General features: G+C 63.0%; 60 protein-coding genes, 1 tRNA gene and 1 pseudogene (1 of these 62 cut by a window edge). 5 read left to right on the top strand and 57 right to left on the bottom strand.

Annotated elements, in window-relative coordinates:
• The 3 genes from EOA49_RS33295 to EOA49_RS03420 all read right to left on the bottom strand — a co-directional run.
• Positions 1–637, bottom strand: partial view of a hypothetical protein gene (locus EOA49_RS33295; RefSeq protein WP_245460508.1) — the 5' portion only. 521 nt of this gene lie to the left of the window's left edge; the window shows 637 of its 1,158 coding nt (coding positions 1–637); it begins with the start codon at positions 635–637; the stop codon falls past the left edge of the window.
• Positions 638–685: 48 nt separating this feature from the next.
• A complete protein-coding gene (locus tag EOA49_RS33290) occupies positions 686–1,363 on the bottom strand; it encodes a hypothetical protein (RefSeq protein WP_245460506.1) in 678 nt (225 codons plus the stop codon).
• An 82-nt stretch (positions 1,364–1,445) separates the two neighbouring features.
• Positions 1,446–2,972, bottom strand: a complete 1,527-nt coding sequence (locus EOA49_RS03420) for an NAD(P)H-hydrate dehydratase (RefSeq protein WP_127239784.1) — start codon at positions 2,970–2,972, stop codon at positions 1,446–1,448.
• A 346-nt stretch (positions 2,973–3,318) separates the two neighbouring features.
• Between EOA49_RS03420 and EOA49_RS03415 the strand changes: the two genes are divergently transcribed.
• Both EOA49_RS03415 and glnA read left to right on the top strand, forming a co-directional pair.
• The gene (locus EOA49_RS03415) at positions 3,319–3,657 is read left to right on the top strand and encodes a P-II family nitrogen regulator (RefSeq protein WP_006205430.1); all 339 of its coding nucleotides are present in this window, start codon (positions 3,319–3,321) and stop codon (positions 3,655–3,657) included.
• 61 nt (positions 3,658–3,718) lie between these two features.
• Positions 3,719–5,128: a type I glutamate--ammonia ligase gene (gene glnA / locus EOA49_RS03410; RefSeq protein WP_127239783.1), complete on the top strand. Its 1,410-nt coding sequence runs from the start codon at positions 3,719–3,721 to the stop codon at positions 5,126–5,128.
• Between the two features lie 240 nt (positions 5,129–5,368).
• On the opposite strand, the gene EOA49_RS03405 is transcribed toward glnA, so the two are convergent.
• Positions 5,369–6,409, bottom strand: a complete 1,041-nt coding sequence (locus EOA49_RS03405; RefSeq protein WP_066989630.1) for a glutamine synthetase beta-grasp domain-containing protein — start codon at positions 6,407–6,409, stop codon at positions 5,369–5,371.
• Positions 6,410–6,717: 308 nt separating this feature from the next.
• On the opposite strand from EOA49_RS03405, the gene EOA49_RS03400 reads away from it, so the two are divergent.
• Positions 6,718–6,912 carry a DUF2735 domain-containing protein gene (locus EOA49_RS03400; RefSeq protein ID WP_067321438.1) on the top strand — a complete coding sequence of 65 codons (195 nt, stop codon included), beginning with the start codon at positions 6,718–6,720 and terminating at the stop codon, positions 6,910–6,912.
• Between the two features lie 77 nt (positions 6,913–6,989).
• Here EOA49_RS03400 and EOA49_RS03395 read toward each other — a convergent pair whose 3' ends face one another.
• The 38 genes from EOA49_RS03395 to rpsL form a co-directional block, all read right to left on the bottom strand.
• The gene (locus EOA49_RS03395; RefSeq protein ID WP_067321442.1) at positions 6,990–8,879 is read right to left on the bottom strand and encodes an MFS transporter; all 1,890 of its coding nucleotides are present in this window, start codon (positions 8,877–8,879) and stop codon (positions 6,990–6,992) included.
• A gap of 179 nt (positions 8,880–9,058) precedes the next feature.
• On the bottom strand, positions 9,059–9,850 hold the full coding sequence (locus tag EOA49_RS03390; protein ID WP_127216120.1) for an ATP12 family chaperone protein: 792 nt from the start codon (positions 9,848–9,850) through the stop codon (positions 9,059–9,061).
• A gap of 10 nt (positions 9,851–9,860) precedes the next feature.
• Entirely contained in the window at positions 9,861–10,736 is an 876-nt protein-coding gene (locus EOA49_RS03385; protein ID WP_067321630.1) for a DMT family transporter, read from the bottom strand.
• Positions 10,737–10,777: 41 nt separating this feature from the next.
• Positions 10,778–11,764 (bottom strand): RluA family pseudouridine synthase, encoded by a 987-nt coding sequence (locus EOA49_RS03380; RefSeq protein ID WP_127239782.1) that lies wholly within the window; start codon positions 11,762–11,764, stop codon positions 10,778–10,780.
• Between the two features lie 122 nt (positions 11,765–11,886).
• Positions 11,887–12,717 (bottom strand): aspartyl/asparaginyl beta-hydroxylase domain-containing protein, encoded by an 831-nt coding sequence (locus EOA49_RS03375; RefSeq protein ID WP_095780448.1) that lies wholly within the window; start codon positions 12,715–12,717, stop codon positions 11,887–11,889.
• A gap of 206 nt (positions 12,718–12,923) precedes the next feature.
• The gene (locus tag EOA49_RS03370) at positions 12,924–14,231 is read right to left on the bottom strand and encodes a replication-associated recombination protein A (protein WP_127243056.1); all 1,308 of its coding nucleotides are present in this window, start codon (positions 14,229–14,231) and stop codon (positions 12,924–12,926) included.
• Between the two features lie 44 nt (positions 14,232–14,275).
• Positions 14,276–15,769, bottom strand: coding sequence for a DegQ family serine endoprotease (locus tag EOA49_RS03365; protein ID WP_127239780.1), 1,494 nt, complete (start codon positions 15,767–15,769; stop codon positions 14,276–14,278).
• Between the two features lie 190 nt (positions 15,770–15,959).
• Positions 15,960–16,391 (bottom strand): 50S ribosomal protein L17, encoded by a 432-nt coding sequence (gene rplQ / locus EOA49_RS03360; RefSeq protein ID WP_127243055.1) that lies wholly within the window; start codon positions 16,389–16,391, stop codon positions 15,960–15,962.
• Positions 16,392–16,495: 104 nt separating this feature from the next.
• Positions 16,496–17,506 carry a DNA-directed RNA polymerase subunit alpha gene (locus EOA49_RS03355; protein WP_059188661.1) on the bottom strand — a complete coding sequence of 337 codons (1,011 nt, stop codon included), beginning with the start codon at positions 17,504–17,506 and terminating at the stop codon, positions 16,496–16,498.
• Between the two features lie 99 nt (positions 17,507–17,605).
• Positions 17,606–17,995 (bottom strand): 30S ribosomal protein S11, encoded by a 390-nt coding sequence (rpsK, locus tag EOA49_RS03350; protein ID WP_006205444.1) that lies wholly within the window; start codon positions 17,993–17,995, stop codon positions 17,606–17,608.
• 127 nt (positions 17,996–18,122) lie between these two features.
• The gene (rpsM, locus tag EOA49_RS03345) at positions 18,123–18,491 is read right to left on the bottom strand and encodes a 30S ribosomal protein S13 (protein ID WP_027170351.1); all 369 of its coding nucleotides are present in this window, start codon (positions 18,489–18,491) and stop codon (positions 18,123–18,125) included.
• Positions 18,492–18,713: 222 nt separating this feature from the next.
• Positions 18,714–19,304, bottom strand: a complete 591-nt coding sequence (locus EOA49_RS03340) for an adenylate kinase (protein WP_127242068.1) — start codon at positions 19,302–19,304, stop codon at positions 18,714–18,716.
• Complete coding sequence (gene secY, locus EOA49_RS03335; RefSeq protein WP_127243054.1) at positions 19,301–20,641, bottom strand: preprotein translocase subunit SecY; 1,341 nt, start codon at positions 20,639–20,641, stop codon at positions 19,301–19,303. Before secY ends, EOA49_RS03340 begins: the two co-directional genes overlap by 4 nt.
• A gap of 278 nt (positions 20,642–20,919) precedes the next feature.
• Positions 20,920–21,393 carry a 50S ribosomal protein L15 gene (rplO, locus tag EOA49_RS03330; RefSeq protein WP_066989606.1) on the bottom strand — a complete coding sequence of 158 codons (474 nt, stop codon included), beginning with the start codon at positions 21,391–21,393 and terminating at the stop codon, positions 20,920–20,922.
• A gap of 23 nt (positions 21,394–21,416) precedes the next feature.
• The gene (gene rpmD, locus EOA49_RS03325; protein ID WP_027170355.1) at positions 21,417–21,614 is read right to left on the bottom strand and encodes a 50S ribosomal protein L30; all 198 of its coding nucleotides are present in this window, start codon (positions 21,612–21,614) and stop codon (positions 21,417–21,419) included.
• A gap of 25 nt (positions 21,615–21,639) precedes the next feature.
• Complete coding sequence (gene rpsE, locus EOA49_RS03320; protein ID WP_027046810.1) at positions 21,640–22,209, bottom strand: 30S ribosomal protein S5; 570 nt, start codon at positions 22,207–22,209, stop codon at positions 21,640–21,642.
• A gap of 128 nt (positions 22,210–22,337) precedes the next feature.
• The gene (gene rplR, locus EOA49_RS03315) at positions 22,338–22,700 is read right to left on the bottom strand and encodes a 50S ribosomal protein L18 (protein ID WP_066989604.1); all 363 of its coding nucleotides are present in this window, start codon (positions 22,698–22,700) and stop codon (positions 22,338–22,340) included.
• A gap of 88 nt (positions 22,701–22,788) precedes the next feature.
• Positions 22,789–23,322 (bottom strand): 50S ribosomal protein L6, encoded by a 534-nt coding sequence (gene rplF, locus EOA49_RS03310; RefSeq protein ID WP_067321468.1) that lies wholly within the window; start codon positions 23,320–23,322, stop codon positions 22,789–22,791.
• A gap of 113 nt (positions 23,323–23,435) precedes the next feature.
• Positions 23,436–23,834, bottom strand: coding sequence for a 30S ribosomal protein S8 (gene rpsH / locus EOA49_RS03305; protein WP_066989600.1), 399 nt, complete (start codon positions 23,832–23,834; stop codon positions 23,436–23,438).
• Positions 23,835–23,846: 12 nt separating this feature from the next.
• Positions 23,847–24,152 carry a 30S ribosomal protein S14 gene (gene rpsN, locus EOA49_RS03300; protein WP_059188495.1) on the bottom strand — a complete coding sequence of 102 codons (306 nt, stop codon included), beginning with the start codon at positions 24,150–24,152 and terminating at the stop codon, positions 23,847–23,849.
• Positions 24,153–24,178: 26 nt separating this feature from the next.
• On the bottom strand, positions 24,179–24,757 hold the full coding sequence (gene rplE / locus EOA49_RS03295; protein ID WP_095777622.1) for a 50S ribosomal protein L5: 579 nt from the start codon (positions 24,755–24,757) through the stop codon (positions 24,179–24,181).
• Positions 24,750–25,064 (bottom strand): 50S ribosomal protein L24, encoded by a 315-nt coding sequence (gene rplX / locus EOA49_RS03290; RefSeq protein ID WP_059188493.1) that lies wholly within the window; start codon positions 25,062–25,064, stop codon positions 24,750–24,752. Before rplX ends, rplE begins: the two co-directional genes overlap by 8 nt.
• Positions 25,065–25,076: 12 nt before the next feature.
• Positions 25,077–25,445: a 50S ribosomal protein L14 gene (rplN, locus tag EOA49_RS03285; protein WP_006205457.1), complete on the bottom strand. Its 369-nt coding sequence runs from the start codon at positions 25,443–25,445 to the stop codon at positions 25,077–25,079.
• Positions 25,446–25,526: 81 nt separating this feature from the next.
• A complete protein-coding gene (rpsQ, locus tag EOA49_RS03280) occupies positions 25,527–25,766 on the bottom strand; it encodes a 30S ribosomal protein S17 (RefSeq protein WP_040970380.1) in 240 nt (79 codons plus the stop codon).
• An 11-nt stretch (positions 25,767–25,777) separates the two neighbouring features.
• Complete coding sequence (rpmC, locus tag EOA49_RS03275; protein WP_040970379.1) at positions 25,778–25,978, bottom strand: 50S ribosomal protein L29; 201 nt, start codon at positions 25,976–25,978, stop codon at positions 25,778–25,780.
• A gap of 12 nt (positions 25,979–25,990) precedes the next feature.
• Positions 25,991–26,404 (bottom strand): 50S ribosomal protein L16, encoded by a 414-nt coding sequence (gene rplP / locus EOA49_RS03270; RefSeq protein ID WP_027170364.1) that lies wholly within the window; start codon positions 26,402–26,404, stop codon positions 25,991–25,993.
• 27 nt (positions 26,405–26,431) lie between these two features.
• Positions 26,432–27,154 (bottom strand): 30S ribosomal protein S3, encoded by a 723-nt coding sequence (rpsC, locus tag EOA49_RS03265; protein ID WP_066989596.1) that lies wholly within the window; start codon positions 27,152–27,154, stop codon positions 26,432–26,434.
• Entirely contained in the window at positions 27,154–27,543 is a 390-nt protein-coding gene (gene rplV, locus EOA49_RS03260; RefSeq protein ID WP_006205462.1) for a 50S ribosomal protein L22, read from the bottom strand. The genes rpsC and rplV overlap by 1 nt, the downstream gene beginning before the upstream one ends.
• 2 nt (positions 27,544–27,545) lie before the next feature.
• Positions 27,546–27,824: a 30S ribosomal protein S19 gene (gene rpsS / locus EOA49_RS03255; RefSeq protein WP_006205463.1), complete on the bottom strand. Its 279-nt coding sequence runs from the start codon at positions 27,822–27,824 to the stop codon at positions 27,546–27,548.
• A gap of 16 nt (positions 27,825–27,840) precedes the next feature.
• Positions 27,841–28,674 (bottom strand): 50S ribosomal protein L2, encoded by an 834-nt coding sequence (rplB, locus tag EOA49_RS03250; protein WP_040970375.1) that lies wholly within the window; start codon positions 28,672–28,674, stop codon positions 27,841–27,843.
• A 22-nt stretch (positions 28,675–28,696) separates the two neighbouring features.
• Complete coding sequence (locus tag EOA49_RS03245; RefSeq protein WP_040983033.1) at positions 28,697–28,990, bottom strand: 50S ribosomal protein L23; 294 nt, start codon at positions 28,988–28,990, stop codon at positions 28,697–28,699.
• Entirely contained in the window at positions 28,987–29,607 is a 621-nt protein-coding gene (gene rplD / locus EOA49_RS03240; RefSeq protein ID WP_066989592.1) for a 50S ribosomal protein L4, read from the bottom strand. The genes EOA49_RS03245 and rplD overlap by 4 nt, the downstream gene beginning before the upstream one ends.
• Positions 29,607–30,323, bottom strand: a complete 717-nt coding sequence (gene rplC, locus EOA49_RS03235) for a 50S ribosomal protein L3 (protein WP_067321479.1) — start codon at positions 30,321–30,323, stop codon at positions 29,607–29,609. Before rplC ends, rplD begins: the two co-directional genes overlap by 1 nt.
• Positions 30,324–30,417: 94 nt before the next feature.
• The gene (gene rpsJ, locus EOA49_RS03230; protein ID WP_006205468.1) at positions 30,418–30,726 is read right to left on the bottom strand and encodes a 30S ribosomal protein S10; all 309 of its coding nucleotides are present in this window, start codon (positions 30,724–30,726) and stop codon (positions 30,418–30,420) included.
• 66 nt (positions 30,727–30,792) lie between these two features.
• Positions 30,793–31,968, bottom strand: a complete 1,176-nt coding sequence (gene tuf / locus EOA49_RS03225; protein WP_066989565.1) for an elongation factor Tu — start codon at positions 31,966–31,968, stop codon at positions 30,793–30,795.
• A gap of 100 nt (positions 31,969–32,068) precedes the next feature.
• Positions 32,069–34,159 carry an elongation factor G gene (gene fusA, locus EOA49_RS03220; protein WP_127240864.1) on the bottom strand — a complete coding sequence of 697 codons (2,091 nt, stop codon included), beginning with the start codon at positions 34,157–34,159 and terminating at the stop codon, positions 32,069–32,071.
• A 29-nt stretch (positions 34,160–34,188) separates the two neighbouring features.
• Positions 34,189–34,659, bottom strand: a complete 471-nt coding sequence (gene rpsG / locus EOA49_RS03215) for a 30S ribosomal protein S7 (RefSeq protein WP_041003106.1) — start codon at positions 34,657–34,659, stop codon at positions 34,189–34,191.
• Positions 34,660–34,721: 62 nt separating this feature from the next.
• Positions 34,722–35,093 carry a 30S ribosomal protein S12 gene (rpsL, locus tag EOA49_RS03210; RefSeq protein WP_006202128.1) on the bottom strand — a complete coding sequence of 124 codons (372 nt, stop codon included), beginning with the start codon at positions 35,091–35,093 and terminating at the stop codon, positions 34,722–34,724.
• 463 nt (positions 35,094–35,556) lie between these two features.
• Between rpsL and EOA49_RS03200 the strand changes: the two genes are divergently transcribed.
• Positions 35,557–35,838 carry a transcriptional regulator gene (locus tag EOA49_RS03200; protein WP_066989908.1) on the top strand — a complete coding sequence of 94 codons (282 nt, stop codon included), beginning with the start codon at positions 35,557–35,559 and terminating at the stop codon, positions 35,836–35,838.
• A 99-nt stretch (positions 35,839–35,937) separates the two neighbouring features.
• Positions 35,938–36,867, top strand: coding sequence for a Gfo/Idh/MocA family oxidoreductase (locus EOA49_RS03195; RefSeq protein WP_067321488.1), 930 nt, complete (start codon positions 35,938–35,940; stop codon positions 36,865–36,867).
• Positions 36,868–36,886: 19 nt separating this feature from the next.
• Here the strand turns inward: EOA49_RS03195 and EOA49_RS03190 are convergent, their stop codons facing one another.
• The 15 genes and pseudogenes from EOA49_RS03190 to tuf (EOA49_RS03120) all read right to left on the bottom strand — a co-directional run.
• Entirely contained in the window at positions 36,887–37,552 is a 666-nt protein-coding gene (locus tag EOA49_RS03190) for an O-methyltransferase (protein ID WP_127240866.1), read from the bottom strand.
• Positions 37,553–37,628: 76 nt separating this feature from the next.
• Positions 37,629–41,825 (bottom strand): DNA-directed RNA polymerase subunit beta', encoded by a 4,197-nt coding sequence (gene rpoC, locus EOA49_RS03185; RefSeq protein WP_066989905.1) that lies wholly within the window; start codon positions 41,823–41,825, stop codon positions 37,629–37,631.
• Between the two features lie 145 nt (positions 41,826–41,970).
• Positions 41,971–46,107 carry a DNA-directed RNA polymerase subunit beta gene (gene rpoB, locus EOA49_RS03180; RefSeq protein WP_127241411.1) on the bottom strand — a complete coding sequence of 1,379 codons (4,137 nt, stop codon included), beginning with the start codon at positions 46,105–46,107 and terminating at the stop codon, positions 41,971–41,973.
• 266 nt (positions 46,108–46,373) lie between these two features.
• The gene (rplL, locus tag EOA49_RS03175) at positions 46,374–46,754 is read right to left on the bottom strand and encodes a 50S ribosomal protein L7/L12 (RefSeq protein WP_066989581.1); all 381 of its coding nucleotides are present in this window, start codon (positions 46,752–46,754) and stop codon (positions 46,374–46,376) included.
• A gap of 54 nt (positions 46,755–46,808) precedes the next feature.
• Complete coding sequence (gene rplJ, locus EOA49_RS03170) at positions 46,809–47,327, bottom strand: 50S ribosomal protein L10 (protein WP_041003118.1); 519 nt, start codon at positions 47,325–47,327, stop codon at positions 46,809–46,811.
• Between the two features lie 419 nt (positions 47,328–47,746).
• Complete coding sequence (gene rplA / locus EOA49_RS03165) at positions 47,747–48,445, bottom strand: 50S ribosomal protein L1 (protein ID WP_066989577.1); 699 nt, start codon at positions 48,443–48,445, stop codon at positions 47,747–47,749.
• Positions 48,446–48,449: 4 nt separating this feature from the next.
• Positions 48,450–48,878 carry a 50S ribosomal protein L11 gene (gene rplK / locus EOA49_RS03160; protein ID WP_059189557.1) on the bottom strand — a complete coding sequence of 143 codons (429 nt, stop codon included), beginning with the start codon at positions 48,876–48,878 and terminating at the stop codon, positions 48,450–48,452.
• A gap of 160 nt (positions 48,879–49,038) precedes the next feature.
• Positions 49,039–49,563 (bottom strand): transcription termination/antitermination protein NusG, encoded by a 525-nt coding sequence (nusG, locus tag EOA49_RS03155; RefSeq protein ID WP_066989575.1) that lies wholly within the window; start codon positions 49,561–49,563, stop codon positions 49,039–49,041.
• A gap of 27 nt (positions 49,564–49,590) precedes the next feature.
• Positions 49,591–49,794 carry a preprotein translocase subunit SecE gene (secE, locus tag EOA49_RS03150; protein ID WP_066989573.1) on the bottom strand — a complete coding sequence of 68 codons (204 nt, stop codon included), beginning with the start codon at positions 49,792–49,794 and terminating at the stop codon, positions 49,591–49,593.
• A 359-nt stretch (positions 49,795–50,153) separates the two neighbouring features.
• A tRNA-Trp gene (locus tag EOA49_RS03145) sits at positions 50,154–50,229 on the bottom strand.
• 36 nt (positions 50,230–50,265) lie between these two features.
• Entirely contained in the window at positions 50,266–50,775 is a 510-nt protein-coding gene (locus tag EOA49_RS03140; protein ID WP_127243053.1) for a metal-dependent hydrolase, read from the bottom strand.
• A gap of 88 nt (positions 50,776–50,863) precedes the next feature.
• Positions 50,864–51,349 (bottom strand): group II truncated hemoglobin, encoded by a 486-nt coding sequence (locus EOA49_RS03135; protein ID WP_127243052.1) that lies wholly within the window; start codon positions 51,347–51,349, stop codon positions 50,864–50,866.
• 98 nt (positions 51,350–51,447) lie between these two features.
• Positions 51,448–52,992 carry a hypothetical protein gene (locus EOA49_RS03130; RefSeq protein WP_127240868.1) on the bottom strand — a complete coding sequence of 515 codons (1,545 nt, stop codon included), beginning with the start codon at positions 52,990–52,992 and terminating at the stop codon, positions 51,448–51,450.
• A 252-nt stretch (positions 52,993–53,244) separates the two neighbouring features.
• Positions 53,245–54,987: a hypothetical protein gene (locus EOA49_RS03125; RefSeq protein ID WP_245460504.1), complete on the bottom strand. Its 1,743-nt coding sequence runs from the start codon at positions 54,985–54,987 to the stop codon at positions 53,245–53,247.
• A 163-nt stretch (positions 54,988–55,150) separates the two neighbouring features.
• A pseudogene (tuf, locus tag EOA49_RS03120) lies at positions 55,151–55,279 on the bottom strand (elongation factor Tu); the annotation flags it as partial.

Genomic DNA, 55,279 nt, shown 5'->3' with positions numbered 1-55,279 from the left:
TCTCCTTCGGCAGCAGGCATTGCGCCAGTTTCGCCTTAACTCCCGTAGCGGTCGCGATCGGTGTGCAGACCGTGCCGGCTCCGCATTGCCAGCTGTTGCCGAAGCGGGCGGCGTCTTCCGGCACCAGGCACGGCATGGTGGGCTCGGCCGGCGTATAGGCGATCTCGCCGGTGTCTTTCCACGCGGCGGGTGGTGCGAAGGACAACGGGCGAAACCCGTTCGCTTCTCTGCCTTCCACAGTCTCCTGCAGCCACGCCTCGCGGCGCGGAATCTCGGCATGGAGATGCGGCGAGATGCCGACTTCGATGCGGTTGAGCGGCGAAGTCGCGCTATCGTCGAGGCCGATGAAATGGATTCCTGCGGTCGAGCCCGCCTGATGGCAGCCATGGCAGGCGCCGTTGTCGAGCCGCTCGATCAGGGCTTCAGCCGTGCGCGCCAATGTCAGTTTCGAATAGTCGACCCCGGCAAGCGCCTCCGGTTCGAACAGTGGCGTGAATGGATGATTGGCCTGCCTGGCACTACCGAAGGTCGACCAGGAGATGACCTTCTTCGCTAGGAATTCATCCGGGATTTCGTAAACGCCGAGATGGATTGCACCGGCATTGGCGCGGACATAGTCCGTAAGCCTCGCCTTCAACCGCGCGTCTTGCGCACGGCGGATGGTGTCCGGCGTATGTTCGAGCGGTTACTGGCTGATTGTGGTGCCGTCGATACCGAAGATGCGCATGAGATAGGCGGCCTGACCGCCAAATTCGGTCTCCTGGCCGGAAGGAAAGCGCACCACCTGAGCGTTGAGTTCGAGCTGCTTGAAGGAGAGGCTCGCTTTATCCAGCGGTCCCCCGGACAGCCACCCGGCATCCGCCGCTTCGTCGATCTGCGGCGTCCAGCGCCCGGCGACGCCGGTACAGCCGCCGTCGGCGTCGGGAGCTGCGCGGTAAACGGCATTGAAATTGAGCGGCAGCCTCGAGGCCAACATCTTGCCGTTCTTCCTGAAACTATAGGCAAGGCGGTAGATGAAGCGCACCTCGCCGCAGCTCGCTTCCCCACCGAGCTTTGCGAAGTCACGCCGGTCGAGCCGGTTGACGACGCCGACCAGCCGGAAACGCGCCGCGTCGGTCTTCAGCCAGCGCATGTCCATGATGCGGCCGACATTGCCGTCGGTCGCCTCATAGAGCGGCCGGCCGCCTGCTTTCATGTCGGCGCGCAGTGCTGCGACATCGGCCGCTACGGTTTCGACGATGGCGTGGTAGGCCGGCGCCGCGTCATAGAGCGTTTTCAGATCGTCCTTGCCGCTGATGCCAAAAATACCGGCGAATCCGAAGCCATCGGCGTCGAGCTTGGCGAGCACCTGCGGATCGTCCACGACCGTGACCGACCGGCAGCATCAGCCGCCCGCACGCCAAGAACAGCGATGGCAGCGACCGCGACAAGGATCGCCAGCCTCATCATCGGGCAGCCATCCCATTCTCGACCAACGCGTGCAGCACAGGCACCATGGCCAAAGGCAAATCCTCGGCGATCAGGCCGGGTCCGAACCGGCTGCCGGCTTCGGCGTGTATCCAGACAGCCGCGCAGGCCGCTTCGAACGCCGGCATGCCTTGTGCCAGGAGCCCGGCGATGATGCCCGCCAGCACGTCGCCCGAACCCGCGGTGGCAAGCCATGGCGCGCCATTGCCGTTGATCGCGGCGCGGCCGTCAGGTGCTGCGATCACCGTGTCGGCGCCTTTGTAGACGATGACGGCGTTGGCTCGCGCCGCCGCCGCGCGGGTCTTGCTGAGTTTGGAAAGAGCCTTGTCGCCCGCGACCTCGGGGAACAGCCTGCCGAACTCGCCTTCATGCGGCGTCATCACCAGCGCCGGGGCGCCGGACTTTCGGGCAGCCTGGAAAAGCGTCTCAGCCACGTCGCGAAACGAGGTGATGCCGTCGGCGTCGAGCACCAGCCCTTCAACGCCGGTCTCCTGCGCGTGCCCGGCGCCGAGCAGCGCCAGGACAAAATCGCGCGCCTTTTCGCCGACGCCAAACCCCGGGCCGAGCACAAAGGACGAGGGGCGGCTGTCGGCAAGGAACGCACCGAGATCGGCAACTGCGTCGACCTTGCGCAGCATGATCGATGTCAGATGAGCGGCATTGACCTGCATGGCGTTCGCCGGCGACAGCACCGTCACCGCCCCTGCCCCGCTTCTTGCGGCTGCGAGCGCCGACAGGCGCGCGGCACCGGTGGCCGCAGGACCGCCCGAAAAGACACTGACATGACCGCGCTTGTATTTGTGCGCATCGACGGCCGGAACCGGAAAGACAGGCAGCCAGGGCGCCGGCGCATTCTCGAAACTGCGCGGCGCGACTCGAGCGATGATGTCGTCACCGATGCCGATGTCGGCGAGCACGATCTCGCCACACATTTCCCGCCCCGGCAGCAGCAGATGCCCCGGCTTCTTCCGCGCGAACGTCACGGTAACCGCCGCCCGAAATGCGCTGCCGAGGATGGCGCCGCTTTCGCCGGAAACGCCCGAGGGCAGGTCCACGGCGACGACCGGCAAGCCGAGATCCGTAACGACCTGGACGGCCCGGCCGGCATCGCCCGACAGTGCCTTCGAGAGCCCCGCTCCGTACAGCGCGTCGACCACCAGCGATCCCGGTTCGGCCGCGAAGGCAGATAGCGGTCGTGGCTCCAACGGGCAATCGGCTGCAGCCAGCGCGGCATCGCTGCCCGCGCGCGGTTCGCCCGATCTCCACAACGCAACGTCGACACCGCTCTTCCGGAGCAGGCTCGCCACGACATAGCCGTCGCCGCCATTGTTGCCGGGTCCGCAAAGCACGTGCACCCATGCCGCCGCCGGATAGCGCGCCATGAGCACGGCCGCCACGGCCTCGCCGGCCCGGCGCATCAATCCGTAGCCGTCGAGCGGACCTTGTGCGATCGCCAGCCGGTCGGCTTCGGCCATTTCGGACGGGGAAAGAAGTTCATTGCGCATGGGATTGCCGATCTCCATCCGATCAAGCATTGTCCGATTTGCGGCTCGAAGCAATCAGCGGCGGGCGTATGCATCCCAGAGCGGTGGGCGCCCGGAGGGGAATCTGCCTGCAAATTGCGCTATCTGCTCAAGTTTTGCGCAGACGGATGGAGGAGCGATGTATAGGCTTTGGGCGTCGATGACGCATCCGATGCAGCGGATGACGCGGATTTGCATTCGGGTGCGGCAAGGCATGGAAATCGCCCGATACCGCCCTCAACCTCTGGTAATTGGCACGCTTCGTGCTTGATGAAGGCGCAAGCGGGGCGCGCAACCCGTCTCTTTGGCAGTGGAGGCCACTTTCTACATGAAAAAGATCGAAGCGATCATCAAGCCATTCAAGCTGGACGAAGTGAAGGAAGCGCTTCAGGAGGCCGGGCTGCAAGGCATCACCGTCACCGAGGCCAAGGGTTTCGGTCGGCAGAAGGGCCATACCGAGCTTTATCGGGGCGCCGAATATGTCGTCGACTTCCTGCCCAAGGTGAAGATCGAGGTCGTGCTCGGCGACGACGCCGTCGAAGGCGCCATCGAAGCCATACGCAAGGCGGCGCAGACCGGCCGCATCGGCGACGGCAAGATCTTCGTCTCCAACATCGAGGAAGTCGTTCGCATCCGCACCGGCGAGACCGGCATGGACGCGGTCTGACTCCACCCGTCTTCCTGAACCGTCATCATCAAAAAAACGTCAGCACACAGGGATACATGACATGACGACAGCCAAAGACATCATGAAGCAGATCAAGGACAACGATGTAAAATTCGTCGACCTGCGCTTCACCGATCCGAGGGGCAAGCTGCAGCATGTGACGATGGACGTCGTCGAGGTCGAGGAAGACATGTTCGCCGACGGCGTCATGTTCGACGGCTCCTCGATCGCGGGCTGGAAGGCGATCAACGAGTCCGACATGGTGCTGATGCCGGACACGGATACGGTCCACATGGATCCGTTCTTCGCCCAGTCGACCATGGTGATCCTGTGCGACATCCTCGATCCGATCTCGGGCGAGGCCTACAATCGCGACCCGCGCGGCACCGCCAAGAAAGCCGAAGCCTACATGAAGTCGGAAGGCATCGGCGACACCATCTATGTCGGCCCGGAAGCTGAGTTCTTCGTGTTCGATGACGTCAAGTACAAGGCCGATCCCTATAACACCGGGTTCCGCCTGGACTCGACCGAGCTGCCGTCCAACGACGACACCGACTATGAGACCGGCAATCTCGGCCATCGGCCGCGCATCAAGGGCGGCTACTTCCCTGTGCCGCCGATCGACTCCTGCCAGGACATGCGTTCCGAGATGCTGACAGTGCTCGCTGAAATGGGCGTGCGCGTCGAAAAGCATCACCACGAGGTCGCGGCCGCCCAGCACGAACTCGGCATCAAGTTCGACACGCTGGTGCACAACGCCGACAAGATGCTGATCTATAAGTATGTCGTGCACCAGGTCGCCAATGCCTATGGCAAGACGGCCACTTTCATGCCGAAGCCGGTGTTCGGCGACAACGGCTCGGGCATGCACGTGCACCAGTCGATCTGGAAGGGCGGCAAGCCGACCTTCGCCGGCAACGAATACGCCGGCTTGTCGGAAACCTGCCTCTTCTACATCGGCGGCATCATCAGGCACGCCAAGGCGATCAATGCCTTCACCAACCCGCTCACCAACTCCTATAAGCGTCTGGTGCCGGGTTACGAAGCGCCGGTGCTGCTCGCCTATTCGGCGCGCAACCGTTCGGCCTCCTGCCGCATTCCTTTCGGCTCCTCGCCGAAGTCGAAGCGCGTCGAGGTCCGCTTCCCCGATCCGGGCGCGAACCCCTATCTCGGCTTTGCCGCCATGCTGATGGCGGGTCTCGACGGCATCAAGAACAAGATTCATCCCGGACAGCCGATGGACAAGGATCTCTACGACCTGCCGCCGAAGGAATTGAAGAAGATCCCGACGGTCTGCGGCTCCCTGCGCGAAGCGTTGCAGAACCTCGACAAGGACCGCGGCTTCCTGAAGGCAGGCGGCGTGTTCGACGACGACCAGATCGACTCTTATATCGAGCTCAAGATGGCCGAGGTGATGCGCTTCGAAATGACCCCGCACCCGGTCGAGTACGACATGTACTATTCGGTGTAAGCGACTGCATTCCCGACAGAAAACAACCCCGGCGAAAGCCGGGGTTTTTTCGTGAACAGCTCGCCAGAGGGCGGAAAGGCCGCAGGACGGGCCTCGTCAGAACAGCAGGCCAGCACTGTCGCGAGAGCGCGGATCTCATCGCCGCCAAGCAAGCCAGGCCTAAAAAAAGCCCCGGCATTTTCGCCAGGGCTTTTTAATCTTCGATGGTCTGGCGGGAATGCCGCCGACGCATTTAAGGCATCACGCCGCAGCTGAGACCTTCGCGTCGGTCGCGACCTCCGAGATCGTCTTCAAGACCTGCGAGGCGATCTGGTAGGGGTCGCCCTGGGAGTTCGGGCGGCGATCTTCCAGATAGCCCTTGTAGTCGTTCTTGATGAAGGAGTGCGGCACGCGGATCGAGGCACCGCGGTCGGCAACGCCATAGGAGAACTTGTTCCAAGGCGCGGTCTCATGCTTGCCGGTCAGGCGCTTGTCGTTGTCCGGACCATAGACGGCGATGTGATCCATCAGGTTCTTTTCGAACTGGGCCATCAGCGCCTCGAAATAGGCCTTGCCGCCGACTTCGCGCATGTACTTGGTCGAGAAGTTGCAGTGCATGCCCGAGCCGTTCCAATCGGTATCGCCAAGCGGCTTGCAGTGGAACTCGATGTCGATGCCGTACTTTTCGGTAAGGCGCAGCAGCAGGTAGCGCGCCATCCAGATCTGGTCGGCGGCCTTCTTGGAGCCCTTGCCGAAGATCTGGAACTCCCACTGGCCCTTGGCCACTTCGGCGTTGATGCCTTCATGATTGATGCCGGCGGCGAGACAGAGGTCGAGATGCTCCTCGACGATCTGGCGCGCGACATCGCCGACATTCTTGTAGCCGACGCCGGTGTAATAAGGTCCCTGCGGCGCCGGATAGCCGCTCTCGGGGAAGCCGAGCGGGCGGCCATCCTTGTAGAAGAAATATTCCTGCTCAAAGCCGAACCAGGCGTCCTCGTCGTCCAGGATGGTCGCGCGGCTGTTCGAAGCATGCGGGGTGACGCCATCGGGCATCATGACTTCGCACATGACGAGAACGCCGTTGGTGCGCGCCGGATCCGGATAGAGCGCGACCGGCTTCAGCACGCAGTCGGAGCTGCGGCCTTCGGCCTGGTTCGTGGAAGAGCCGTCGAAGCCCCACAGTGGCAGCTGCTCGAGCGTCGGGAACTCGGCAAACTCCTTGATCTGGGTCTTGCCGCGCAGATTGGGGGTCGGGGTGTAGCCGTCGAGCCAAATATACTCGAGTTTGTATTTGGTCATTCCAGTGCCTCTCGTTGCTTGGACGCCGGGGCGGCATCAACGCATGGCCGGACCGAGCCGGCCTGCCGTGCGCTAAAATGCAATTCGTATGCCACTCTCCTCGTCCAGGGTGCGGCAAAATGGTCATCGCAAAGCGTTGATTTTGCTGAGCCTGCGCAGCAATGCGCGGCGATCGTTCAGGCGCGCTTTCTGCATAAATATTGTGCAGCGACTGATCTTTTTGTGGGCATATTGCCTAAATGAATCGCAGAACCTATCTTGGGAACAGATTTGAATCGACTTGCTCCTGAAGAGGTAGGAGGCCGCCAATGGATGTCACCACGTCCCGTCCTTCGGCAAAGATCCTGATGTTCCCGCTTGCAGGCCGGGCGTCTGCCTCAAATTTAGGCGCAAAGGCGAAATTCGCGGCAGAGCTTGCCTCGTTGCGCAATACGCACGCAGATTTCGACGGCTGGTACCATCAGGCGGCAATCGAGGAAGAACACAAGCAGCGCAAGAGCTGACCAATTCTTTCCAGCTCGAGACGAGAAAAAGCCCGGCGCGATCGCTCGCGCCGGGCTCTTCATTTGCCGAGGATCGGCTACTGCTTGGCGTCCAGATCGGTGCCAAGCGTATCCCTGACGAAGATCATGCCGATGATAAGCGACATCGCGGCGATCACCACCGGGTACCAGAGGCCGTAATAGATGTCGCCCTTGTAGGCGCTGAGTGCGAACACCGTTGCCGGCAGCAGGCCGCCGAACCAGCCATTGCCGATATGGTAAGGCAGCGACATGCCGGTATAGCGGATGCGGGTCGGGAACATCTCGACCAGGATTGCGGCGATCGGCCCGTAGACCATGGTCACGAACACGACCAGGATGAACAGGATGCCGATCGTCACCGGCCAATTCACCGCCTCCGGATCGGCGACCATGGCAAAGGCACCACCGCCCGGGATGTTGTAGACGGTGACCTCGGGGGCGCCGGCCGCTTCCTCCTTGGTCAGCAGCTTGTCGGCCACCGCCTTGTCGGTCGGAACGGTCGTTTTCTCGCCGCCGCGGATCGCCGCGGCATCGAGCTTCAGTTCCGGATTGGCTGCGACGAAGGCGTCGAGCTTCTGGTCCGGCACCTTGGCCGCGGCCCGCTTCAGCGGATAGCCGCCATCCTGCAGGGACATGTTGACGGCCTTTTGGAAGGCGGCCTCCTTGGCCTTGGCCTGATCGCCGGCGGCGACGGCGTCATAGGACTGCACCGTCTCGTTGCCGATCTTGACCGTGGCGGCCGTGCCGGGTGCCGCGGTCGAAACGACGTCGTAAGGCACCGAGTTCTTGGTCAGGAACGAGGTCGCGATATCGCAGGATGTCGTGAACTTCGCCGTGCCGACCGGATTGAACTGGAACCTGCAGTCGCCGGGTGCCGCGGTCACCGTCGCGCGCGTGTTCTGCTGTGCGGTGGCCAGCGCCGGATTGGCGGCCCAGGTCAGCGCCTTGAACAGCGGGAAGGTGCAGACGATTCCCAAAGCAAGGCCGGCCATGATGATCGGCTTGCGGCCGATCTTGTCGGACAGCCAGCCGAACACGACGAAGAAGATCGAGCCGACGGCAAGCGCGATCGCGATCATGACGTTGACCGACCACGCGTCGACCTTCAGCACGTTCTGCAGGAAGAACAGCGCGTAGAACTGGCCGTTGTACCAGATCACGGCCTGGCCTGCGGTGAGGCCGAGCAGCGCCAGAAGCGCGATCTTGGCATTCTTCCACTGGCCGAAGGCTTCTGACAGCGGCGCCTTGGAGCCCTTGCCCTCCTCCTTCATGCGCTGGAAGGTCGGCGACTCCGAAAGCGACAGCCGGATCCAGATCGAAATGGCAAGCAGCAGGAAGGAGACGATGAAGGGAATGCGCCAGCCCCAGGCAGCGTAGGTTTCCTTGCTGAGCGAACCCTGGACGATGAGGATGACGATCAGCGACAGGAATAGGCCGAGCGTTGCCGTCGTCTGGATCCAGGAGGTGTAGAAGCCGCGGCGATCGTCCGGCGCGTGCTCTGCGACATAGGTTGCGGCACCGCCATATTCGCCGCCAAGCGCCAGCCCCTGCAGCATGCGCAGCCCGATCAGTATCACCGGCGCCGCGATGCCCCAGCTGGCATAGCCGGGCAGCAGGCCGACCAGGAAGGTCGACAGGCCCATGATTGTCATGGTGACGAGGAAGGTGTATTTGCGGCCGACGAGGTCGCCGATGCGGCCGAACACAAGCGCGCCGAAGGGACGGACGAGGAAGCCGGCGGCGAAAGCTAGCAGCGCGAAGATGTTGCGCGTCGCCTCGGGGATGGTCGGGCTGAAGAAGGTCGCGCCGATGAAGGCGGCCAGCGAACCGTAAAGATAGAAATCGTACCATTCGAAAACGGTACCGAGCGAGGAGGCGAAGATGACCTTCTTTTCCTCCCGCGTCATGCCGCGGCTTTTTCCGCCGGCGGTCGATGCCATTGCCATTGATATATCCTCCCGTGGATCCCGTCTGTCCTCGATGGCTGCGCGCCACCGTCCGCAATTCCTCCGAACGCGGACTCAAAAACGCGGCCAACGAAGGAAAAAATGGCAGAAAGCGCCCCGGAAAGGCACCGCGACGATGGGATTATGACTTTGGTATTAGATGCAATGCGAAGCGGCGCTCAGGCTTTGAGCGCCTCAAGCAGGCTGACTGCCGCCATCATGTCGCGCTTGCGGGCGGAGCGGCGCGCGACGGCTTCGGCATCCTGGCCCCAGTGCTCGATCTGCCAGTCTTCGTCGACATGGCCGGCGGCCCAGGCCTCCTCGCCGTCGAGCTCGCCGAAGTCGACGGCAAGCGCCAGCAGCGCTGAGCCGGTCAGCGAGGTCATGACGTGGATCGCGGCCAGACGCAGCGGCTCGGCGCGCTGGGCAAGATAAGCGCCAAGGACGGCGATCGTCTCGCGCGGCTGCTCGACATGGATGACACCTTCGGCGAGGTTGAAGCGCACGCCGAGGTTGCTTCTTGCCCAATCGAGAACCGGATCCCAGAGCCTGTTCTGACGGTCTACCAGCCCCTGCGGGCCATCGGCTCGGTAGCAAAGCAGGTCCGACGAAGCGAAGCGCAGGACATCCTCCAGCACCGCTTGCGGGTCGCTGGCCACACCGTCGAGTGCCGTGTTGGCAAGGCGCATCACCGGCATGGTCACAGGGTCGATGATCTCGCGCTGGGCGGAAAATTCGTCAGCAACCAGCGTCGCGGCTCCTTCAGTCGGCAACACCAGCAGCGCCTTTCCCGGCGTGCGGACCGGCCTGCCGTCCAGATGGACGGCAAAACCACCTTCGACCGGCACTACCGAAACCGCCTTGTAGAAGCGCTTCGGCAGCGGCGTCTTCATCTGGATCTGGGCGCGGCGCACCGGATCGGGATCTGAAAGCTGCTTTCCCGCTTCGAGGTCGTTGAGGATGTCGCGCATCTCGAACTCCTTACGCTGGGACCTGCTTGCGCGACGGCCGATTGACGATGATCAGCCCGGCCGCGATCAGGCCCAGTGCCAGGAAGATCCTGATCGTCAGCGGCTCGCCCAAAAGCACGGCGCCGCACAGAACACCGAACACCGGCGACAGGAAGGCGAAGCTGGACAGGCCCGCCGCCGGATAGCGCGTGAGCAGCCAGAACCACAAAACATAGGTGAAAGCGACGATATAGAAAGACTGGAACATCAATGCCAGTGTCGGCAATGCAGCGATTTCGCGGATCGGCGGGCCGGCGAACGGCATCACAAGGGCACCGACGACGGCGGCGCCAGCGAGTTGATAGAGCAGAAGCTTCTCGGCGCTGGTCTCGACCAGCTTCGATCGCTTGATGACGATGCTGGTCAACGCCCACAGGATGCCCGAGCCAAGACTGAGCAGATCGCCCGTCAGCGTCGCGTCATTGCCGGCGAAGATGCCGTCTGAGAACACGGCCAGAAGCCCGCAGAAAGCAAGCACGAGGCCCCCAAGCTTGCGCGCGTTGATGCGCTCGCCGAGCAAAAAATGGCCGCCGATCAGGACCCAGAACGGCATGGTGTTGACCAACAGCGTGTTGCGAGCGACGGTCGTGTATTCCAGCCCGATATAGAGAAACAGGAACTCGACGCCGAAGAGCACGCCGACGACAATGCCGGCGCTGAGCGTCCCATCCGCTTCAAACAGCTTGATGCCGCGCAACCGGCACCAGCCGAGAACGCACAGCCCGCCGATGATCGAGCGCGCGATCGATACGAAGACCGGATCGTAGCCGGCATAGGAGACCTTGGCGGCGACGTAGTTCAGGCCCCAGGACAATGTCAGCCCGACCATCATGGCGGCCGCGGTCATGTCGACCGCGTCGCGTCGGCCGAATGTATCGGCAGCACCGCTCAATTGTCGTCCTCCGCGCTCTGCTCATCGAAGCCGAGCAAGTTCCAGCTTTGGCGCATATGCGGCGGCATCGGCGCGGTAACATCGATGACGCCCTGGTCTGGATGCGGGATAACGATGCGGCGCGCGTGAAGATGAAGGCGGTTCTGGATGCCGCCGGGAAACTCCCAATTGGTGTCGGCCTCGAAATATTTGGGATCGCCGATGATCGGGCAGCCGATATGGGCGGCATGGACGCGAAGCTGGTGGGTGCGGCCGGTATAAGGTTCCATTTCCAGCCAGGACAGCGACTGCGCCGCCTGCTCGACCACGCGGTAATAGGAAACGGCATGGTCGGCGCCCTTCTCGCCATGCTTGGCGATGCGCACGCGGTCGCCGTCCGGCGTCGCCTCCTTGACCAGCCAGGTCGAGATCTTGTCCTCGCGCTTCGGCGGCACGCCCTTGACCAAGGCCCAATAGGTTTTCTTCGTCTCGCGCGCCCGGAACGCTTCCGACAGCTTGATCGCGGCAAGGCGGGTGCGGGCAACGACCAGCACGCCGGAAGTGTCGCGGTCGAGGCGATGGACGAGGCGCGGCTTCTCGCCCTTCTGGTTGCGCCAGGCCTCGAGCATGTCGTCGACATTGCGCGTGACGCCGGAGCCGCCCTGCACGGCAAGCCCGGCAGGCTTGTTGAAGACGAAGACCTTCGGGTCCTCGTGCAGCAGCATCTTGGCCAGCACATCGGCATCGCCCTGGTTGCGGATCGAATGGCCAGTGAGCGCGGCGTCGCCCTTCTTGTCGACTTCGAGCGGCGGAATGCGCACGGTCTGCCCGGGCTCGACGCGCGTGTCGGCCTTGACGCGGCCGCCATCGACGCGGACCTGGCCCGAGCGCAAGAGCTTTTGCAGGTGACCGAAGCCGAGGCCCGGATAATGGACCTTGAACCAGCGGTCGAGCCGCATGCCCGCTTCGCCGGCCTCCACAGTGATTTGTTCGACACCTGCCATGGTTACGCTTTTCCGGTTGAAAGCGGCGCCATAGCACTAAGGCAAAGAGGTTGCGAGCCAAAGACCCAACAACGGACAAAGATCGCGCCAAAGAGCTTTGCGGAGCCGCAGGCGCGGACGCTTCAGTTTGCGGCGGCCTTCTTGGCCTTGGACGAGCCGATCATCTTCCAGTTCTTGTAGAACATGGAATTGATGCGCTCGACGCTGACCGAGACGATGGCGAGAAGGTTGGCGATCAGGCCGGGGAATGGCGATGGACGGATGATATCCATGAACACGCAGTAGCGGCGTCCGTCATATTCGTTCACCGAACGGTGCAGCAGCGTGTCGTCGAAAATGTAAAGCGGGTTGTCGTGCCAGTAGTTCCTGGCGCCGTTGCACTCGACGAAAATCTCAGCCTTGACCGGCAACAGGTTGTAGAGGATGCGCAGGCTGAGCCGCAGCGGCCCGAAATGCCAGGAAGTCGATTCCTTGCCTCTGAAGACTGAGACCGCGATGGTCTTGATGTATTTGAAGTCCTTGTTGAATTCCGCGACGTTGTCGATCTTGTGCTTGCCATACCACTGATAGACATACATGCCGCGCCGACCGGTGCCGAAATTGGCGTCGATATCGGCGATGATCTCGTCCTTGCGAGCCTTGAAGACGTCGAGAACCTCGTTGACCTCGCGCTGATAGTCTGCAGGGAACTGCTCCAGCTTCCATACGCCCGGGTTCCGATAGCAAAGCAGGTCGACCAAAAGGTTGAATGGCGACAGCAGCCAGGTGAAGATGCCGTTGCCCAGGAAATAGCCGCGGAACAACGACAGATCCTTGTTTGCATTGCGCATCACGTCGATCAGACCGCAGACGATCCAGATCGTGGTCAGGATCGGGATAAAATAAAAGCCAAGCGCGAGAAGCGGGACTGCGATAGCAGCCTGACGAAGAGTCTTACGGGTTTGCTTTGTCATAGTCTTTCGCTTGGGAGCGCGATCCTGTTCGCATGAGCCAAATCACGGCGACCCCCGCCAGCCGTGCGCCTTCATAGGATTTTTCATGACGCGGCACAATCTGGAACAGGTTTGCCCGCTCACGATCGCGCCAGCCTCTCGACTTTGCTGTCATGCCGACGAAGCTTCGCCGCGAAGCACCCGAGCTCGCCGAGCCGCGGAAGCGGCTATTCCCGCTCTTTGCGCAGCTTTGCCCAGTATTCCAACCGCTTCTTGACCTCGCGCTCGAAGCCGCGCTCGGGCGGATCGTAGAAAGTGCGGCGGCCCATCTTTTCCGGGAAATAGTCCTGGCCGGAAAAGGCATCCGGCTCGTCGTGGTCGTAGCGGTAGCCGGCGCCGTAATCCTCTTCCTTCATCAGCTTGGTCGGCGCGTTGAGGATGTGCTTGGGCGGCAGCAGCGAGCCGAATTCCTTGGCCGCTTGTGTCGCCGCCTTGAAGGCGGTGTAGACGGCATTCGACTTGGGCGCGGTGGCGAGATAGACGGTGGCCTCGGCGAAGGCGAGTTCGCCCTCGGGCGAGCCGAGATAATCGTAGGCGTCCTTTGCGGCATTGGCGACGACCAGGGCCTGCGGATCGGCAAGCCCGATATCTTCCACCGCCATGCGCACCAGCCGGCGGCCGAGATAGAGCGGATCCTCACCGGCATCGAACATGCGGGCGAGGTAATACAGCGCAGCGTCCGGATCCGAGCCGCGCACCGATTTATGCAGCGCCGAGATCAGGTTGTAATGGCCGTCCTGGCCCTTGTCGTAGATCGGCGCGCGACGCTGGATGACGCGCTGCAGGCCATCAGGCCCAAACACCTCGCCCGGCTTGGCGGCGCGCCAGACCTCCTCGGCGAGCGTCAGCGAGGCACGACCGTCGCCATCGCTCATGCGGATCAGCATGGCCCGCGCCTCGTCGTCGAGCGGCAGCGCCCTGCCCTCGGTCGCCTCGGCCCGCTCCAGCAGCTTGGCGATGCTCTCCTCGTCCAGCGAGCGGAAGACGAGCACCCGCGCGCGGGACAGAAGCGCCGCGTTCAGCTCGAAGGATGGGTTCTCCGTCGTGGCGCCGACCAGCACCACCGTGCCGTCTTCCATGACCGGCAAAAAACCATCCTGCTGGGCACGATTGAAGCGATGGATCTCGTCGACGAAGAGCAGCGTCTGGCGGCCATTGGTCCTGCGCAGTTTTGCTGCCTCGAACACTTTCTTCAGGTCGGCGACGCCGGAAAACACCGCCGATATCTGCTCGAAGGCGAGGTGGGTTTCGCCGGCGAGCAACCGCGCCACCGTCGTCTTGCCGGTGCCGGGCGGGCCCCAGAAAATCATCGAGCCGAGCGTGCCGGAATTGATCAGCCGCGTCAGCGCGCCATCCGGGCCGGTCAAGTGCTCCTGGCCAACGACCTCGCCAAGGGTCTTCGGGCGCAACCGGTCAGCCAGCGGGCGGCCGGGCGGCGCCTTCTCCGGTTCATCGACGCTGAACAGATCGGCCATGCACTTTTATTTGGTTGGAACGCGGCCCCTTTTCCAGAGCCTGCTCAGTAACGCAACACCTGGCGCAGTATCTGCCCACCGCGCTCGACGGTAAACCGCCACCACCGCGTGTCCTGCTGCGCAATCTGTGCCAGCGTCGCCGCCTTATCGATGCTCGTGCCGTTCACTTCGCGCACGATGTCGCCCGGTTGGAAGCCGAAATCGGCGGCCGGTGAATCGCGGTTGATGTCGACCACGGTGACCCCCTTCGTGTCGGTGCGCAGCCCGAGACGCTGGGCAAGGCGCGGCGAAAGCTCTGCCACCTTGGCGCCGGCGAAGGGGCTGCGGCCATGCAGCGTGACCTCGCTCGGCTTCGCGCCTTCGGGCGCGCGCTCCAGCGCAATCTCAAGCGTTGCCTGCTGGCCCTTGCTGAGCACGGCGAAGGTCGCCTTGGTGCCGATCGACAGCGTCGCCATGCGGTAATCCAGCGCCTCGATACTCTCGACCGGGGTGTTGTTGAGCGACAGCACGACGTCGCCGGGCTTGAGCCCCGCCTTGCCGGCCGGTCCGGCCCCATCGACCGACGAGACCAGCGCGCCGGTCGGCTTTTCCATGCCAAGCGATTCCGCGATCTGGGGTGTCACGGCTTCAAACTCGGCGCCGATATAGGGCCGCTCGAAGAAATCCAGGCCGGCTTTGGCGGCGTCGGCGAAAGCCCTGACCATGTTCGACGGAATGGCGAAACCGATACCGATCGAGCCGCCGCTGCGGCTATAGATAGCCGTGTTGATGCCGACCAGCTGGCCGCCCATGTTGATCAGCGCGCCGCCGGAATTGCCGGGATTGATGGCGGCATCGGTCTGGATGAAATAGCCGGAGTCGGAAACGCCGATATGGCTGCGGGCAAGCGCCGAAACGATCCCGCTGGTGGTCGTCTGGCCGACGCCGAAGGGATTGCCGATGGCGAGCACCAGGTCGCCGACCTCGAGCGCGTCGGAATCGCCGATGGCGATCACCGGGAACGGCTTGTCGGCGGAGATTTTGAGCACGGCAAGATCCAGTGTCTCGTCCTTCAGCATCACCTTGGATGTGAACTCGCGCCCGTCGGCCGTCGCGACCTTCACCTCGTCGGCATCCTTGATGACATGGTAGTTGGTGACGATCACGCCGCTCGGATCGACCAGCACGCCGGAACCGAGCGAAGACTGCGCGCGCGGCTGCGCGCGGCCGAAGAACTCCTCGAAGAAGGGATCGCCCTCGAATGGCGAGGTCACCTTTGCGGTCTGCGAGGCGTAGACGTTGACCACGGCCGGCGCCGTCTGCTTGACCAGCGGCGCAAACGAAAGCTGCACCTCCTCGCGGCCGAACGGCACGCGCTTGTCGGGCCCGGAAGTGGAGTTCTCGCCCTCGACGCCATGCAAGAGATCGGTCAGCACGTCGGAAAGGCCAGGGTCGGCCGGCTTGGCGGCATCTTCTGCGAATGCCTGTCTGACGCTAGGAGCCGCGGCGAAAGCGGCAAGCGTGCAAACCGCAATAAGAAACAGCCGTTTGAGGTGCATTCCGAATCCTCCAGATCAGGCGCCATTGTCCCGACGATTGTGCAGAATGAAAGGCTAATGCACGGAAATACGATGCTTGTCGCGCAAAAGCGTGAGAACGAGAACGAAAATCCGCTCGCCCTGCTCGCTGGCTTCAGAACGAAAAAGGGGCCCCGAAGGCCCCTTGAATTCATTCGCTGAAAACCTGGCCTTATGCGGCCGCGGCTTCCTCTTCGCCGCCTTCGGCCTCGAGACGCGCGCGGTCGGCGGCGCCCTTGGCCGAGGTGTCGCGGTCGACGAACTCGATGACCGCCATGGCGGCATTGTCGCCGTGGCGGAAGCCCGCCTTCATGATGCGCAGGTAGCCGCCGTTGCGGCTGGCGTAGCGCGGTGCGATGGTTTCGAACAGGCGCTTGACGACGCCTTCATTGCCGATCTGCGCGATCACCTGGCGGCGGGCGTGCAGGTCGCCGAGCTTGCCGAGCGTCACCAGCTTCTCGACGATCGGACGCAGGTCCTTCGCCTTCGGCAGGGTGGTGACGATCTGCTCGTGCTCGATCAGAGACACGGCGAGGTTGGCGAACATCGACTTGCGGTGGCTTACGCTGCGGGCGAAGCGACGGCCTTTGAAACCGTGGCGCATGGCTCTTTTCCTTCTTTAGTTGTTCAAGAGGCCACGGCCTCTGATGGTTTTCCGCATGACCGTCGGATCGAGCGGCTCGCGCCGCCGATCCTTGGAATTCATGCTCAATACTGATCCTCGTAACGCTTGGCGAGGTCTTCGATGTTTTCCGGCGGCCAGTCCGGCACTTCCATGCCGAGGTGCAGACCCATCGCCGCCAGCACTTCCTTGATCTCGTTCAGCGACTTGCGGCCGAAATTCGGAGTGCGCAGCATCTCGGCTTCGGTCTTCTGGATCAGGTCGCCGATATAGACGATGTTGTCGTTCTTCAGGCAGTTGGCCGAACGTACCGAAAGCTCGAGCTCGTCGACCTTCTTGAGCAGCGCCGGGTTGAAGGCGAGCTCGGTGACGGCCTCGGTGGCGACTTCCTTCTGCGGCTCGTCGAAGTTGACGAACAGGCTGAGCTGGTCCTGCAGGATGCGGGCCGCGAAAGCCACGGCGTCCTCGCCCGAGATCGAACCGTCGGTCTCGATGGTCATGGTCAGCTTGTCATAGTCGAGAACCTGACCCTCGCGGGTGTTCTCGACCTTGTAGGAGACCTTCTTGACCGGCGAGTAGAGGCTATCGACCGGGATCAAGCCGATCGGCGCGTCCTCGGCGCGGTTGCGCTCAGCCGGCACGTAGCCCTTGCCGGTGTCGACGGTGAATTCCATGCGGATCTCCGCGCCCTCGTCCAGCGTGCAGATCACGTGGTCGGGGTTGAGGATCTCGACGTCGCCGACGGTCTGGATGTCACCGGCAAGCACGGCGCCCGGGCCCTGCTTGCGCACGACCATGCGCTTGGGACCATCGCCTTCCATGCGGATGGCGATTTCCTTGATGTTGAGCACGATGTCGGTCACGTCCTCGCGCACGCCGGCGATGGACGAGAACTCATGCAGCACGCCGTCGATCTGCACGGCGGTGACGGCCGCACCGCGCAGCGAAGACAGAAGCACGCGCCGCAGCGCGTTGCCGAGCGTGAGGCCGAAGCCACGCTCGAGCGGCTCGGCCACAAGCGTGGTCAGCGTCTTCTTCTTCGACGAGAACTCGATCTTGTTCGGCTTGATCAGTTCCTGCCAGTTTTTCTGGATCATGGTGTCTTCCTTCCTTTGACCCGCCACCATCCAATCGTGGCGGGCAGCCTGGAATTGCCGCGGAGGAGCGCCTTGGCGCTCACGCGGCGTTCAAAAATATTAGACGCGGCGCTTCTTGCGCGGACGGCAGCCATTGTGCGGGATCGGCGTCACATCGCGAATCGAGGTGATGGTGAAGCCGGCCGCCTGAAGGGCGCGCAGCGCCGATTCACGGCCGGAGCCGGGTCCGCAGACCTCGACCTCGAGCATGCGCATGCCGTGTTCCTGGGCCTTCTTGGCGACGTCCTCGGCGGCCATCTGGGCGGCGAACGGGGTCGACTTGCGCGAACCCTTGAAGCCCTGGGCGCCGGCGGACGACCAGGCGATCGAATTGCCCTGCGCGTCGGTGATGGTGATCATCGTGTTGTTGAAGGTCGAATTGACGTGGGCAACGCCCGACGAGATGTTCTTGCGTTCGCGACGGCGAACACGAGCGGCTTCCTTGGCCATGGTAGTCCTTTCAGTTGATCTCTACACCGCCGTAACGCCAGCGGCTCCACCTTTGCAGTGAATGGTGAATAGTGAAATGGTGAATGGTCAAAGCGCCATTCACCATTCACCACCAACCATTCACCAATTACTTCTTCTTGCCGGCGATCGCCTTGGCCGGGCCCTTGCGGGTGCGCGCATTGGTATGCGTGCGCTGGCCGCGGACCGGCAGCGAGCGGCGGTGACGCAGGCCGCGGTAGCAGCCGAGATCCATCAGCCGCTTGATGTTCATCGAGACCTCGCGGCGCAGGTCGCCTTCGACCTGGTAGTCGCGGTCGATCGTCTCGCGGATCTGCAGCACTTCCGCGTCGGTCAGCTGGTTGACGCGGCGGTCCGCTGGGATGCCGACCTTGTCGACGATCTCCTGGGCAAACTTCTTGCCGATGCCGTGAATGTACTGAAGCGCAATGACGACGCGCTTGTTGGTCGGAATGTTGACGCCGGCTATACGAGCCATGTTCTTTCATCTCCATTTGGGCCGGCCACCTTCAAAAAGGCAGGCCCGGCGCTATCTAAGTTGCCCCGCGTCCGGTGGAGGCCGGCCCTTGCGGGAGTTTCCTGGTTCAAAACAGATGCCCTGCCCTTGCGGGCAAGCAAAGTCCATGCCTGATAGGAAGACGGGCCGCCATACCCCAATGGCTTCTTCCAGTCAAGCGCAATCTTTGCTTGTCGGAGCGGCCTAGCTCACCGCCGCCGTGAGCACCTTCTCGATCTCCGCGGTCACCGCGTCGATGCTGGCCATGCCGTCAACGCTCTTCAGCCTGCCTTTGGCATAGTAGTAGCCGGTCAGCGGCGCCGTCTTCTTGTAATATTCTCGCAGGCGCTCCTCGAACACCGCCGGGTTGTCGTCCTTGCGCACCGGCTGGCCGGCCGCCTTGGCATCCTCGGCCCGCTTGACGATGCGCCCGACCAGCGCCTTGTCGTCGACGACGAGCTCGATGACGCTGTCGAGCGCGATGTTGCGCTCGGCGAGCATGGCTTCGACGGCATCGGCCTGCACCAGCGTGCGCGGATAACCGTCGAGGATGAAGCCCCTGGCGCAGTCGGGCTGGTCGATCCGCTCGGCAACGATCGCATTGACGATCGCGTCCGATACCAGCTCGCCGGCATCCATAACCGCCTTGGCCCGCTTGCCGACTTCGGTTCCGGTCTGGACGGCGGCACGCAGCATGTCTCCCGTCGAAAGCTGGGGTATGCCGTGTTTTTCTACCAGTCTCTGTGCTTGCGTCCCCTTGCCCGCTCCTGGCGGCCCAAGCAATATCAGCCTCATCTGCTCCTCTTACCCCCGCGCAACTTCGACTTCTTGATCAGGCCCTCATACTGGTGCGCGATCAGGTGACCCTGAATCTGCGCCACCGTGTCGAGCGTGACACTGACCACGATCAGAAGCGATGTGCCACCGAGATAGAAAGGTACGCCAGTCGCTGAAATCAGGAACTCAGGCAGCAGACACACCAGCACCAGGTAGATGGCGCCGATGACGGTGATCCGCGTCAGAACATAGTCGATATATTCGGCGGTGCGCTCGCCCGGACGATAGCCCGGGATGAAGCCGGAATGCTTCTTGAGCTGGTCGGCCGTGTCCTTCGGGTTGAAGACGATCGCCGTGTAGAAGAAGGCGAAGAAAATGATCATCGCCGCATAGAACGCCATATAGAGCGGCTGGCCGTGGCCCAGCGCCGCCAGGACCGTGCTCGCCCAGGCAGGCAGGTTGGTGGTCTGCGAGAAGCCGGCAACCGTTGCCGGGAGAAGCAGCAGCGAGGAGGCGAAGATCGGCGGGATGACGCCCGAGGGGTTGAGGTTCAGCGGCAAAAGCGAGGTGTCGCCTTGGAACATGCGGTTGCCGACCTGCCGCTTCGGATACTGGATGAGCAGGCGGCGCTGGGCGCGCTCGAAGAAGACGATGACGCCGATGACGACGACGGCGAGCACGATGATCGCGAGAATCAGGCTCGTGGACAGCGCACCGGTGCGGCCGAGTTCCAGCGTGCCTGAAATGGCGTGCGGCAGACCGGCGACGATGCCCGAGAAGATGATCAGCGAAATGCCGTTGCCGATGCCGCGCGCGGTGATCTGCTCGCCGAGCCACATCAGGAACATGGTCCCGCCGACAAGCGTGACGACGGTCGAGATGCGGAAGAACATGCCGGGATCGGTGACGATACCGTTGCCGCCCTCCAGCCCGACCGAAATGCCGTAGGCCTGCACCACGGCCAGCAGCACGGTGCCGTAGCGCGTGTACTGGTTGATGATCTTGCGGCCCTGCTCGCCTTCCTTCTTCAGCGCTTCCAGCGACGGGATGACCGAGGTCATCAGCTGCATGATGATGGAAGCGGAGATGTAGGGCATGATGCCGAGCGCGAAGATCGCCATGCGCTGCACGGCGCCGCCCGCAAACATGTTGAACATGCCGAGCACGCCCTTGCTCTGCGAGGAGAAGGCCTGCGCGAAAGCGTCGGGATTGATGCCGGGAAGCGGGATGTAGGTGCCGAGGCGGTAGACGAGCAGCGCGCCGACGGTGAACCAGATGCGCTTCTTCAGATCCTCGGCCTTGGCGAAGGCCGCAAAATTCAGATTGGAGGCTAGTTGTTCAGCAGCCGAAGCCATGCCTGATTTTCTCCGCTAGAGCATGATGCCGAAAAGTGTGAAGCGGTTTTCGGAAGACATCATGCTCTACTTCATTGATTATGCTCTACTTCATTGATTTCTATGTCGCGCTCGATGCCCGCAGCTCAGGCGGCGCGTGTCACCGAAGCTCACGAGATAAGCTCCGGACCGTCAACATGCAAGCGGCCGCGTTGACGCGGCCGCCTAATTGATCAGATCAAAGCGCGGACGGGCGGCAAAAATGAAACCATACCCGCCGGCCGCGCTTCAAATCGCCGTTACTCGGCGGCGGCCGCTTCCGGCAGCTTCACCGAACCGCCGGCCTTCTCGATCTTCTCGATCGCAGCTTTGGAGGCGCCGGCGACGTCGAAGCTGAGCTTGGCCTTGAGCTCGCCGTCGGAGAGCACGCGCACGCCGTCCTTGGCGCGGCGGATGACGCCGGCAGCGATCAGGGTCTCAGCCGTCACGGTCTCCTTCGCGTCGAGCTTCTTGGCATCGACGGCAGCCTGGATGCGAGCAAGCGACACGACGGTGAAGCTCTTGGCGAACAGGTTGTTGAAGCCGCGCTTCGGAAGGCGCCGGTAAAGCGGCATCTGGCCGCCCTCGAAGCCGTTGATGGCAACGCCCGAGCGTGCCTTCTGGCCCTTGACGCCGCGACCGGCGGTCTTGCCAGAGCCGGAGCCGATGCCGCGACCGAGGCGCTTCCTGGAGTGCGTGGCGCCGTCCTTGTCACGCAGATCGTTGAGTTTCATGTTTCTGTCTCCTGCGCTTCCGTTCAGGCCTCGTCCACAACGCGGACGAGGTGCTGGACGGCGGCGATCATGCCGCGCACCGAAGGGGTGTCTTCCAGCGTACGCCGCTTGTGCATCTTGTTGAGGCCGAGGCCGACCAGCGTCGCGCGCTGCTCCTTCGGCCGGCGGATCGGCGAACCGATCTGCTCGACGGTGATGGTCTTGGTAGCTTTCTTGGCCATGGTCGAAATCCCTGGTCAGCGTCGACTATTCTTCGGCCGCGACGGCGGTGCCGCGGCGGGCCTGAAGGGTCGAGTACTTGATGCCGCGCGCAGCGGCCACATCCTTCGGATGCATCTGGCTCTTCAGCGCGTCGAAGGTGGCGCGAACCATGTTGTAGGGGTTCGACGAACCCATCGACTTGGCGACCACGTCGTGCATGCCGAGCGTCTCGAAGACGGCGCGCATCGGGCCGCCCGCGATGATGCCGGTACCCTGCTTGGCGGCGCGCAGCAGAACGCGTCCGGCGCCCCAGCGGCCCTCGACGTCGTGATGCAGCGTGCGGCCCGAACGCAGCGGCACGAAGATCATGTCGCGCTTGGCCGATTCGGTCGCCTTGCGGATCGCCTCCGGCACTTCGCGCGCCTTGCCGTGGCCGAAGCCGACGCGGCCCTTCTGGTCGCCGACGACGACAAGTGCGGCAAAGCCGAAGCGACGGCCGCCCTTCACCACCTTGGCGACGCGGTTGATGTGGACAAGCTTGTCCACCATGCCGTCGTCCCGCTCTTCGCGTTCACGCTCGCGGCCGCGGCCGCCTTCCCTACGTTCCTGTGCCATATCCTAGTCCTTGTTCTTTTCCGGAAGCACGGGTTGCTGTTTGCCGGCGCCTCTAGCGACCCACCGGCGGTGAATTTCTCCTTTGCATGATCCTGTCCGAAAAGTCTGCAACTTTTCGGGATCATGCATTAGAAGCTCAGACCGCCTTCGCGGGCAGCCTCGGCCAGCGCCTTGACGCGGCCGTGATAGATGTACGGGCCACGATCGAAGACGACTTCCTTGACGCCGGCCTTCGACGCGCGCTCGGCGATCAGCTTGCCGACCGCGGCAGCAGCGGCGCTGTCGGCGCCGGTCTTGAGCGAGCCCTTCAGCTCCTTCTCCAGGGTCGAGGCGGCGGCCAGCGTGTGGCCCTTGGCGTCGTCGATGACCTGGACGTAGATGTGCTTCGAGGTGCGATGCACCGAAAGCCGCGGCCGCTCGCCGGCGACCTTCTTGAGCTGGCGGCGCACGCGCTGCGCGCGGCGCTGGGTGGTTTCTTTGGGGCTAGCCATGATTCTGTTCCTTGCCTTCAGAAAACGGGGGCAACCGTGTGCGGTAGGCCAAGCCTCCCGCGGTCGCGCCCCGCGGCGATCAAAAGTCTTACTTCTTCTTGCCTTCCTTGCGGACAATCCGCTCGTCGGCATAGCGCACGCCCTTGCCCTTGTAGGGTTCGGGACCGCGATACTCGCGGATCTCGGCCGCGACCTGGCCGACCTGCTGCTTGTCGATGCCGGAGACCGTGATTTCGGTCGGCTTCGGCACGGAGATCGTGATGCCCTGCGGCGTCTCATAGACCACGTCGTGGCTGAAGCCGAGCGCCAGCTGCAGGTTCTTGCCCTGCATGGCGGCGCGATAGCCGACGCCGGTGATCTCGAGCTTCTTCTCGAAGCCGTCCTTGACGCCCTGCAGGATGTTGACGATCTGCGTGCGCGACATGCCCCACTTGGCGCGGGCGGTCTTGGTCTGGTCGCGCGGCTCGACCGAAATCTCGGCGCCTTCCATCTTGACCAGCACTTCGTCGTTGACCACGAACTTCAGCTCGCCCTTGGGGCCCTTCGCCGTCACGGTCTGGCCGTTGACGGTCGCGGAGACGCCCTGCGGCAGCGAAACGGGTTTCTTTCCGATACGAGACATTGTTGTCTCCTCTTTCCTTTACTGCTGTGAATGGTGAATGGTGGAATGGCGAACGGCGCGGTCAAAGTCCCGTGCAGCCTCACCATTCACTATTCACCATTGACCATTCACCCTTAGAAAATCTGACAGAGGATCTCGCCGCCGACATTCTGCTCGCGCGCTTCGTGATCGGCCATGACGCCCTTCGGCGTCGAAAGGATGGCGATGCCGAGGCCGTTGGCGACATGCGGGATCGACTTGGCCGAGACATAGACCCGGCGGCCGGGCTTCGAGACGCGCTCGATTTCGCGCACGACCGGAGCGCCGTCGAAATACTTCAGCTCGATCTCGATTTCCGACTTGCCGTTCTCGAAGTCAGTCTGGCTGTAGTCGCGAATATAGCCTTCCGACTTCAGCACTTCGAGGACGCGGGCGCGCAGACGCGAGGCCGGGGTCGAGACGCTCGACTTCTTGCGGCCATAGGCGTTGCGGATGCGGGTCAGCATATCGCCGAGAGGATCGCTCAATGACATCTCAGTGTCTCCTTACCAGCTCGACTTGACCAGGCCCGGGATCTGGCCGTTGTTGCCCAGATCGCGAAGCGCGATACGCGAAAGCTTGAGCTTGCGATAGTAGGCGCGCGGACGCCCCGTCACTTCGCAGCGGTTGCGGATGCGGATCTTGGCCGAGTTGCGCGGCAGCGCCGAAAGCTTCAACTGGGCGCGGAAACGCTCTTCCATCGGCTTGGACTGGTCCATGACGATGTCCTTGAGCGCCTTGCGCTTGGCGGCGTACTGACCGGCAAGCTTGCGGCGCCGGTTGTTCTTCTCGACTGAGCTGGTCTTTGCCATTTCAGATTTTTCCTTTTTCGCTGCCGTTACTGGCGGAAGGGGAAGTTGAAGGCCTTGAGCAGCGCTCTGGCCTCGTCATCCGTCTTCGCCGTCGTACAAACGATGACGTCCATGCCCCAGACCTGATCAACCTTGTCGTAGTTGATCTCCGGGAACACGATGTGCTCCTTGATGCCCATGGCGTAGTTGCCACGGCCGTCAAAGCTCTTCGGGTTCAGTCCGCGGAAGTCGCGAACGCGCGGCAGCGCGATGTTCACGAGGCGGTCGAGGAACTCGTACATGCGTTCCTTGCGCAGCGTGACCTTGGCGCCGATCGGCATGTTCTCGCGCACCTTGAAGCCCGCGATCGAGTTGCGGGCGCGGGTGACGACAGCCTTCTGGCCGGCGATCAGCGCGAGGTCCTCGGCCGCGACCGAGGGCTTCTTGGAATCGCCGGTCGCTTCGCCGACACCCATGTTCAGCACGATCTTGTCGATGCGCGGAACCTGCATCTCGTTGTCGTAGCCGAACTGCTCCTGCAGCGCCTTGCGGATGGTCTCCTGATAGACCTTCTTGAGGCGCGGCTCGTTCTTGGCAGCTGCCTGCTTGGTTTCAGCCTTAGCCATTGATGACTTCTCCCGAACGCTTGGCGACGCGCACCTTCTTGCCGTCCTTCTGGATGGCGAAGCCGACGCGGGTCGGCTTGCCGTCCTTGGGGTCGGCCAGCGCGATGTTCGACAGGTGGATCGGCGCTTCCTTGGTGATGATCCCGCCCTCTTGGGACTGGGTCTGCTTCTGGTGACGGCGAATGAGGTTCACGCCGCGGACCAGCGCGGTGTCTTCCTTCGGCTGCACCGACAGGACTTCGCCCGAACGGCCCTTGTCCTTGCCGGCAAGCACGACGACCTTGTCGCCTTTTCTGATCTTTTGCATGGGTCCGGCTCCTTACAGCACTTCAGGCGCGAGCGAGATGATCTTCATGTGGTTCTTGGCGCGAAGCTCGCGCGGAACCGGCCCGAAGATACGTGTGCCGATCGGCTCTTTCTTGTTGTCGACGAGAACGGCCGCGTTCTTGTCGAAACGGATCACGCTGCCGTCCGGACGGCGGATGTCCTTGGCCGTGCGAACCACGACCGCCTTCATCACATCGCCCTTCTTAACGCGGCCGCGCGGGATGGCTTCCTTGATCGACACCACGATGATGTCGCCGACGGAGGCATACTTCCGCTTCGAACCGCCCAGCACCTTGATGCACATGACACGACGGGCGCCGGAATTGTCCGCGACGTCGAGGTTTGTTTGCATCTGAATCATGACTGGCCGCCTTCTTCTTTTCTAACGGGACGGGCTTTCACCCCTCCCCGGTCTGTCCAAAATTCGTTTCGTTCGCCCGGATCAAGCCTGATCCGCGGTGATGACGACCCAGCGCTTGTCCTTGGAGATCGGCTTCGATTCCTGGATGAACACCTGGTCGCCGACCTTGTGGGCGTTGTTCTCGTCATGCGCCTTGTACTTCTTGGTCAGGCGCACGGTCTTCTTCATCACGGGATGCGTGAAGCGCCGCTCGACCTTGACGACGACCGTCTTCTCGTTCTTGTCGCTGACCACGGTGCCCTGCAGGATGCGCTTTGGCATGGTTCTCGTCCTTAAGCCTTCTTGGCCGCGGCTTTTTCCGCGGCGATGGTCTTGATGCGCGCGATGTCCCTGCGGACCTGCTTCACGCGTGCGGTCTTCTCGAGCTGGCCGGTGGCCTTCTGGAAGCGCAGATTGAACTGCTCCTTCTTGAGGGCGGCCAGGTCGTCGGCCAGCTGATCCTGGGTCTTGGTCCGGATATCTTCGGCTTTCATGATCGCCTGTCCTTATTCTGCGATGCGCTGCACGAAGCGCGTCTTGACCGAGAGCTTGGCGGCGCCGAGACGCAGCGCCTCACGCGCGGTTTCTTCGCTGACGCCGTCGATCTCGAACATGATGCGGCCAGGCTTGACGCGTGCCGCCCAGTAGTCGACGGCGCCCTTGCCCTTACCCATGCGCACTTCGGTCGGCTTCGAGGTGACCGGCAGATCCGGGAACACCCGGATCCAGACGCGGCCGGCGCGCTTCATCTCGCGGGTGATCGCGCGGCGGGCCGCCTCGATCTCGCGCGCGGTGACGCGGTTCGGCTCAAGCGCCTTCAGCCCGAAACCGCCGAAATCCAGATTGGTGCCGCCCTTGGCGGTACCGTGGATACGGCCCTTGAACTGCTTGCGGAACTTTGTGCGCTTTGGCTGCAGCATCGTTCTAACTCCAAATTCTCAAATTTCTCAGGCGTTCTCGCGACGGCGACCGCGCTCGCGCTCGCCGGTCTGACCGCCGTGATCGCCTTCCGTGGCGCGACGCTCCGACGCCATCGGGTCGTGCTCGAGGATCTCGCCCTTGAACACCCACACCTTGACGCCGCAGATGCCATACGCCGTGTTCGCCTCGGCCGTGCCGTAGTCGACATCGGCGCGCAGCGTATGCAGCGGCACGCGGCCTTCGCGGTACCACTCCATGCGCGCGATTTCGGCGCCGCCGAGACGGCCGGAGCAGTTGATGCGGATGCCTTCGGCACCAAGACGCATGGCCGACTGAACGGCGCGCTTCATGGCGCGACGGAACGCGATGCGGCGCTCGAGCTGCTGGGCGATCGACTGGGCGATCAGCGTGGCGTCGATTTCCGGCTTGCGCACTTCAACGATGTTGAGGTGCGTCTCGGACTTCGTCATCTCCATCAGCTTCCTGCGGAGCTTCTCGATGTCGGCGCCCTTCTTGCCGATGATCAGGCCCGGACGCGCGGCATGGATGGTGACGCGGCACTTCTTGTGCGGACGCTCGATCACGACCTTGGAGATCGCGGCCTGCTTGAGTTCCTTCTCAAGATACTTACGGATCTTGATGTCTTCATGCAGCAGCTGACCGTATTCGCCGGTGTTCGCGAACCAGCGCGAATCCCAGGTGCGGTTGATGCCGAGACGCAGCCCGATCGGATTGACTTTCTGGCCCATTATGCGGCCTCCCCTTTTTCCTCGACTTCACGAACGACGATCGTGAGGTGCGAGAACGGCTTTTCGATACGGCTGGCGCGACCACGGCCACGCGCGTGGAAACGCTTCATGACGATCGACTTGCCGACATAGGCTTCCGCTACGATCAGTGCGTCGACATCGAGGTCGTGGTTGTTTTCCGCGTTGGCGATCGCCGACTCCAGGGTCTTCTTGACCGTGCCGGAAATCCGCTTGGCCGAGAATTCGAGGTCGGAAAGCGCTGTCGCGACCTTCTTGCCGCGGATCAGCGCGGCAACCAGGTTCAGCTTCTGCGGGCTGATACGGATGGTGCGCAGAACGGCGCGCGCCTCGTTGTCAGCAAGCCTGCGCGGAGCTTTGGCCTTGCCCATGATTATTTCCTCTTCGCCTTCTTATCCGCGCCATGACCGTAGTAGGTCCGGGTCGGAGCGAATTCACCGAACTTGTGGCCGACCATGTCCTCGTTCACGGAGACGGGAACGTGCTTCTGGCCGTTGTAGACACCGAAGGTGAAGCCGACGAACTGCGGCAGGATGGTGGAGCGACGGCTCCACATCTTGATCACCTCATTGCGACCGCCTTCACGAACCTTGTCCACCTTCTTGAGAAGGTAGCCGTCGATGAAGGGGCCTTTCCAAATCGAACGAGTCACTTGGCGTTACCTCTTCTTAGCTCTTGCGCTGATGGCGCGAGCGCACGATGAACTTGTCGGTCGCCTTGTTGGACCGCGTCTTCTTGCCCTTGGTCGGCTTGCCCCAGGGCGAAACCGGGTGACGGCCACCCGAGGTGCGGCCTTCGCCACCACCGTGCGGATGATCGACCGGGTTCATGGCCACGCCGCGATTGTGCGGGCGCTTGCCACGCCACACCGTGCGGCCGGCCTTGCCGTCGTTGATGTTGCCGTGATCGGGGTTCGACACGGCGCCGACGGTGGCCATGCACGAGCCGTGCACGACGCGCTGCTCGCCCGAGTTGAGGCGCAGGATCGCCATGCCCTGGTCGCGGCCGACGAGCTGGGCGTAGCCGCCGGCCGAACGGGCGACCTGGCCGCCCTTGCCCGGCTTCAGCTCAATATTGTGGACGATCGTGCCGACCGGCATCGAGGCCAGCGGCATCGCGTTGCCCGGCTTCACGTCGACCGCTTCGCCGGCCACGATCTTGTCGCCGGCAGCCAGACGCTGCGGCGCCAGGATGTAGGACAGCTCGCCGTCGTCATACTTGATCAGCGCGATGAAGGCGGTGCGGTTCGGATCGTATTCGATGCGCTCGACCGTGCCGACGACGTCGTACTTCTTACGCTTGAAGTCGATGATGCGGTACGAACGCTTGTGACCGCCGCCGATGAAGCGGGCCGTGATGCGGCCGTAATTATTGCGGCCGCCCGACTTGGTCAGGCCTTCGGTCAGGCCCTTGACGGGCTTGCCCTTGTAGAGGCCCGAGCGGTCGACGATGACCAGCTGACGGGTGCTCGGCGTTACCGGGTTGAATTTCTTGAGTGCCATTGTCCTGTCCTCGCGGCCTTGCTCAGAGACCCGTCGCGACGTCGATCGACTGGCCGTCGGCCAGCGTCACAACCGCCTTCTTGACGTCGCCCTGGCGGCCAACCGTGCCGCGGAAGCGCTTGATCTTGCCCTTGCGGACGAGCGTGTTCACGGCCGTAACCTTGACGCCGAAGAGAGCTTCCACGGCAGCCTTGATTTCCGGCTTCGACGCCTTCTTGGCGACATTGAAGACGACCTGGTTCTGCTCGGAAGCCATGGTCGACTTTTCGGTGATCGCCGGCGAGACGATCACGTCGTAGTGACGGAGGTCGGTCATTTGAAGCGCTCCTCGAGAGCCTCGACGGCGGCCTTCGAAAGGACCAGCGTGCCGCGGCGCAGAATGTCGTAGACGTTGATGCCCTGGATCGGCAGCACGTCGATGTTGGGAATGTTGGTCGCCGCCAGCTTGAAGTTCTGGTCAAGCTCGGCGCCGCCGATCACCAGGGCGTTGGTGAGCCCGAGCGTCTCGAGGCTCGCAACCAGCGCCTTGGTCTTGGCTTCGGCGAGCTTCAGCTCGTCGACGATGATCAGCGAAGCGCTCTTGGCCTTGGCCGAGAGAGCGTGCTTCAAGCCCAGAGCGCGCACCTTCTTCGGCAGCTCGTGCTCGTGGCTGCGCACGACCGGGCCGTGCGCCTTGCCACCGCCGCGGAACTGCGGAGCGCGAGCCGAATGGTGACGGGCGCGGCCCGTACCCTTCTGCTTGTACATCTTGGCGCCGGTGCGCGCGATCTCGGCGCGGCCCTTGGCCTTGTGCGTGCCCTGCTGCTTCTTGGCCAGCTGCCAGCGCACGACGCGCTGCAGGATGTCCTCACGCGGGTCAAGGCCGAAGATCTCCTCGGAGAGCTTTACCTTGCCAGCGTCCTTGCCGCCGAGGGTTGTGATCTTGAGGTCCATTATTCCGCTCCCTCATTGGCCGGGGCATCGTTCTTGGCCGCAGCGGCACGGATCGCGGCTGGCTTCGGCGCGTTGGCCGGCAGCGCAACCTTGGCCGCGTCACGGACCAGGATCCAGGCGCCCTTCACCCCCGGGACGGCGCCGCGGATCAGGATCAGGCCGCGGTCGGCATCGGTCGAGACGACCTCGACATTCTGGGTGGTGACGCGAACGTCGCCCATGTGGCCGGCCATCTTCTTGCCCTTGAACACCTTGCCGGGGTCCTGGCGCTGTCCGGTCGAGCCGTGCGTGCGGTGCGAGACCGAGTTACCGTGCGTGGCACGGCCGCCACCCATGTTGTGCCGCTTGATCACGCCCTGAAAACCCTTGCCGGTCGAGGTGCCCGTCACGTCGACCTTCTGGCCGGCGACGAAGTGCTCGACGGTGAGCTCGGCGCCGACGTCGATCATGTTGTCGGCGGAGACGCGGAACTCGGCGAGCTTCGCCTTTGGCTCGACGGAGGCGGCAGCGAAATGGCCGCGCATCGCCTTCGACGTGTTCTTCACCTTGGCAAGGCCAACGCCGAGCTGGACGGCGGTGTAGCCGTTCTTCTCCTGCGTGCGCTGCGCCACGACCTGGCAGTTCTCCATCTGGAGAACGGTGACGGGAACGTGTTCCCCGGCATCGTTATAGATGCGGGTCATTCCCACCTTCTTTGCAATCACACCTGAACGCATCGGTTCAATTCCTTTAGAGTTCCCTGTCGGGGCTGACGCCCCTCCACGCCTCTTGCTTCCTTCAGAGTTCCGGGTCGCCCCGCCCTCTTGTTTCTTAGAGCTTGATCTCGACGTCGACACCGGCGGCCAGATCGAGCTTCATCAGAGCATCCACCGTCTGCGGGGTCGGATCGACGATGTCGAGCAGCCGCTTGTGGGTGCGCATCTCGAACTGCTCGCGGCTCTTCTTGTCGACGTGAGGCGACCGGTTGACCGTGAACTTTTCGATCCGCGTCGGCAGCGGAATGGGGCCGCGGACGTTGGCGCCGGTGCGCTTGGCGGTCGACACGATTTCGCGCGTCGAGGCGTCGAGCACCCGGTGGTCAAACGCCTTAAGGCGGATGCGGATATTCTGTCCGTTCATGCGTCAATTCCTTGTTCTGGCGCGGCGCGGGCAGCCCCGCGCCCGCGACAGATCCGTTTCGTCCAATTATTCTTTGATGGTGACGACGATGCCGGCACCGACGGTGCGGCCGCCTTCACGGATGGCGAAGCGCAGCTTCTCTTCCATCGCGATCGGCACGATCAGCTCGACATCGACGGTGATGTTGTCGCCGGGCATCACCATCTCGGTGCCTGCCGGCAGCGTCACGATGCCCGTCACGTCGGTGGTGCGGAAGTAGAACTGCGGCCGGTAGTTGGTGAAGAACGGCGTGTGACGGCCGCCCTCGTCCTTGGTCAGGATGTAGGCTTCGGCCACGAACTTCTTGTGCGGCTTCACCGAACCCGGCTTGGCCAGAACCTGGCCGCGCTCGACACCCTCGCGGTCGATGCCGCGCAACAGCGCGCCGATGTTGTCGCCGGCCTGGCCCTGGTCGAGCAGCTTGCGGAACATCTCGACGCCCGTGCAGGTGGTCTTGGCCGTCGGACGGATGCCGACGATCTCCAATTCCTCGCCGACCTTGACCACGCCGCGCTCGACGCGGCCGGTCACGACCGTGCCGCGGCCCGAGATCGAGAACACGTCCTCGATCGGCATCAGGAACGGCTTGTCCAGCGGACGGACCGGCGTCGGGATATAGGCGTCGACCTGCGCCATCAGCTCGCGGATGGCGTCCTCGCCGATGGTCTTGTTCGAATCCTCAAGTGCTGCCAGCGCCGAACCCTTGACGATCGGAATGTCGTCGCCGGGGAACTCGTTCTTGGTCAACAGCTCGCGAACCTCGAGCTCGACCAGCTCGAGCAGCTCGGCGTCGTCGACCTGGTCGACCTTGTTCAGGAACACCACGATCGAGGGCACGCCGACCTGGCGGGCAAGCAGGATGTGCTCGCGGGTCTGCGGCATCGGGCCGTCGGCGGCCGAAACCACCAGGATCGCGCCGTCCATCTGGGCGGCGCCGGTGATCATGTTCTTCACATAGTCGGCATGGCCGGGGCAGTCGACATGGGCGTAGTGACGGTTGGCCGTCTCGTACTCGACATGCGCCGTCGAGATGGTGATGCCGCGCGCCTTCTCTTCCGGCGCCGCGTCGATCTGGTCATAGCGCTTGTATTCGCCAAAATACTTCGTGATCGCCGCCGTCAGCGACGTCTTGCCATGATCGACGTGGCCGATCGTGCCAATGTTCACATGCGGCTTGGTGCGCTCGAATTTACCTTTTGCCACTGTATTTCTCCGTCTTACTCATCCCGCTCGGGGAAATTGATATTCGCTCCAGCCGAACCGGAAACGCGTAAGAGCCGCGGTTCCGGTGGCACAGGCATTCTCACGCGTACTTTTTCTGGACTTCCTGGGCCACCGCCGTAGGGACCGGCTCATAGTGGTCGAACTGCATCGTGTACTGGGCGCGGCCCTGCGACATCGAACGCAGATTGTCGACGTACTTGAACATGTTGGCCAAAGGCACCATCGCGTTGATGACGACGGCCACGCCACGCGCTTCCTGGCCCTGGATCTGGCCGCGACGGCCGTTGAGGTCGCCGATAACGCCGCCGACATAGTCTTCCGGCGTCACGACCTCGACCTTCATGATCGGCTCCAGGAGCTGCACACCAAGCCGGGGTGCGGCTTCCTTGAAGCAGGCGCGGGAGGCAATTTCGAACGCCAGCACCGAGGAGTCGACGTCGTGGAAGGCACCGTCGATCAGCGTCGCCTTGACGCCGATCATCGGGAAGCCGGCAAACGGGCCGGAACCCATGACGCTCTGGATGCCCTTCTCGACGCCGGGGATGTATTCCTTCGGCACCGCACCGCCGACGATCTTGGACTCGAACAAGAACTCTTCGCTCTCGGTGTTCGGCTCGAACACGATCTTGACGCGAGCGAACTGGCCGGTACCGCCCGTCTGCTTCTTGTGCGTGTAGTCCTGCTCATGGGTGCGGGTGATCGTCTCGCGATAGGCCACCTGCGGAGCGCCGACATTGGCTTCGACCTTGAACTCGCGGCGCATGCGGTCGACGATGATGTCGAGATGCAGCTCGCCCATGCCGGCGATGATGGTCTGACCGCTTTCCTCGTCGGTCTTGACGCGGAAGGACGGATCCTCTGCCGCCAGGCGATGCAGCGCGAGGCCCATCTTTTCCTGGTCGTTCTTGGTCTTCGGCTCGATGGCGATCTGGATGACCGGATCGGGGAATTCCATGCGCTCGAGGATGACCGGATGCAGTGGATCGCAGAGCGTGTCGCCGGTCGTCGTGTCCTTGAGGCCGGCCAGCGCGACGATGTCGCCGGCATAGGCTTCCTCGATATCGGCGCGCGAATTCGCATGCATCTGCAGCATGCGGCCGATGCGCTCCTTCTTGCCCTTCACGGTGTTGTCGAGCGAGGTGCCCTTGGTGAGCTTGCCCGAATAGATGCGAGCGAAGGTCAGCGAGCCGACGAACGGGTCGTTCATGATCTTGAACGCCAGCATCGACAGCGGCTCGTTGTCGTCGGCATGACGCTCGATCTCGGCGTCGGTCTTGGCGTCGACACCCTTGATGGCCGGCACGTCGATCGGCGACGGCAGGTATTCGACCACGGCGTCCAGCAGCGGCTGTACGCCCTTGTTCTTGAAGGCCGAGCCGCAGAACATGGGGAAGAACTTGACCGCGATGGTGCCCTTGCGGATCAGCGCGCGGATCTCGTCGTTCGACGGCATGTTGCCTTCGAGGTAATTCTCGAGCGCGGTCTCGTCTATCTCGACGGCGGCCTCGATCATCTTCTCGCGATACTGAGCGGCCTTGTCCTTGAGGTCGGCCGGGATCTCGACGACGTCCCAGGCAGCGCCCAGCGTCTCGTCGCGCCAGACCAGCGCGTTCATTTCGACGAGGTCGACCACGCCCTTGAACTCGGTCTCGGCGCCGATCGGCAGCTGCATGACGACGGCCTGCGCGCCGAGGCGTGAGCCGATCATTTCCACCGAGCGGTAGAAGTCGGCGCCGATCTTGTCCATCTTGTTGCAGAAGATCATGCGTGGCACGTGGTACTTGTCGGCCTGGCGCCACACGGTCTCAGTCTGCGGCTCGACGCCGGCGTTGGCATCGAGCAGCGCGATGGCGCCGTCGAGCACGCGCAGCGAGCGCTCGACCTCGATGGTGAAGTCGACGTGTCCGGGAGTGTCGATGATGTTGAAGCGGCGCATCTTGCCGTCGCGACCCTTCCAGAAGGTCGTGGTCGCGGCCGATGTGATGGTGATGCCGCGTTCCTGCTCCTGCTCCATCCAGTCCATGGTGGCAGCGCCGTCATGGACTTCGCCGATCTTGTGCGACTTGCCCGTGTAGTACAGGACGCGCTCGGTCGTCGTCGTCTTGCCGGCGTCGATATGCGCCATGATACCGAAATTGCGGTAGTCTTCGATTTTGTATTCGCGGGCCATGGGAGGTGCCTCTCAGTCTCGTTCGCGCTTTACCAGCGGTAGTGCGCGAAGGCGCGGTTGGCTTCCGCCATCTTGTGGGTGTCTTCACGCTTCTTGACGGCCGTGCCGCGGTTGTTGGCCGCGTCCATCAGCTCGCCCGAGAGGCGGTCGACCATCGTGGTCTCGTTGCGGTTGCGTGCGGCGGCGATCAGCCAGCGGATGGCGAGCGCCTGGCGGCGCTCGGGGCGCACGTCCACCGGAACCTGGTAGGTGGCGCCGCCGACGCGACGCGAACGCACTTCCACATGCGGCGCGACATTGTCGAGCGCCTGGTGGAAGACAGCGACCGGCTCCTGCTTGGTCTTGGCCTGGACCTGGTCCAGCGCGCCGTAGACGATGGTCTCGGCAACCGACTTCTTGCCGTCATACATGACGGCGTTCATGAACTTGGTGACGACCAGATCGCCGAACTTGGGGTCCGGATTGATCTCACGCTTTTCTGCACTGTGACGACGGGACATGGCTCTTGTCTCTCAATCTCGTGGCACGGCGCAGTAAAAAAAAGCGCCGAAGCCGGAAACCCTTACTTCGGACGCTTGGCACCGTATTTCGAACGGCGCTGCTTGCGGTTCTTCACACCCTGCGTGTCGAGCACGCCGCGGATGATGTGATAGCGGACGCCCGGCAGATCCTTGACGCGGCCGCCACGGATCATGACCACCGAGTGCTCCTGAAGGTTATGGCCTTCGCCCGGGATGTAGCCGATCACCTCGAAACCATTGGTCAGACGGATCTTGGCCACCTTGCGCAGCGCCGAGTTCGGCTTCTTCGGCGTCGTCGTGTAGACGCGCGTGCAGACGCCCCGCTTCTGCGGGTTCTGCTGCATGGCCGGGACCTTGTTGCGCTTCACCGGCGCCAGGCGCGGCTTGCGGATCAGCTGGTTGACGGTAGGCATTAAACCCTCTTGTCTCTCAATTCCGTGTCTTGCCCTGTCAGGGCCGCTCAAAGCGTCATTTCCATACGCGAATTCGGGCAACACACCGCGCCTCGCGGTCCTGCCCGAACAAATTGCAGAGGAAGCGGAAGCCGCTTCATGCGCGCCGGAGATGTCTTTTCGCTCGTAAAACGAACCCTGTTTGAGGCAAACTCCAAGGCGCGTCGCCTCGGAAAAGCAAGTCTCACATCGGTTCTGACGTGGCGGCTTCTACTCGCAAGCCCCCTATCCGTCAACCCCGGAACGGCAAATATTGCGCCCGATCCGGAGCTTGGCAGCCATGCGGAAAAAGCATGTAATTTTCTTGCGTCTTTTTTCAAGAGCAAGGAAGAAAGTGACAGGCTTTCGCCTGTCATCTCGGCCGGCTTCGTGCAAATAAGGCGGTATGAATGGCAAAACTCCACGCTTCCGGAGGAATCAGCCCGTGAACGACAACGAGGAGCGCCCGGTCACCATCATCACCGGCCGGGTGTGGCGGCGAAAGGGCGGCAAGCCGGAAGGCGTGCATGTGATGCTGGTCGCGCCCGACGATGATTCTGCCGTGCGCCGCGCGCTCGAATCGCTCGCCGCCGAAGGATTCGCCGAAGCCGAGCTCGACCAGATCGGCGACATGGAAGGCACCCCCGACGAAGAGCCGCATCTGTCCGCCTATCAGGGCGCGCTGGAGGGCGAAGTCTCGATCGTTACCTTCGACGAGCCGAGCTGATCCCGAAATCGCAATCTCGCGATCCGTTACGTTCCAGGCTTTGCCGGGCACTGTTGTCCTGCCTAAGAGCACCTACTTCTTCCATCCCTCGGAGTCCCAATGACCAGCAACCCCATCAGGATCGGTATCGTCGGCGTGGGAAAGATCGTCCGCGACCAGCATCTTCCGGCACTGGCCAAGGACAGCAGTTATCGGCTTGCGGCCGCCGCCAGCCGCCACGGCAAGGTGGACGGCATCCCGAACTATCCGACGATCGAGGCGATGCTCGAGGCCGAGCCGGGCCTGGAAGCCGTCTCGCTCTGCATGCCGCCGCAGTTCCGCTATGACGCCGCGCGCACCGCGCTCGAGGCCGGAAAGCACGTCTTCATGGAGAAGCCGCCGGGCGCCACCGTCAGCGAGGTCGAGCACCTGAAGGCGATTGCCGCGAAGAAAGGCGTTTCGCTTTTCGCCAGCTGGCATTCGCGCTACGCGCCGGCGGTCGAGGCCGCGCGCGCCTTCCTGGCTTCGGCCAGAATCGACTCGGCGGCGATCAACTGGAAGGAAGACGTGCGCCGCTGGCACCCGAACCAGGAATGGATCTGGGCGCCGGGCGGTTTCGGCGTGTTCGATCCCGGCATCAACGCGCTATCGATCGCCACCCACATCCTGCCGCCGATGTTCATCACCTCGGCCGTGCTCGACTTCCCCGAGAACCGCGCCTCGCCGGTCGCGGCGCATGTCACCTTCCGCACCTCGAACGGGCTCCCGGTGACAATGGAGCTCGACTGGCTGCAGACCGGTCCGCAGAGCTGGGACATCCTGGCCGAGACCGACAAGGGCAAGATGGTGCTTTCGGGCGGCGGCGCAAAGCTCGCCGTCGACGGCAAGATCATCCATGACGAGCCGGAAGCCGAATATCCGATGCTCTACAAGCGTTTCGCCGAGATTGTCCGCGCCGGCATCTCCGACGTCGACCTGGCCCCGCTCCAGCACGTCGCCGACGCCTTCATGCTCGGCAAGCGCAATGTGGTCGAGCCTTTCTTCGATTAAGCCCCGTGCAGCGCCGGCGTCAGTCCACGATCGCAATCGCAAATCCGTCATAGCCCTTGGCGCCGACGGTCTGGATGGCGGTGCCGTCCAGCCGCTTCTCCTGCCCGATGAATGAGAGCGCCGCGCGGGCGCCGACGACGTTTTCGTCGCGGCCGTCGTCCTTCAGCACGGCGCCGTCGCGGATGACGTTGTCGCAGACTATCACCGTTCCGGAGCGCGACAGCCGCATGGCCCAGCTGAGATAATTCGGGTTGTTCGGCTTGTCGGCGTCGATGAAGATCAGGTCGAACGGACCGGCATTTTCGCTGACCAAGGCTGCTAGCCATTGAAGAGCTGGCCCGAGCCGCAGATCCACCTTGTCGGAAACCCCTGCCCGCTCGAAGTTCGAACGCGCGACCTTGGCATGGTGCGGCTCAAGCTCCAGCGTCACTACTCTGCCATCGGCAGGCAGGCCCCTTGCCATCCAGATGGTCGAGTAACCACCGAGCGTGCCGATCTCGAGCACCTTCCTTGCGCCGCGAATTCGCACCAGAAGCGAAAGCAATTTGCCCTGCGCGGCCGAGACGTCGATCGCCGGCAGGCCCTGCTCGCGGTTGGCCGCAAGCACCGCGTCAAGCGTGGGATCCGCATCGAAAAGAGAGGAGACGATGTAGTTGTCGACAGCCGTCCAGGTCCTGGCGCTCATGGTTTTTCCTCGTTCATAACCCGAATGAAAAAAGGGGCCACGCGGGCCCCTTTTCTTTCTCTCATTGCATCCGCGCTTACTGCGCGGCGTTGACCATGTTGGTCAGCATCGGCTCGGCGACCTCGACACCGGAGGCCTTGCGGCGCTCGTCGATGATGAGTTCGTCGCGCGAGGTGGCGATGCGCCTTATTTGGCTCATCGTGCCGCCCGTGCCGGCCGGGATCAGGCGGCCGACGATGACGTTCTCCTTCAGACCCTGCAGCATGTCGGTCTTACCGGCGACCGCGGCTTCCGTCAGCACCCTGGTCGTCTCCTGGAAGGAGGCGGCCGAGATGAAGGACGGCGTCTGCAGCGAGGCCTTGGTGATGCCGAGCAGCACCGGCTGGCCTTCGGCCGGCTTCTTGCCGTCCTCGATCAGCCGCTCGTTGACCTCTTCCAGCTCGATCACGTCGACGTGGTCGCCCGGAATGTAGGTCGAGTCGCCCTGCGTGGTGATCTCGACCTTCTGCAGCATCTGGCGAACGATCACCTCGATGTGCTTGTCGTTGATCGACACGCCCTGCAGGCGGTAGACCTCCTGGATCTCGTTGACGAGGTAGGACGCAAGCGCCTCCACGCCCTTGATCGCCAGGATGTCGTGCGGCGCCGGGTTGCCGTCGAGGATGTAGTCGCCCTTCTCGATGACGTCGCCGTCCTGCAGATGGAACGGCTTGCCCTTCGGGATCAGGTACTCGACCGGCTCCAGCGTCGAGTCGTGCGGCTCGATGATGATGCGGCGCTTGTTCTTGTAGTCGCGGCCGAAGCGGACCGTGCCATCGATCTCGGCGATGATGGCGTGATCCTTCGGACGGCGAGCCTCGAACAGTTCGGCCACCCGCGGCAGACCGCCGGTGATGTCCTTGGTCTTGGCGCTTTCCATCGGGATGCGCGCAAGCACGTCGCCCGGACGGACATGCGCGCCCGGCTCGACCGAGAGAATGGCCTCGACCGAGAGCAGGAAGCGTGCATCGCCGCCCTTCGACAGCTTGCCCACCTTGCCCTTGGCGTCCTGCACGACAATCGCCGGCTTCAGGTCACTGCCGCGCGGCGTCGAACGCCAGTCGATGACCTCACGCTTGGTGATGCCGGTCGACTCGTCGGCGGTCTCCTGGACGGAGATGCCGTCGACCAGATCCTCGAACGCCACCTTGCCCTCGATTTCGGTGAGGATCGGGCGGGTGTAAGGATCCCACTCGGCGATGCGCTGCCCGCGCTTCACCTTGTCGCCGTCATCCACGAAGATGCGCGAGCCATAGGCGACGCGGTGCGTGGCGCGTTCCTTGCCGGCCTCGTCGAGGATCAGAACCGCCATGTTGCGGCCCATCACCATCTGCTGACCTTCGGAGTTGCGCACCACGTTGCGATTGCGGATCTCGACCTTGCCCTCATAGGAGGCTTCGAGGAACGAAGAATCCACCACCTGCGCGGTGCCGCCCATGTGGAAGGTGCGCATGGTGAGCTGGGTGCCCGGCTCGCCGATCGACTGCGCCGCGATGACGCCGACGGCCTCGCCCTGGTTGACGGGCGTGCCGCGGGCAAGATCGCGACCGTAGCAGACCGCGCAGACGCCGGTCCTGACCTCGCAGGTCAGCGCCGAGCGGATGCGGACCGACTGGACGCCGGCCTTCTCGATCTGCTCCACGTCACGCTCGTCCATCAGCTTGCCGGCCTTGACCAGCACTTCGCCGGAGACCGGGTGGTTGATGTCGTCGAGCGCCGTGCGGCCGAGCACGCGCTGACCGACCGAGGCGACGATCTGGCCGGCATCGACGATCGGCTGCATGGTGAGGCCCTTGTCGGTGCCGCAATCCAGCGAATTGACGATGCAGTCCTGCGCCACGTCGACCAGACGGCGGGTCAGGTACCCCGAGTTCGCCGTCTTCAAGGCGGTGTCGGCCAGACCCTTGCGGGCGCCGTGGGTCGAGTTGAAGTACTCGAGCACGGTGAGGCCTTCCTTGAAGTTCGAGATGATCGGCGTCTCGATGATCTCGCCCGAAGGCTTGGCCATCAGGCCGCGCATGCCGGCGAGCTGGCGCATCTGGGTGGGCGAACCGCGCGCACCCGAATGCGACATCATATAGATCGAGTTCATCGGCTTCTGACGGCCGTTTTCCTCGAACTCGACCGCCTTGATGCGGGCCATCATCTCGTCGGCGACTTTCTCCGAGCACTTGGCCCAGGCGTCGACCACCTTGTTGTACTTCTCGCCCTGCGTGATCAGGCCGTCATTGTACTGCTGCTCGTACTCCTTGGCCAAAGCCTCGGTATCGGAGACCAGCTTCAGCTTGGTGTCCGGAATCACCATGTCGTCCTTGCCGAACGAAATGCCGGCGCGGCAGGCATGCGCAAAGCCGAGAGCCATGATGCGGTCGCAGAAGATGACCGTCTCCTTCTGGCCGCAGTGGCGGTAGACGGTGTCGATCATCTTGGAGATGTTCTTCTTGGTCATCTCCTGGTTGGCGATGTCGTACGGTACGTTGACGTTCTTCGGCAGAAGCTCGCCGATGATCATGCGGCCGGGCGTGGTTTCATAGATCTTCGACACCGTCTTGCCTTCGGCATCGACGGTGCGGAAGCGGCCCTTGATCTTGGCGTGCAGGGTCACCGCCTTGGTCTCCAGCGCATGCTGGAGCTCGCCCATGTCGGCGAACACCATGCCTTCGCCCGGCTCGTTCTGGTTGACGATCGACAGATAGTAGAGACCGAGAACCATGTCCTGCGACGGCACGATGATCGGCGCGCCGGAGGCCGGGTGCAGGATGTTGTTGGTCGACATCATCAGCACGCGCGCTTCGAGCTGCGCTTCCAGGGACAGCGGCACATGGACCGCCATCTGGTCGCCGTCGAAGTCGGCATTGAAGGCCGTGCAGACCAGCGGATGCAGCTGGATCGCCTTGCCTTCGATCAGGATCGGCTCGAACGCCTGGATGCCGAGGCGGTGCAGCGTCGGCGCGCGGTTCAAGAGCACCGGATGCTCACGGATAACCTCGTCGAGGATATCCCAGACCTCTGGACGCTCCTTCTCGACCAGCTTCTTCGCCTGCTTGACGGTCGAGGAGAAACCCTTGGCGTCGAGGCGGGCATAGATGAAAGGCTTGAACAGCTCCAGCGCCATCTTCTTCGGCAGGCCGCACTGATGCAGCTTGAGTTCCGGACCGGTCACGATGACCGAGCGGCCGGAATAGTCGACACGCTTGCCGAGCAGGTTCTGGCGGAACCGGCCCTGCTTGCCCTTGAGCATGTCGGACAGCGACTTCAGCGGACGCTTGTTGGCGCCGGTGATGACGCGGCCGCGGCGGCCGTTGTCGAACAGCGCATCGACGGCCTCCTGCAGCATGCGCTTTTCATTGCGCACGATGATGCCGGGCGCGCGCAGCTCGATCAGCCGCTTCAAACGATTGTTGCGGTTGATGACGCGGCGATAGAGGTCGTTGAGGTCGGACGTGGCGAAGCGGCCGCCGTCCAGCGGGACCAGCGGGCGCAGGTCCGGCGGGATCACCGGAACGACCTTCATGATCATCCATTCCGGACGGTTGCCGGATTCCATGAAGTTCTCGACGACCTTGAGCCGCTTCAGCAGCTTCTTCTGCTTGAGCTCGGACGACGTCGAAGCCAGCTCCGAGCGCAGATCGCCGGCGATCTTCTCCAGATCCATGCCGGCCAACAGGTCATGGATGGCCTCGGCGCCGATCATGGCGGTGAAAGAGTCCTCGCCATACTCGTCGACGGCCAGCATGTACTCTTCCTCGCTGAGCAGCTGGTGCTCCTTCAGCGCGGTGAGGCCAGGCTCGGTGACGATGTAGTTCTCGAAGTAGAGGACGCGCTCGATATCCTTGAGCGTCATGTCGAGCAGCGTGCCGATGCGCGAGGGCAACGACTTCAGGAACCAGATATGGGCGACGGGCGCGGCGAGCTCGATATGGCCCATGCGCTCGCGGCGGACGCGCGACAGCGTGACTTCGACGCCGCACTTCTCGCAGATAACGCCCTTGTACTTCATGCGCTTGTACTTGCCGCACAGGCACTCGTAGTCCTTGATCGGACCAAAAATGCGCGCGCAGAACAGACCGTCACGCTCCGGCTTGAAGGTGCGGTAGTTGATGGTCTCCGGCTTTTTGATCTCACCGAACGACCAGGACAGAATCTTCTCAGGGCTGGCGAGCGAGATCCGGATGGAATCGAACACCTGCGCAGGCGCCTGAGGGTTGAAGAGATTCATGACCTCTTGGTTCATGCCGTTCTCCTTTTGGGGTCCTCGAAAACCCCTTGCATCGAGCGCGGGCCGAATGCCCGCAGACTGGCCGGCCTGACCGGCCGAGAATTTGTGGGGCGCGCCGCGTCGTTTCGCGGCGCGCCATTACCCTTATTCGGCCGCGCCCTTATTCGGCAGCATCGGGCAGCCGCACGGCAGCGTCTTCGAACTTGGTGTTCTCCAGTTCGACATTGAGGCCGAGGGAGCGCATCTCCTTGACGAGAACGTTGAAGCTCTCGGGAATGCCGGCTTCGAACGTATCGTCGCCGCGCACGATCGCCTCGTAGACCTTGGTGCGTCCGGCAACGTCATCCGACTTCACCGTCAGCATCTCCTGCAGCGTATAAGCGGCGCCGTAGGCTTCCAGCGCCCAGACCTCCATTTCGCCGAAGCGCTGGCCACCGAACTGCGCCTTGCCGCCCAGCGGCTGCTGGGTGACGAGCGAGTACGGACCGATCGAGCGCGCGTGGATCTTGTCGTCCACCAGGTGGTGAAGCTTGAGCATATAGATGTAGCCCATCGTCACCTTGCGATCGAACGGCTCGCCGGTGCGGCCGTCATAAAGCTGCGACTGACCGCTGGTGTGCAGGCCCGCCTGCTGCAGCATGGTGTTGATGTCGGCTTCGTGCGCGCCGTCGAACACCGGAGTCGCGATGGAGACGCCGCGGCGCATCTGTTCGCTCAGGCGAATGATGCTCTCGTCGTCATAGTCGCGGACCGGCTCGTTGCGGTCGTTGGAAGGCATGAAGCTTTCCAGCGTCTTGCGCAGCGGCTTGATGTCGCCGCCAGCCTTGTAGGCGTCGATCAGCTCGCCGATCTTCCTGCCCATGCCGGCGCAGGCCCAGCCCAGATGCGTTTCCAGGATCTGGCCGACATTCATGCGGCTCGGCACACCCAGCGGGTTGAGCACGATATCGGCATGCGTGCCGTCCTCGAGGAAAGGCATGTCCTCGACCGGAACGATGCGCGACACCACGCCCTTGTTGCCGTGACGGCCGGCCATCTTGTCGCCCGGCTGCATCTTGCGCTTCACCGCCACGAAGACCTTGACCATCTTCATGACGCCCGGAGGCATCTCGTCGCCGCGCTGCACCTTCTCGACCTTGTCCATGAAGCGCTGCTCGAGCGCCTTCTTGGAGTCGTCGTACTGGCCGCGCAGGGCTTCCAGCTCGCTCTGCAGCTTTTCGTTCTCCACGGCGAACTGCCACCACTGCGAGCGCGGATACTCGTCGAGCGTGTCCTTCGACAGCTTCGAGCCCTTCTTGAAGCCCTTCGGCCCGGCAATCGCTTCCTTGCCGACCAGCATGTCCGACAGGCGCGAATAGACGTTGCGATCGAGGATCGCCTGCTCGTCGTCGCGGTCCTTGGCCAGACGCTCGATCTCCTCGCGCTCGATCGCCATGGCGCGCTCGTCCTTCTCCACGCCGTGGCGGTTGAAGACGCGCACTTCGACGACCGTGCCGAAGGTGCCCGGAGGCATGCGCATGGAGGTGTCGCGAACGTCCGAGGCCTTTTCGCCGAAGATGGCGCGCAGGAGCTTCTCTTCCGGCGTCATCGGGCTTTCGCCCTTCGGCGTGATCTTGCCGACCAGGATGTCGCCCGGCTGCACTTCCGCGCCGATATAGACGATGCCGGCCTCGTCGAGGTTCTTCAGCGCTTCCTCCGAGACGTTCGGAATGTCGCGCGTAATCTCCTCCGGTCCGAGCTTGGTGTCGCGGGCCATGACCTCGAACTCCTCAATGTGGATCGAGGTGAAGACGTCGTCGGCCACGATGCGCTCGGAGAGCAGGATCGAGTCCTCGTAGTTGTAGCCGTTCCACGGCATGAACGCGACCAGCACGTTGCGGCCGAGCGCCAGATCGCCGAGCTCGGTCGAAGGACCGTCGGCGATGATGTCGCCCTTGTTCACCCGGTCGCCGACACGCACCAGCGGACGCTGGTTGATGCAGGTGTTCTGGTTCGAACGCTGGAACTTCATCAGCCGGTAGATGTCGACGCCGGACTTGCCCGGGTCGAGATCTTCGGTGGCGCGGATAACGATACGGGTGGCGTCCACCTGGTCGACCACGCCGCCGCGGCGGGCGCCAATGGCGGCGCCTGAGTCACGGGCGACGACTGGCTCCATGCCGGTGCCGACGAACGGCGCTTCGGCGCGCACCAGCGGCACGGCCTGACGCTGCATGTTCGAGCCCATCAGCGCGCGGTTGGCGTCGTCGTTCTCGAGGAACGGGATGAGGGCCGCGGCCACCGATACCATCTGCTTCGGCGACACGTCCATCAGGTCGACGTTCTCGCGCGGCGCCATCATCACCTCGCCGGCGTTGCGGCAGATGACGAACTCGTCGACGAAGCTGCCGTTCTTGTCGAGCTCGGCGTTGGCCTGCGCGACGTGGTGCTTGGCCTCTTCCATCGCCGACAGATAGACGACTTCATTGGTCAGCTTGCCGTTGACGATCTTGCGGTACGGGCTCTCGATGAAGCCGTACTTGTTGACGCGCGCGAAGGTGGCGAGCGAGTTGATCAGACCGATATTCGGGCCTTCCGGCGTCTCGATCGGGCAGATGCGGCCGTAATGCGTCGGATGCACGTCGCGCACCTCGAAGCCGGCGCGCTCGCGGGTCAGACCGCCCGGTCCAAGCGCCGACAGGCGACGCTTGTGGGTGATCTCCGACAGCGGGTTGGTCTGGTCCATGAACTGCGACAGCTGCGAGGAGCCGAAGAACTCGCGCACGGCGGCGGCCGCCGGCTTGGCGTTGATCAGGTCCTGCGGCATGACCGTGTCGATCTCGATCGAGGACATACGCTCCTTGATCGCGCGCTCCATGCGCAGCAGGCCGACGCGGTACTGGTTCTCCATCAGCTCGCCGACCGAGCGGACGCGGCGGTTGCCGAGATTGTCGATGTCGTCGATCTCGCCCTTGCCGTCGCGCAGCTCGACCAGCGTCTTGACCACGGCCAGGATGTCTTCCTTGCGCAGCACGCGCACGGTGTCCTCGGCCTTGAGCTCGAGGCGCATGTTCATCTTGACGCGGCCGACAGCCGACAGGTCATAGCGCTCGCTGTCGAAGAACAGCGAGTTGAACATGGCTTCGGCGGTCTCGAGCGTCGGCGGCTCGCCCGGACGCATGACGCGGTAGATGTCGAACAGCGCGTCCTGGCGGCTCTCGTTCTTGTCGACGGCGCGCGTGTTGCGAATGTAGGCGCCGACATTGACGTGGTCGATGTCGAGGATCTGGATCTCGTCCTCGCCGGTGCCGAGCAGCACCTTCAGCGTCTTCTCGTCGATCTCGTCGCCGGCCTCGAGGAAGATCTCGCCGGTGGCGTAGTTGACGATGTCCTCGGCCAGGTAGTTGCCGAGCAGGTCCTCGTCGGTCGCCTTGATCGCCTTGAGACCCTTTTCGCCGAGCTGGCGGGCCTGGCGGGCGGTGATCTTCTTGCCGGCCTCGACGACGATCTCGCCCGTGTCGGCGTCGACCAGGTCGCCGACAGCCTTGAGGCCGCGGAAACGCTCGACGTTGAACGGGATGCGCCAGTGGTCGCCGGCGCGCTTGTAGGTGATCTTGTTGTAGAAGGTCGACAGGATCTCTTCGCCGTCCATGCCGAGCGCCATCAGCAGCGACGTCACCGGGATCTTGCGGCGGCGGTCGATGCGGGCGTGGACGACGTCCTTGGAGTCGAACTCGATGTCGAGCCACGAGCCGCGATAAGGGATGACGCGCGCGGCAAACAGAAGCTTGCCCGAGGAGTGCGACTTGCCCTTGTCGTGGTCGAAGAAGACGCCCGGCGAACGGTGCATCTGCGAGACGATGACGCGCTCGGTGCCGTTGACGATGAAGGTGCCGTTCGACGTCATGAGCGGCATATCGCCCATATAGACGTCCTGCTCCTTGATATCCTTGATCGACTTCGCGCCGGTATCCTCGTCGATATCGAACACGATGAGGCGCAGCGTAACCTTCAGCGGCGCAGCATAGGTCAGGTCGCGCTGACGGCATTCGTCGACGTCGAATTTCGGTCCTTCGAACTCATACTTCACGAATTCCAGCATCGAGGAGCCGGAAAAATCGGAGATCGGGAAGACCGACTTGAAAACAGCCTGCAGCCCCTCGTCCGGACGCCCGCCCTTGGGCTCGTCCACCATCAGGAACTGGTCATAGGATGCCTTCTGAACCTCGATCAGGTTCGGCATCTCCGCAACTTCCGGGATCTTCCCGAAGAACTTGCGTACGCGTCTGCGGCCATTGAAAGTCTGGGTCTGGGCCATCGTCGCTCCTTAGCTCAAAACTCGGGGCGAACCTCGCCGCGGTTCGCCTTGCACCAACGGGCCGCTCGCCGGCCGCCCCTGTCTGTTTTCCGGCCGCCGTTCCAATTGCTTGGCGGCTGCCGGTAAAAAACGGGAGAAAACCCGTTTCCTGAAGGCCGCTTCCGGCCCTCAGGAAAGAGGTTTTCAAACGTCTCGCGCAACGAAGCCTCCCTTTCATCAAGGGAGGGGGCGGCCGGCGCGAGGCCGTCCGCCCTCAACCATAAGGCTTACTTCAGCTCGACCTTGGCGCCAGCTGCTTCCAGCTGAGCCTTGAACTTGTCGGCATCGGCCTTGGAAACGCCTTCCTTGACCGGCTTCGGAGCGGCCTCGACCAGGTCCTTGGCTTCCTTGAGGCCAAGGCCGGTGATGGCGCGGACTTCCTTAATGACGTTGATCTTCTGGGCGCCGGCGTCGGCGAGAACGACGTCGAATTCCGTCTTCTCTTCAGCCGGAGCAGCAGCAGCGGCAGCGCCACCGCCAGCAGCGGCAACCGCCACCGGAGCAGCAGCCGAAACGCCCCACTTCTCTTCCAGGAGCTTCGACAGCTCGGCCGCCTCGAGGACGGTCAGCTTCGAAAGGTCGTCTACGATCTTCGCGAGATCAGCCATTTTGATATTCCTTTGGTTGGTTCGAACGTGTGTTGTTGACAGCGAGGAACGGCCTCATGCCGCCTCGTCCTTCCGGGCGTAAGCGCCGATGACGCGCGCGACCGAAGCCGCGGGCGCATTGACGATCTGGGCGATCCGGGTAGCCGGCGTGGCGATCATGCCAACCAGCTTGGCGCGCAGCTCGTCGAGCGACGGCATCGTGGCGAGCGCCTTGACACCATCGGCGTTGAGCGAGGTCGAGCCCATCGCGCCGCCGAGAATGATCAGCTTGTCATTCCCCTTGGCGAAATCGGACGTGACCTTCGGCGCCGCAACCGGATCCTCCGAATAAGCGACCAGCGTCTGTCCCTTGAACAGATCGACGATCGATGCGGAGTCCGTGCCCTGAAGAGCGATCTTGGCGAGACGGTTCTTCGCGACTTTGACGGTGCCGCCGGCGGCGCGCATCTTCGACCGGAGGTCGTTCATTTGCGCCACGGTGATACCGGCGTAGTGGGCCACGACGACTGAACCCGCGCTCGAGAACGCTTCGTTCAGGCCCGTGACGAGTTCGCGCTTTTCCGCTCTGTCCACTGCCTATCTCCAGTTGACCCCTGCCTCATTCTCGAGGTCAGAAGTCGGGTTGCCTTTTGCCGGCCGGGCCATCCTAATCGTGGATCTCCCGAACGGCGCTCGAGGATCCTGCCCCCTTTTCGCCCACCGACGGCAAGCCGGCGATGTGCTGACAAAAGGCAAACACGGTTCGAACCTTTCATTGGAGCTTGTCGCTCCTTTGTCGGGTCTTCACCCGTCTCATGCAGGCCCAAGTGAATTAAGGCTTTTGGGCCGCCTGCAATCTCGGACAGGATATCCGGAAACCTTTCGGCTTCCGGGTACCGGGCCGCCGACGGATCGGCGGTCCGGAATTCTTCTTTGTTGGAGCATGATCTTTTCCGAAATCCACTTTTCGGGATCATGCTCTAGCGACCGGCCTGAAGCCGGCCAGACGACGCTTACGACGCGGCGAGCGTCGCGATGTCGAGCTTGAGGCCGGGACCCATCGTCGAGGTGACCGACACCTTCTTGACGTAGTTGCCCTTGGCGCCGGCGGGCTTGGCCTTGTTCACCGCATCGGCGAAGGCCCGCACATTCTCTTCCAGCGCCTTGACGTCGAACGAGACCTTGCCGACGCCGGCCTGGACGATGCCGGCCTTCTCGACGCGGAACTCGACGGCGCCGCCCTTCGAGGCCTTGACGGCGGCCGCGACATCGGGGGTCACGGTGCCGACCTTCGGGTTCGGCATCATGCCGCGCGGGCCGAGCACCTTACCCAGACGGCCGACCAGCGGCATCATGTCCGGAGTAGCGATGCAGCGATCGAAATCGATCGTGCCCTTCTGGACGATATCGACGAGGTCCTCGGCACCAACGATATCGGCGCCGGCGGCCTTGGCTTCTTCGGCCTTGTCGCCGCGCGCGAACACGGCGACGCGCACCGACCGGCCAGTGCCGTTCGGCAGGTTGACAACGCCGCGGACCATCTGGTCGGCATGGCGCGGATCGACGCCGAGATTCATCGCGACCTCGACCGTCTCGTCGAACTTCACCGTGGACCGGTCCTTCAGCAGCTGCAGCGCCTCAGAGAGCGCATAGGCCTTGTTCGGGTCGATGCCTTCACGGCTCTTGGCAACACGCTTTGCAATCTTTGCCATGATCTTAGCCCACCACTTCCAGGCCCATCGAGCGGGCGGAGCCCTCGACCATGCGCATGGCCGCTTCGACGTCGTTTGCGTTCAGGTCCTTCATCTTCTGCTCGGCGATCTGGCGCACCTTGTCGCGCGAGATCGTGCCGGCCTTGACCTTGCCCGGCTCTTTCGATCCAGACTTCAGGTTGGCGGCCTTCTTCAGGAAGTAGCTCACCGGCGGAGTCTTCATGACGAAGGTGAACGACTTGTCCTGGTAGTAGGTGATGACGACCGGGATGGGCGAGCCCTTCTCCAGCTCCTGGGTCTGCGCGTTGAACGCCTTGCAGAACTCCATGATGTTGATGCCGCGCTGACCAAGCGCCGGGCCGATCGGGGGCGACGGCGTGGCCGAGCCCGCGGCAACCTGGAGCTTGAGCTGGCCTGCAACTTTCTTAGCCATCTCTATTCCTGCCTTTTCTCATGCCGGGAAAAACCGGCGGTTGCAGTCTGGTGGTGCGGTTCCAGCGGCCGGCTAAGCCGCATTCGCCTCCCACCCGCTCATGGCAGCGCCATTCCTTCGCGCCGCCGATCCCTTCGCCTCTCGGACGGGGACCTTCGGATCAGCCCTTTTCGACCTGTCCGAATTCGAGATCGACGGGCACCGCGCGCCCGAAGATCGAAACTTCCACCTTGAGGCGCGCCCGCTCCTCGTCCACTTCCTGGACGAAGCCGTTGAACGACGCGAACGGACCGTCCGAGACGCGGATCGCCTCGCCGATCTCGAAGGTGACCGACGGCTTCGGACGCTCGACGCCTTCCTGAACCTGGTTCAGGATGCGTTGCGCCTCGGCTTCAGTGATCGGCACGGGCTTGGAGTCACCGAGGAAGCCGGTGACCTTCGGCGTGTTCTTGACCAGCGAGAATACGGCGTCCGTCAGGTTGGCCTTCAAGAGCACATAACCGGGGAAGAACTTGCGTTCCGCATCGACCTTGCGGCCGCGGCGTATCTCGACGACCTTCTCCGTCGGCACCACGATCTGCTCGATCTCGCCCGACAGGCCCTTCTGCTTGGCCTTGTTCTCGATGTCCTCGGCGACCTTCTTCTCGAAGTTCGAATAAGCGTGGACGATGTACCACCGCGTCATTTCACGACCTCTCCGTAATCGCCGAACTTAATGTCCGAGGCCCAGAATCCACTCGATCGCATAGCCCATGGCTATGTCGGCGGTGAAGAAGAAGATCATGGCGATGAGCGCAAAAACCAGGACCATTACCGTCGAGATCATAGTCTCGCGGCGCGAGGGCCATGTCACCTTGGCCGTCTCCGCGCGAACCTGCTGGAGAAAGGTGAAAGGGTTTGTGGTTTTCGAAGCCATCTGCCGCCTGTCTTCAAGACCCGTTGGCCGGGTCTCCTGGATGATCCCGCTGGCCGGGACGTGCCGCCTGGACTTCGTGCCGGCGCCGAATCAGCACCACCATTTCGCCCACGCAAATCAGACGCGTAAAGCCGGCTTCCCAGCTCCACGCGTCGCGTGTCTGTTCAGTCTACATAAAACCGATTCTTGGTCCACGCAAGTGGCAAGTGTTCCGCTTTATGTTTTAGCGCCGCCTCGGAACCATCCAGTCGTTCCGTCCCGGCTATGCGGGGGCCTTATGCCCCAGTTTTCGTTATATGGCAAGCCGCCCCCCGGTTTCCAACGGCGGAGCGCGCCCACCTTCAGCCTATCTTGGGAGGTGGCACGGGCAGCAGGGCTCGAACCTACGACCTGCGGTTTTGGAGACCGCCGCTCTACCAACTGAGCTATGCCCGTATACGGGCGCTGCTATTTCACAAAGCCGATGAGAACTCAAGAGCCCTTTTGAGACGCGTCGGCCGGAAGCGCCGATCGCAGCCATCCAAGCCCCAGGGCCCATGCGCAGATCACGAGTTCAAGCGCGAAAGTCCAATGCAGAACGAAGTTCAGGACCCAGTTCCCATGGCTGGCCGGAACCGCCACGAGCTCAAACGGGCGATGACTGAACGGCGCCAACCACATGATCGGCGATGCGACCGTGTCGAGCGCCATATGCAACATGGCTCCGGCTAAGAAGATGGCGATCGACGGCAGACGCCGCGACCCCAACAACCGACCGACCGACACGCCTACCGTCCCGATCGTGGCCCAGAACAACGGCCAATGCGTGATGTAGGCATGATGGTGCGTGCGACCGCCATCGATCAGGTAAAAATAGAGCATGTCGATGTCCGAGATGACGCTGCCGAGCATTGCGGCAGCCACCACATCGGATGCCTCCCGTCGCCGTCTTCGCGCGAGCCTTCCCAGAATATAGCCCGATGGGAGATGGGCAATCAGCATGCAAGGTCGTCTCACATTGATGCAACGACCCTGCGGTGTCTTTGCGGCGTCATCTTTTCGGAATTTTGCAGAAACCCAGCATCTTCGGCTACGATTTCCCGGCCGGCGGCTTGTAAGGCCCGCCCGGCACGCCCCAGCCCCAGCTTGGCATTGGCTCGGTCTCAGGGTCGCAAGTCTCGCCGAGATTGGAATTAATCTTGGCCAGCCGCGATCCCCACTCGACATAGCCCATCAAGGCGGAACGGAACTCGGGATCGTCCGGCAGGCCGGCTTCGTCCGCCGCGTCCGCCAGGAGGTTGATCCAGCGCCGGCGCTGCACCTCGGTCAGATGCTTGCCGAGATGATGCCTGACCATCTCGCGGTGTCCACCATGCCGTTCGCTGTAGGTCCTCGGCCCGCCGAAAACCTCGCCGATGAAGACGGCGACATGCGCCGGATGGTCCGGCGACATGTGCCTGAACACCGGACCGACAATCGGGTCCAAGGTCACTCTGTTGTAAAAGATCTGCGTCAGCCGGTTGAGCGCCTCGCTGCCGCCGGCCCATTCGAACAACGTCGGGACGCCCTCGCTCATCTCCGGTCCTCCTACGTTTGAGCCTAGAAGGATAGCGGGAAGCTCGGAGCCGGCTCAACCTGCCTCCATGGCCAGTGCTGGCATGGCGCCGAATGCTGCTAAAGCTTGGCTGGCGATTCCGCTTCGGCGTTGGCGGACGGCAGAACCCGGCAGTTATCGGGTTTTGGCGAAGATTTGCAGATAGTGGCGCCCGTCAGAGCGTCTACCGACTGGCGGCTGGTGGTGAGCCCGAACCCCGCCAATTCGTGCTGGCTGAGCTCCCTGTGCTTGGCGGATTGGGCCGACTGCATCGCGACGAACAGGCCCGAGCCGATCGCCATCTCCTCGAGATACGACCGGACCTTGTCTTCCATGCCCATGGAATGCACCAGGAAACGCGTATCGGCGCCTACCAAGCGCCTGGTGCCGCCGGCGATCATCAGCACGCAGGCTGTATCGCATTCGGCGCCGGCTTCAACGGTGAGACCATCATGAAGGTTGTCCTTGGAGACGCACCCTGCCGGGCCGGGATCGCAATCAAGAAAATCCGTCCGGGCGACCGCAACATCCAATCTGCGCTCGCGGATCAGCCGGCCGGCGGCGAGCGCGCCCTGGACATCGCCGCCCTGTGAGTTGAGGACGATGGGCAGCCTGCGTCCGCCGACCTTGTCCAGCAGCTCGCGCAGCCTGTCGGGCGTGCCGGCAACGATCGTTCCCTCCGCCGAAATCCATTCCGGACAATCGGGGTTGCAGAGCGGATTGCTGCCGCGAACGAGGATGAAACGCATTTCCTGCTGCGGCTTTGGCGGTGATGCTGCCTCCGCCGGCTGACTGTCGGCCTGTTTGACTGCGACCGTCGCCACCTCGGCCTGCTTGGCCTTGCCATTGGCCGGTATCTCGCGGCAGTTCGCTGGCACCGGATCGCGCCGGCATATGGCTGCTTCGGTCATCAGGTCGAGGGAATCGAGGCTGGTGACGAGCTTCATCTCCAGCATATCGTCGGGCTCGATCTGCCTTATGTCGCTTGCCGGCGTCGCCTTCATCACGTCCAGCACGCCCTGCCCAATACCCATTTCTTTCAGATAACCGGACAGCCGTTTCTCGACCGCCTTGCTCATCTCGTAGGTCTTGTAGCTGCCGGCATTCTTGCGGCTGACGACCTTGGTGCTGAGGACCTTCTTCTTGCCGTTCACAATTCTGTAGGTGGTGCGGTAGAGCAGCTTTTCCCTGTGATATGTCGTGGTGATCTGATGAACCCCGAGAAAAGCCCACTCGCCGACCACACGGCGGACGCCGCCGGCAAACATCAGGGGACATGCGGAATTGCACATGGCGCCGCTGTCGTAGGCGATGCCGGAATACGGCGTGTTCTTACTGTCATTGTCCCGGCAGTTCTTCATTTCGGGCGAGCAGCCGGAAAACCCCGTAGTGCCCACGGCGATGTCGAGCTTGTTCTTACGGATCGTACGGCCGAGTTGGAGCGCGGCGTCGACATTGCCTCCAGGAGAATTGACGACGATCGGCAGTTGCCGGCCGCCGAGCGTCTTCAAGAGGCGCTTGAACCGCGCCGGCGTGCCGGCCTCGATGCTGCCTTCGGCAGAAATCCATTCCGGGCAGTTCGGCTCGCAGCCTGGCGCGCTGCTGCGCACCACGACGAAGCGCATGGCAGGGCCGTAATCCGGCGGCGTTTCCTTCGCTGCGGCGGCAAACGCGGTAAGCCCAATAGCGATGGCCAGCCCGAGCCGAACCAGCCCTAGCGGCCACGAAATACCCTTTGAAAGGAACGCGGAAATCACGCCTGCCAAGCCCTCGGTCCAACCCATACTAGTTACGGCGACGATGCTTGCAATAGAATTGAAGAGGGTGCGAGCAATGCCAGCCTGACGGCTGCTGCCTCGACCTTCGTCGCGACTACGCTAAAGTTCTGGCGGCGTCTTTGCCTGGGCGTTGGCAGAGGGCGGGAGCCGGCAATTGTCCGGCTTTGGCGAGGACCTGCAAATGGCGGGGCCAGTCAGCGTGTCCGATGTGTCCGGCCCGGTCACCAGCCCGACCTTGAGCATTATATCGGGTTCAAGCTGACGCTCGACTGAACTCTGATCTATCGCTGCGAACAGGCCTGGGCTGATCGCCATCTCGTCCAAATAGGCTTCGACAATCCGCTTCTGTCCCATCGAGGACACGCTGAGCCGCGCCTTGGGGTCGACCAGCCGCCTAGCGCCGCCGGCGAGCATGAGTGCGCAGGCTGAATCGCACTCCACTCCGAATTGGCTGATCAGCCCGACATAGGCGCTATTGTCGTCCAGACAGCCTGCCCCTGGCGGGTTGCAACCCAGGATATTGGTGCGGGCGACGACGACGTCTAGCTTGCGTTCGTGGATAAGCCGCCCTGCGGCCAAGGCGCCGAACAAGTCGCCGCCTCGTGAGCTGATCACAACGGGGAGCCGCGGGTTGTCGAGCGCGGCGAGCAACTGGCGAAGATTTTGCGGGGTTCGAGGGGTGATCGCGCCTTCCGCCGAAATCCATTCCGGGCAGTCGGGATCGCAGAGCGGATCGCTGCCGCGAACGACCACGAAGCGCATCTCCGGCGCCGCATTTCCTGCCGCTCCTCGAAACGGCACGGCAGTCGGGGCTTTGGCTGGCTTGGAAGATGGAGCTTCCGCCTGTCGAGAAGGTGCCGGCTTTGCCGTCGTTACAGCGGCCGGCCGGGCATCCTCCGCTATTTCCCGGCAATTTGGAGCCGGTTTGTCACCCATGCACAGGATCACTCCGGTGAACAGCTCCACGGTGTCTGTGCTGGTGGCCAGTTTCATCGTTAGCATGTCGTGGAGGGTGATCCTCTGAATGTCGCTCGCCGGCGTGGCTTTCATTTTGTCGAGGACACCCTGCCCCACGCCCATCTCTGCCAAATAGGCCGAGATTTTCCGCGCGAACCCCTTGCTCATCTTATAGGTCTTGTAGCTTCGGCCTTCGGTGACGGTCTCCGTTGTGACCTGATATCTTTTGCCCCGAATGGTTTTATAGGTGGTTCGAAAATGCCTTGTGGAGGGGAACCAAGTGGTGGTGATCTGATGAACACCCAGATAGGCCCAGCCACCGGCTACGCGGCGAACGCCACCTGCGAACATCAGGGGACATGCAGAGTTGCACATGGCGTCGCCATCAGACGCCACGCCGAAATAGGCAACGCCCTTGCCGAAGCTGGCCCCGCAGCCCTCCGTTCCCGGCCAACAATCGGAAAACTCGGTCTTGCCGATCGCGATGTCGAGCCCGTTCTTCCGTATGATGCGACCAAGTTGAAGTGCGGCGTCGACATCGCCGCCAGGGGAATTGACAATGATCGGCAGTTTGCGGGTGCCGAGCTTTTTCAGCACTCGCTTGAGCAGAGCCGGCGTGTCGGCAGTGATGGCGCCTTCCGCTGAAATCCATTCCGGACAATTGGTCTTACAGCCGACTGCACTGCTACGCGCAAAGATGAACCGCATGTCCGAAAAGCCGTCGGAAGACGGGCCGTTCAAAATGAACGTATCGGGCCATGCCCGTATGAGGACGTCATCGGCCTTTGCTGCAAAGGCCACCACCACAATTGCAAGCACCGGTGCCCGGCGAACCAGTATGCGAAACCATCTTGATGTGCAGTTTAAATGATGCCCCGAAATCATGATTGGCGACGCCCCCTGCCGCAATCGATAATAATTGCGGCAGTGGTGCATGCAATAGCTTCGAAGCAACCGTGCTGCATTTATGCTGCACTGTGCAAGTAAACGAAAAAGGGCGGCCCGAAGACCGCCCTTTCCTTGGTCGAGCCGGCAAGTGCCGGCTCGATCATTCTTTGATGGTGACGACGATGCCGGCACCGACGGTGCGGCCGCCTTCACGGATGGCGAAGCGCAGCTTCTCTTCCATCGCGATCGGCACGATCAGCTCGACATCGACGGTGATGTTGTCGCCGGG

Source organism: Mesorhizobium sp. M1A.F.Ca.IN.020.04.1.1, assembly GCF_003997315.1.
Lineage (GTDB): Bacteria > Pseudomonadota > Alphaproteobacteria > Rhizobiales > Rhizobiaceae > Mesorhizobium.
The sequence above is the reverse complement of the archived record's forward strand: the minus strand, read 5'-3'. Positions and strand labels throughout refer to the sequence as shown.

Bases quoted from the DNA above. Each gene is read 5' to 3' on its own strand.
- EOA49_RS03420 (WP_127239784.1), bottom strand. From the start codon at position 2,972: ATGCGCAATGAACTTCTTTCCCCGTCCGAAATGGCCGAAGCCGACCGG.
- EOA49_RS03415 (WP_006205430.1), top strand. From the start codon at position 3,319: ATGAAAAAGATCGAAGCGATCATCAAGCCATTCAAGCTGGACGAAGTG.
- glnA (WP_127239783.1), top strand. From the start codon at position 3,719: ATGACGACAGCCAAAGACATCATGAAGCAGATCAAGGACAACGATGTA.
- EOA49_RS03405 (WP_066989630.1), bottom strand. From the start codon at position 6,409: ATGACCAAATACAAACTCGAGTATATTTGGCTCGACGGCTACACCCCG.
- EOA49_RS03400 (WP_067321438.1), top strand. From the start codon at position 6,718: ATGGATGTCACCACGTCCCGTCCTTCGGCAAAGATCCTGATGTTCCCG.
- EOA49_RS03395 (WP_067321442.1), bottom strand. From the start codon at position 8,879: ATGGCAATGGCATCGACCGCCGGCGGAAAAAGCCGCGGCATGACGCGG.
- EOA49_RS03390 (WP_127216120.1), bottom strand. From the start codon at position 9,850: ATGCGCGACATCCTCAACGACCTCGAAGCGGGAAAGCAGCTTTCAGAT.
- EOA49_RS03385 (WP_067321630.1), bottom strand. From the start codon at position 10,736: ATGACCGCGGCCGCCATGATGGTCGGGCTGACATTGTCCTGGGGCCTG.
- EOA49_RS03380 (WP_127239782.1), bottom strand. From the start codon at position 11,764: ATGGCAGGTGTCGAACAAATCACTGTGGAGGCCGGCGAAGCGGGCATG.
- EOA49_RS03375 (WP_095780448.1), bottom strand. From the start codon at position 12,717: ATGACAAAGCAAACCCGTAAGACTCTTCGTCAGGCTGCTATCGCAGTC.
- EOA49_RS03370 (WP_127243056.1), bottom strand. From the start codon at position 14,231: ATGGCCGATCTGTTCAGCGTCGATGAACCGGAGAAGGCGCCGCCCGGC.
- EOA49_RS03365 (WP_127239780.1), bottom strand. From the start codon at position 15,769: ATGCACCTCAAACGGCTGTTTCTTATTGCGGTTTGCACGCTTGCCGCT.
- rplQ (WP_127243055.1), bottom strand. From the start codon at position 16,391: ATGCGCCACGGTTTCAAAGGCCGTCGCTTCGCCCGCAGCGTAAGCCAC.
- EOA49_RS03355 (WP_059188661.1), bottom strand. From the start codon at position 17,506: ATGATCCAGAAAAACTGGCAGGAACTGATCAAGCCGAACAAGATCGAG.
- rpsK (WP_006205444.1), bottom strand. From the start codon at position 17,995: ATGGCCAAGGAAGCCGCTCGTGTTCGCCGTCGCGAACGCAAGAACATC.
- rpsM (WP_027170351.1), bottom strand. From the start codon at position 18,491: ATGGCTCGTATAGCCGGCGTCAACATTCCGACCAACAAGCGCGTCGTC.
- EOA49_RS03340 (WP_127242068.1), bottom strand. From the start codon at position 19,304: ATGAGGCTGATATTGCTTGGGCCGCCAGGAGCGGGCAAGGGGACGCAA.
- secY (WP_127243054.1), bottom strand. From the start codon at position 20,641: ATGGCTTCGGCTGCTGAACAACTAGCCTCCAATCTGAATTTTGCGGCC.
- rplO (WP_066989606.1), bottom strand. From the start codon at position 21,393: ATGAAACTCAACGATCTGCGTGACAAGGACGGCGCCACGCACTCCAGG.
- rpmD (WP_027170355.1), bottom strand. From the start codon at position 21,614: ATGGCCAAGAAAGCTACCAAGACCATCACCGTCGAGCAGATCGGTTCG.
- rpsE (WP_027046810.1), bottom strand. From the start codon at position 22,209: ATGGCACAGGAACGTAGGGAAGGCGGCCGCGGCCGCGAGCGTGAACGC.
- rplR (WP_066989604.1), bottom strand. From the start codon at position 22,700: ATGGCTAGCCCCAAAGAAACCACCCAGCGCCGCGCGCAGCGCGTGCGC.
- rplF (WP_067321468.1), bottom strand. From the start codon at position 23,322: ATGTCTCGTATCGGAAAGAAACCCGTTTCGCTGCCGCAGGGCGTCTCC.
- rpsH (WP_066989600.1), bottom strand. From the start codon at position 23,834: ATGTCATTGAGCGATCCTCTCGGCGATATGCTGACCCGCATCCGCAAC.
- rpsN (WP_059188495.1), bottom strand. From the start codon at position 24,152: ATGGCAAAGACCAGCTCAGTCGAGAAGAACAACCGGCGCCGCAAGCTT.
- rplE (WP_095777622.1), bottom strand. From the start codon at position 24,757: ATGGCTAAGGCTGAAACCAAGCAGGCAGCTGCCAAGAACGAGCCGCGC.
- rplX (WP_059188493.1), bottom strand. From the start codon at position 25,064: ATGCAAAAGATCAGAAAAGGCGACAAGGTCGTCGTGCTTGCCGGCAAG.
- rplN (WP_006205457.1), bottom strand. From the start codon at position 25,445: ATGATTCAGATGCAAACAAACCTCGACGTCGCGGACAATTCCGGCGCC.
- rpsQ (WP_040970380.1), bottom strand. From the start codon at position 25,766: ATGCCAAAGCGCATCCTGCAGGGCACCGTGGTCAGCGACAAGAACGAG.
- rpmC (WP_040970379.1), bottom strand. From the start codon at position 25,978: ATGAAAGCCGAAGATATCCGGACCAAGACCCAGGATCAGCTGGCCGAC.
- rplP (WP_027170364.1), bottom strand. From the start codon at position 26,404: ATGCTGCAGCCAAAGCGCACAAAGTTCCGCAAGCAGTTCAAGGGCCGT.
- rpsC (WP_066989596.1), bottom strand. From the start codon at position 27,154: ATGGGCCAGAAAGTCAATCCGATCGGGCTGCGTCTCGGCATCAACCGC.
- rplV (WP_006205462.1), bottom strand. From the start codon at position 27,543: ATGGGCAAGGCCAAAGCTCCGCGCAGGCTTGCTGACAACGAGGCGCGC.
- rplB (WP_040970375.1), bottom strand. From the start codon at position 28,674: ATGGCACTCAAGAAATTCAACCCGGTAACGCCGAGCACCCGTCAGCTG.
- EOA49_RS03245 (WP_040983033.1), bottom strand. From the start codon at position 28,990: ATGACCGACCTCCGTCACTACGACGTGATCGTCTCGCCGGCGATCACC.
- rplD (WP_066989592.1), bottom strand. From the start codon at position 29,607: ATGGACCTCAAGATCACAACCCTCGGCGGCAAGGACGCTGGCAAGGTA.
- rplC (WP_067321479.1), bottom strand. From the start codon at position 30,323: ATGCGTTCAGGTGTGATTGCAAAGAAGGTGGGAATGACCCGCATCTAT.
- rpsJ (WP_006205468.1), bottom strand. From the start codon at position 30,726: ATGAACGGACAGAATATCCGCATCCGCCTTAAGGCGTTTGACCACCGG.
- fusA (WP_127240864.1), bottom strand. From the start codon at position 34,159: ATGGCCCGCGAATACAAAATCGAAGACTACCGCAATTTCGGTATCATG.
- rpsG (WP_041003106.1), bottom strand. From the start codon at position 34,659: ATGTCCCGTCGTCACAGTGCAGAAAAGCGTGAGATCAATCCGGACCCC.
- rpsL (WP_006202128.1), bottom strand. From the start codon at position 35,093: ATGCCTACCGTCAACCAGCTGATCCGCAAGCCGCGCCTGGCGCCGGTG.
- EOA49_RS03195 (WP_067321488.1), top strand. From the start codon at position 35,938: ATGACCAGCAACCCCATCAGGATCGGTATCGTCGGCGTGGGAAAGATC.
- EOA49_RS03190 (WP_127240866.1), bottom strand. From the start codon at position 37,552: ATGAGCGCCAGGACCTGGACGGCTGTCGACAACTACATCGTCTCCTCT.
- rpoC (WP_066989905.1), bottom strand. From the start codon at position 41,825: ATGAACCAAGAGGTCATGAATCTCTTCAACCCTCAGGCGCCTGCGCAG.
- rpoB (WP_127241411.1), bottom strand. From the start codon at position 46,107: ATGGCCCAGACCCAGACTTTCAATGGCCGCAGACGCGTACGCAAGTTC.
- rplL (WP_066989581.1), bottom strand. From the start codon at position 46,754: ATGGCTGATCTCGCGAAGATCGTAGACGACCTTTCGAAGCTGACCGTC.
- rplA (WP_066989577.1), bottom strand. From the start codon at position 48,445: ATGGCAAAGATTGCAAAGCGTGTTGCCAAGAGCCGTGAAGGCATCGAC.
- rplK (WP_059189557.1), bottom strand. From the start codon at position 48,878: ATGGCTAAGAAAGTTGCAGGCCAGCTCAAGCTCCAGGTTGCCGCGGGC.
- nusG (WP_066989575.1), bottom strand. From the start codon at position 49,563: ATGACGCGGTGGTACATCGTCCACGCTTATTCGAACTTCGAGAAGAAG.
- secE (WP_066989573.1), bottom strand. From the start codon at position 49,794: ATGGCTTCGAAAACCACAAACCCTTTCACCTTTCTCCAGCAGGTTCGC.
- EOA49_RS03140 (WP_127243053.1), bottom strand. From the start codon at position 50,775: ATGCTGATTGCCCATCTCCCATCGGGCTATATTCTGGGAAGGCTCGCG.
- EOA49_RS03135 (WP_127243052.1), bottom strand. From the start codon at position 51,349: ATGAGCGAGGGCGTCCCGACGTTGTTCGAATGGGCCGGCGGCAGCGAG.
- EOA49_RS03130 (WP_127240868.1), bottom strand. From the start codon at position 52,992: ATGCGCTTCGTCGTGGTGCGCAGCAGCGCGCCAGGCTGCGAGCCGAAC.
- EOA49_RS03125 (WP_245460504.1), bottom strand. From the start codon at position 54,987: ATGATTTCGGGGCATCATTTAAACTGCACATCAAGATGGTTTCGCATA.